55 protein-coding genes and 1 pseudogene (1 of these 56 running past the window's edge) are annotated in these 57,671 nt (G+C 34.5%); 19 read left to right on the top strand and 37 right to left on the bottom strand.

Annotated elements, in window-relative coordinates; all coding sequences use genetic code 11:
• The 3 genes in view from FFM65_RS02645 to FFM65_RS02635 are tightly spaced (at most 2 nt apart) and all read right to left on the bottom strand, a layout consistent with a single transcriptional unit that may run on beyond the window.
• Positions 1 to 539: the 5' portion of an MFS transporter gene (locus FFM65_RS02645; RefSeq protein ID WP_119317715.1), read on the bottom strand. 652 nt of this gene lie to the left of the window's left edge; 539 of the gene's 1,191 nt are visible here — the first part of the coding sequence; its start codon is at positions 537 to 539; its stop codon lies off the left edge, out of view.
• Between the two features lie 2 nt (positions 540 to 541).
• On the bottom strand, positions 542 to 2,809 hold the full coding sequence (locus tag FFM65_RS02640; protein WP_119317716.1) for a beta-glucosidase: 2,268 nt from the start codon (positions 2,807 to 2,809) through the stop codon (positions 542 to 544).
• Positions 2,802 to 4,094, bottom strand: a complete 1,293-nt coding sequence (locus FFM65_RS02635; protein ID WP_162897904.1) for a family 43 glycosylhydrolase — start codon at positions 4,092 to 4,094, stop codon at positions 2,802 to 2,804. Before FFM65_RS02635 ends, FFM65_RS02640 begins: the two co-directional genes overlap by 8 nt.
• Positions 4,095 to 4,222: 128 nt before the next feature.
• On the opposite strand from FFM65_RS02635, the gene FFM65_RS02630 reads away from it, so the two are divergent.
• The gene (locus FFM65_RS02630) at positions 4,223 to 5,062 is read left to right on the top strand and encodes a helix-turn-helix domain-containing protein (protein WP_119317718.1); all 840 of its coding nucleotides are present in this window, start codon (positions 4,223 to 4,225) and stop codon (positions 5,060 to 5,062) included.
• A gap of 3 nt (positions 5,063 to 5,065) precedes the next feature.
• Here FFM65_RS02630 and FFM65_RS02625 read toward each other — a convergent pair whose 3' ends face one another.
• From FFM65_RS02625 to FFM65_RS02615, 3 genes are all read right to left on the bottom strand, one after another.
• Complete coding sequence (locus FFM65_RS02625) at positions 5,066 to 6,634, bottom strand: alpha-L-rhamnosidase-related protein (RefSeq protein ID WP_119317719.1); 1,569 nt, start codon at positions 6,632 to 6,634, stop codon at positions 5,066 to 5,068.
• Positions 6,635 to 6,705: 71 nt separating this feature from the next.
• A complete protein-coding gene (locus FFM65_RS02620; protein ID WP_174795663.1) occupies positions 6,706 to 7,749 on the bottom strand; it encodes a family 43 glycosylhydrolase in 1,044 nt (347 codons plus the stop codon).
• 13 nt (positions 7,750 to 7,762) lie between these two features.
• Positions 7,763 to 8,953, bottom strand: a complete 1,191-nt coding sequence (locus FFM65_RS02615; RefSeq protein WP_119317721.1) for an MFS transporter — start codon at positions 8,951 to 8,953, stop codon at positions 7,763 to 7,765.
• Between the two features lie 186 nt (positions 8,954 to 9,139).
• On the opposite strand from FFM65_RS02615, the gene FFM65_RS02610 reads away from it, so the two are divergent.
• Positions 9,140 to 10,030 carry a helix-turn-helix domain-containing protein gene (locus tag FFM65_RS02610; protein WP_119317722.1) on the top strand — a complete coding sequence of 297 codons (891 nt, stop codon included), beginning with the start codon at positions 9,140 to 9,142 and terminating at the stop codon, positions 10,028 to 10,030.
• A gap of 177 nt (positions 10,031 to 10,207) precedes the next feature.
• Here FFM65_RS02610 and FFM65_RS02605 read toward each other — a convergent pair whose 3' ends face one another.
• From FFM65_RS02605 to FFM65_RS02575, 7 genes and pseudogenes are all read right to left on the bottom strand, one after another.
• Entirely contained in the window at positions 10,208 to 10,516 is a 309-nt protein-coding gene (locus FFM65_RS02605; protein WP_119317772.1) for a PTS sugar transporter subunit IIB, read from the bottom strand.
• A gap of 65 nt (positions 10,517 to 10,581) precedes the next feature.
• A pseudogene (locus tag FFM65_RS02600) lies at positions 10,582 to 10,764 on the bottom strand (family 1 glycosylhydrolase); the annotation flags it as partial.
• Between the two features lie 198 nt (positions 10,765 to 10,962).
• Positions 10,963 to 12,585 (bottom strand): ABC-F family ATP-binding cassette domain-containing protein, encoded by a 1,623-nt coding sequence (locus FFM65_RS02595; protein WP_119317724.1) that lies wholly within the window; start codon positions 12,583 to 12,585, stop codon positions 10,963 to 10,965.
• 74 nt (positions 12,586 to 12,659) lie between these two features.
• Positions 12,660 to 13,391 carry a sulfite exporter TauE/SafE family protein gene (locus FFM65_RS02590; protein ID WP_119317725.1) on the bottom strand — a complete coding sequence of 244 codons (732 nt, stop codon included), beginning with the start codon at positions 13,389 to 13,391 and terminating at the stop codon, positions 12,660 to 12,662.
• 75 nt (positions 13,392 to 13,466) lie between these two features.
• Positions 13,467 to 14,345 carry an alpha/beta hydrolase gene (locus tag FFM65_RS02585; RefSeq protein ID WP_119317726.1) on the bottom strand — a complete coding sequence of 293 codons (879 nt, stop codon included), beginning with the start codon at positions 14,343 to 14,345 and terminating at the stop codon, positions 13,467 to 13,469.
• Positions 14,332 to 15,573, bottom strand: coding sequence for a PTS transporter subunit EIIC (locus FFM65_RS02580; RefSeq protein WP_119317727.1), 1,242 nt, complete (start codon positions 15,571 to 15,573; stop codon positions 14,332 to 14,334). The genes FFM65_RS02585 and FFM65_RS02580 overlap by 14 nt, the downstream gene beginning before the upstream one ends.
• Before the next feature lie 115 nt (positions 15,574 to 15,688).
• On the bottom strand, positions 15,689 to 16,387 hold the full coding sequence (locus FFM65_RS02575; protein WP_119317728.1) for an EAL domain-containing protein: 699 nt from the start codon (positions 16,385 to 16,387) through the stop codon (positions 15,689 to 15,691).
• 130 nt (positions 16,388 to 16,517) lie between these two features.
• Between FFM65_RS02575 and FFM65_RS02570 the strand changes: the two genes are divergently transcribed.
• Together FFM65_RS02570 and FFM65_RS02565 are read left to right on the top strand one after the other, a co-directional pair.
• Positions 16,518 to 17,879 carry an FAD-dependent oxidoreductase gene (locus FFM65_RS02570; protein ID WP_119317729.1) on the top strand — a complete coding sequence of 454 codons (1,362 nt, stop codon included), beginning with the start codon at positions 16,518 to 16,520 and terminating at the stop codon, positions 17,877 to 17,879.
• 16 nt (positions 17,880 to 17,895) lie between these two features.
• A complete protein-coding gene (locus FFM65_RS02565) occupies positions 17,896 to 18,249 on the top strand; it encodes an iron-sulfur cluster biosynthesis family protein (RefSeq protein ID WP_119317730.1) in 354 nt (117 codons plus the stop codon).
• Between the two features lie 31 nt (positions 18,250 to 18,280).
• Here FFM65_RS02565 and FFM65_RS02560 read toward each other — a convergent pair whose 3' ends face one another.
• Positions 18,281 to 18,472 carry a hypothetical protein gene (locus tag FFM65_RS02560; protein WP_162897905.1) on the bottom strand — a complete coding sequence of 64 codons (192 nt, stop codon included), beginning with the start codon at positions 18,470 to 18,472 and terminating at the stop codon, positions 18,281 to 18,283.
• A 64-nt stretch (positions 18,473 to 18,536) separates the two neighbouring features.
• Between FFM65_RS02560 and FFM65_RS02555 the strand changes: the two genes are divergently transcribed.
• A complete protein-coding gene (locus tag FFM65_RS02555; RefSeq protein ID WP_119317732.1) occupies positions 18,537 to 19,151 on the top strand; it encodes a GNAT family N-acetyltransferase in 615 nt (204 codons plus the stop codon).
• A gap of 39 nt (positions 19,152 to 19,190) precedes the next feature.
• Here FFM65_RS02555 and FFM65_RS02550 read toward each other — a convergent pair whose 3' ends face one another.
• A complete protein-coding gene (locus FFM65_RS02550; RefSeq protein ID WP_119317733.1) occupies positions 19,191 to 20,153 on the bottom strand; it encodes a GH25 family lysozyme in 963 nt (320 codons plus the stop codon).
• A 224-nt stretch (positions 20,154 to 20,377) separates the two neighbouring features.
• Between FFM65_RS02550 and FFM65_RS02545 the strand changes: the two genes are divergently transcribed.
• Positions 20,378 to 20,788, top strand: a complete 411-nt coding sequence (locus FFM65_RS02545) for an iron-sulfur cluster biosynthesis family protein (protein WP_119317734.1) — start codon at positions 20,378 to 20,380, stop codon at positions 20,786 to 20,788.
• A gap of 169 nt (positions 20,789 to 20,957) precedes the next feature.
• Positions 20,958 to 21,365 carry an iron-sulfur cluster biosynthesis family protein gene (locus FFM65_RS02540; protein ID WP_059073927.1) on the top strand — a complete coding sequence of 136 codons (408 nt, stop codon included), beginning with the start codon at positions 20,958 to 20,960 and terminating at the stop codon, positions 21,363 to 21,365.
• Between the two features lie 80 nt (positions 21,366 to 21,445).
• Here the strand turns inward: FFM65_RS02540 and FFM65_RS02535 are convergent, their stop codons facing one another.
• Together FFM65_RS02535 and FFM65_RS02530 are read right to left on the bottom strand one after the other, a co-directional pair.
• Entirely contained in the window at positions 21,446 to 24,127 is a 2,682-nt protein-coding gene (locus FFM65_RS02535; protein WP_371851269.1) for a cation-translocating P-type ATPase, read from the bottom strand.
• A gap of 184 nt (positions 24,128 to 24,311) precedes the next feature.
• On the bottom strand, positions 24,312 to 25,517 hold the full coding sequence (locus FFM65_RS02530) for a GH25 family lysozyme (RefSeq protein ID WP_119317736.1): 1,206 nt from the start codon (positions 25,515 to 25,517) through the stop codon (positions 24,312 to 24,314).
• A gap of 192 nt (positions 25,518 to 25,709) precedes the next feature.
• On the opposite strand from FFM65_RS02530, the gene FFM65_RS02525 reads away from it, so the two are divergent.
• Together FFM65_RS02525 and uhpT are read left to right on the top strand one after the other, a co-directional pair.
• A complete protein-coding gene (locus FFM65_RS02525) occupies positions 25,710 to 26,390 on the top strand; it encodes a YjjG family noncanonical pyrimidine nucleotidase (protein ID WP_119317737.1) in 681 nt (226 codons plus the stop codon).
• A 146-nt stretch (positions 26,391 to 26,536) separates the two neighbouring features.
• Positions 26,537 to 27,916 (top strand): hexose-6-phosphate:phosphate antiporter UhpT, encoded by a 1,380-nt coding sequence (uhpT, locus tag FFM65_RS02520; protein WP_119317738.1) that lies wholly within the window; start codon positions 26,537 to 26,539, stop codon positions 27,914 to 27,916.
• Positions 27,917 to 27,968: 52 nt separating this feature from the next.
• Here the strand turns inward: uhpT and FFM65_RS02515 are convergent, their stop codons facing one another.
• The 14 genes from FFM65_RS02515 to FFM65_RS02450 all read right to left on the bottom strand — a co-directional run bounded on the left by FFM65_RS02515 (position 27,969) and on the right by FFM65_RS02450 (position 44,373).
• Positions 27,969 to 28,775: an HAD family hydrolase gene (locus FFM65_RS02515; RefSeq protein WP_119317739.1), complete on the bottom strand. Its 807-nt coding sequence runs from the start codon at positions 28,773 to 28,775 to the stop codon at positions 27,969 to 27,971.
• Positions 28,776 to 28,836: 61 nt separating this feature from the next.
• Positions 28,837 to 30,723, bottom strand: a complete 1,887-nt coding sequence (locus tag FFM65_RS02510; RefSeq protein WP_119317740.1) for a fructose-1,6-bisphosphatase — start codon at positions 30,721 to 30,723, stop codon at positions 28,837 to 28,839.
• Between the two features lie 124 nt (positions 30,724 to 30,847).
• Positions 30,848 to 31,231, bottom strand: a complete 384-nt coding sequence (locus FFM65_RS02505; protein ID WP_119317741.1) for a VOC family protein — start codon at positions 31,229 to 31,231, stop codon at positions 30,848 to 30,850.
• Positions 31,232 to 31,240: 9 nt separating this feature from the next.
• On the bottom strand, positions 31,241 to 32,227 hold the full coding sequence (locus FFM65_RS02500) for an aldose epimerase family protein (RefSeq protein ID WP_119317742.1): 987 nt from the start codon (positions 32,225 to 32,227) through the stop codon (positions 31,241 to 31,243).
• A 48-nt stretch (positions 32,228 to 32,275) separates the two neighbouring features.
• Positions 32,276 to 32,947 carry a beta-phosphoglucomutase gene (gene pgmB / locus FFM65_RS02495; RefSeq protein WP_119317743.1) on the bottom strand — a complete coding sequence of 224 codons (672 nt, stop codon included), beginning with the start codon at positions 32,945 to 32,947 and terminating at the stop codon, positions 32,276 to 32,278.
• A gap of 62 nt (positions 32,948 to 33,009) precedes the next feature.
• Positions 33,010 to 35,253: a glycoside hydrolase family 65 protein gene (locus tag FFM65_RS02490; RefSeq protein ID WP_119317744.1), complete on the bottom strand. Its 2,244-nt coding sequence runs from the start codon at positions 35,251 to 35,253 to the stop codon at positions 33,010 to 33,012.
• Between the two features lie 59 nt (positions 35,254 to 35,312).
• Positions 35,313 to 36,416 carry an ABC transporter ATP-binding protein gene (locus FFM65_RS02485; protein WP_119317745.1) on the bottom strand — a complete coding sequence of 368 codons (1,104 nt, stop codon included), beginning with the start codon at positions 36,414 to 36,416 and terminating at the stop codon, positions 35,313 to 35,315.
• 88 nt (positions 36,417 to 36,504) lie between these two features.
• Positions 36,505 to 37,161: a hypothetical protein gene (locus FFM65_RS02480; protein WP_119317746.1), complete on the bottom strand. Its 657-nt coding sequence runs from the start codon at positions 37,159 to 37,161 to the stop codon at positions 36,505 to 36,507.
• Positions 37,162 to 37,182: 21 nt separating this feature from the next.
• Positions 37,183 to 37,995 (bottom strand): carbohydrate ABC transporter permease, encoded by an 813-nt coding sequence (locus FFM65_RS02475; RefSeq protein WP_119317747.1) that lies wholly within the window; start codon positions 37,993 to 37,995, stop codon positions 37,183 to 37,185.
• Complete coding sequence (locus FFM65_RS02470; RefSeq protein WP_057816014.1) at positions 37,992 to 38,855, bottom strand: carbohydrate ABC transporter permease; 864 nt, start codon at positions 38,853 to 38,855, stop codon at positions 37,992 to 37,994. The genes FFM65_RS02475 and FFM65_RS02470 overlap by 4 nt, the downstream gene beginning before the upstream one ends.
• A gap of 24 nt (positions 38,856 to 38,879) precedes the next feature.
• Entirely contained in the window at positions 38,880 to 40,190 is a 1,311-nt protein-coding gene (locus FFM65_RS02465; protein WP_119317748.1) for an ABC transporter substrate-binding protein, read from the bottom strand.
• 172 nt (positions 40,191 to 40,362) lie between these two features.
• Positions 40,363 to 41,658: an alpha-amylase family glycosyl hydrolase gene (locus FFM65_RS02460; RefSeq protein WP_119317749.1), complete on the bottom strand. Its 1,296-nt coding sequence runs from the start codon at positions 41,656 to 41,658 to the stop codon at positions 40,363 to 40,365.
• 15 nt (positions 41,659 to 41,673) lie between these two features.
• Positions 41,674 to 43,332: a glycoside hydrolase family 13 protein gene (locus tag FFM65_RS02455; RefSeq protein ID WP_119317750.1), complete on the bottom strand. Its 1,659-nt coding sequence runs from the start codon at positions 43,330 to 43,332 to the stop codon at positions 41,674 to 41,676.
• 93 nt (positions 43,333 to 43,425) lie between these two features.
• On the bottom strand, positions 43,426 to 44,373 hold the full coding sequence (locus FFM65_RS02450) for a LacI family DNA-binding transcriptional regulator (protein WP_059073942.1): 948 nt from the start codon (positions 44,371 to 44,373) through the stop codon (positions 43,426 to 43,428).
• 195 nt (positions 44,374 to 44,568) lie between these two features.
• On the opposite strand from FFM65_RS02450, the gene FFM65_RS02445 reads away from it, so the two are divergent.
• The 3 genes from FFM65_RS02445 to FFM65_RS02435 all read left to right on the top strand — a co-directional run bounded on the left by FFM65_RS02445 (position 44,569) and on the right by FFM65_RS02435 (position 46,995).
• A complete protein-coding gene (locus tag FFM65_RS02445) occupies positions 44,569 to 45,867 on the top strand; it encodes a glycosyltransferase family 2 protein (protein WP_119317751.1) in 1,299 nt (432 codons plus the stop codon).
• A gap of 245 nt (positions 45,868 to 46,112) precedes the next feature.
• Entirely contained in the window at positions 46,113 to 46,490 is a 378-nt protein-coding gene (locus FFM65_RS02440; protein ID WP_119317752.1) for a hypothetical protein, read from the top strand.
• Positions 46,491 to 46,623: 133 nt separating this feature from the next.
• The gene (locus FFM65_RS02435) at positions 46,624 to 46,995 is read left to right on the top strand and encodes a YxeA family protein (RefSeq protein ID WP_119317753.1); all 372 of its coding nucleotides are present in this window, start codon (positions 46,624 to 46,626) and stop codon (positions 46,993 to 46,995) included.
• 47 nt (positions 46,996 to 47,042) lie between these two features.
• On the opposite strand, the gene FFM65_RS02430 is transcribed toward FFM65_RS02435, so the two are convergent.
• From FFM65_RS02430 to FFM65_RS02420, 3 genes are all read right to left on the bottom strand, one after another.
• Positions 47,043 to 47,957, bottom strand: a complete 915-nt coding sequence (locus FFM65_RS02430) for an alpha/beta hydrolase (RefSeq protein ID WP_119317754.1) — start codon at positions 47,955 to 47,957, stop codon at positions 47,043 to 47,045.
• Between the two features lie 69 nt (positions 47,958 to 48,026).
• On the bottom strand, positions 48,027 to 48,776 hold the full coding sequence (gene pnuC, locus FFM65_RS02425; RefSeq protein WP_119317755.1) for a nicotinamide riboside transporter PnuC: 750 nt from the start codon (positions 48,774 to 48,776) through the stop codon (positions 48,027 to 48,029).
• A 348-nt stretch (positions 48,777 to 49,124) separates the two neighbouring features.
• Positions 49,125 to 49,688 (bottom strand): peroxiredoxin, encoded by a 564-nt coding sequence (locus tag FFM65_RS02420; RefSeq protein ID WP_119317756.1) that lies wholly within the window; start codon positions 49,686 to 49,688, stop codon positions 49,125 to 49,127.
• Positions 49,689 to 49,805: 117 nt separating this feature from the next.
• Here FFM65_RS02420 and FFM65_RS02415 point away from each other — a divergent pair, with 117 nt between their 5' ends.
• Together FFM65_RS02415 and FFM65_RS02410 are read left to right on the top strand one after the other, a co-directional pair.
• Positions 49,806 to 50,462: an HD domain-containing protein gene (locus FFM65_RS02415; RefSeq protein WP_119317757.1), complete on the top strand. Its 657-nt coding sequence runs from the start codon at positions 49,806 to 49,808 to the stop codon at positions 50,460 to 50,462.
• 16 nt (positions 50,463 to 50,478) lie between these two features.
• Positions 50,479 to 51,003 carry a phosphatidylglycerophosphatase A family protein gene (locus FFM65_RS02410; RefSeq protein WP_059073950.1) on the top strand — a complete coding sequence of 175 codons (525 nt, stop codon included), beginning with the start codon at positions 50,479 to 50,481 and terminating at the stop codon, positions 51,001 to 51,003.
• A gap of 42 nt (positions 51,004 to 51,045) precedes the next feature.
• On the opposite strand, the gene FFM65_RS02405 is transcribed toward FFM65_RS02410, so the two are convergent.
• Positions 51,046 to 51,471, bottom strand: coding sequence for a universal stress protein (locus FFM65_RS02405; RefSeq protein WP_162897907.1), 426 nt, complete (start codon positions 51,469 to 51,471; stop codon positions 51,046 to 51,048).
• Positions 51,472 to 51,600: 129 nt separating this feature from the next.
• On the opposite strand from FFM65_RS02405, the gene FFM65_RS02400 reads away from it, so the two are divergent.
• Positions 51,601 to 51,891, top strand: a complete 291-nt coding sequence (locus FFM65_RS02400; RefSeq protein WP_119317759.1) for a hypothetical protein — start codon at positions 51,601 to 51,603, stop codon at positions 51,889 to 51,891.
• Positions 51,892 to 51,913: 22 nt separating this feature from the next.
• Here the strand turns inward: FFM65_RS02400 and FFM65_RS02395 are convergent, their stop codons facing one another.
• Positions 51,914 to 53,842, bottom strand: coding sequence for an elongation factor G (locus tag FFM65_RS02395; protein WP_119317760.1), 1,929 nt, complete (start codon positions 53,840 to 53,842; stop codon positions 51,914 to 51,916).
• 33 nt (positions 53,843 to 53,875) lie between these two features.
• Positions 53,876 to 54,655, bottom strand: coding sequence for a TraX family protein (locus FFM65_RS02390; RefSeq protein WP_119317761.1), 780 nt, complete (start codon positions 54,653 to 54,655; stop codon positions 53,876 to 53,878).
• A gap of 118 nt (positions 54,656 to 54,773) precedes the next feature.
• Between FFM65_RS02390 and FFM65_RS02385 the strand changes: the two genes are divergently transcribed.
• The 4 genes from FFM65_RS02385 (at position 54,774) to FFM65_RS02370 (ending at position 57,585) form a co-directional block, all read left to right on the top strand.
• Positions 54,774 to 55,544, top strand: coding sequence for a potassium channel family protein (locus FFM65_RS02385; protein ID WP_119317762.1), 771 nt, complete (start codon positions 54,774 to 54,776; stop codon positions 55,542 to 55,544).
• Between the two features lie 325 nt (positions 55,545 to 55,869).
• The gene (locus FFM65_RS02380) at positions 55,870 to 56,364 is read left to right on the top strand and encodes a hypothetical protein (protein WP_119317763.1); all 495 of its coding nucleotides are present in this window, start codon (positions 55,870 to 55,872) and stop codon (positions 56,362 to 56,364) included.
• 33 nt (positions 56,365 to 56,397) lie between these two features.
• Positions 56,398 to 56,607 (top strand): hypothetical protein, encoded by a 210-nt coding sequence (locus FFM65_RS02375; RefSeq protein WP_119317764.1) that lies wholly within the window; start codon positions 56,398 to 56,400, stop codon positions 56,605 to 56,607.
• A 57-nt stretch (positions 56,608 to 56,664) separates the two neighbouring features.
• On the top strand, positions 56,665 to 57,585 hold the full coding sequence (locus FFM65_RS02370) for an SAP domain-containing protein (RefSeq protein ID WP_119317765.1): 921 nt from the start codon (positions 56,665 to 56,667) through the stop codon (positions 57,583 to 57,585).
• Positions 57,586 to 57,671: the final 86 nt, after the last annotated feature.

Genomic DNA, 57,671 nt, shown 5'->3' with positions numbered 1-57,671 from the left:
ACAAGAATCAAGATTGCTAATAATACAAAGTATGTTAAGAAACTATAGTGCCAACTATATTGCAATAAAACACCAACTAATCCTGTTAAAATCCATGATGCTAAATTTGAAACGGTTCCAATTAATCCATACATTGAAGAGCGCTCGTCTCCTTCATAGAAGTATGCAACGATACTATATGAAAGAGGGTTCAATAATCCAATACCAAATCCAAATATTAATCTAAATGCTAAAATCAAACAAATATTTGGAGCAAATGCAGGTGCGATACCTGCTAGAAATGAAATAAATAATCCAATTAATACTGTTTTCTTATATCCAATTTTCGTTGTTACAAATGGACTAATCATGACAGCAAGCATAATTGCTAAACTTGGTAATGATGAAATAGATTCAACAATAGATTGTGGCGCATTTGGAAAGGATTTAACCATTAATGGAATGGCACCTGACACAACACCAGAAACAGTGGAATCAATAGCAATAGACAATATTGATGCCTTAAACCAAAAACTATGTTTATTTTTTATTTTTTGCATTTTTATTTCTTCCCCTTATTCAAAATTTTTAATACAGAGTCTATAGATTCCCCATCCATAGTAGGATCGGCTCTGCGTAAAGTATTCAAAGTCATTAGTGATGCCATTGATAATGACTTTAGTGGATCCTCATCCTTCATCATATTCAGAAATTCCAAAGATTTTGGATGATCCTTAAATACATCTTTCAATTGACTATACGTTGTAGGATTTTGTCTTAAAATATCCCCCAAACTATGATCAGCAGTAATCTTATAATTCAATGAATTAATTTTTATCTTCGATGCCAACTTTTTATCGGCAGATGATTCACCAACAAATAATTCATATGTACCATTTTGTTTAATCCACGTATTCGTCGTTACATCAAATATCTCAAATGATTTTGGATCCAAATCTATGGCCACTTTTTTTGTTTCTCCAGGTAAAACTTCTATTTTCTTAAATCCAGCTAATTGTAAGGGTTCTGGAGTGCCAACTGCGTCTAAAAATTTTGTATAAACTTGAATAACATCTTTTCCTTCACGTGTCCCAATATTTGAAACATCAACCTGAACCGTTTGCTTATTCTCATCAATAGATTGCACTAAGTTATCAATTCTAAAGTTTGTGTAGGAAAGTCCATACCCAAATGGGAATGCTACATTTTTTTGCATTGCATCATAATATTTATATCCAATAAATCTTCCTTCACCGTAAATTACTGTATGCTGACTTCCAGGAAAATTTAAATACGACGGATTATCTTCTAATTTTGTTGGAAATGTCTCTGCTAAATGTCCCGATGGATTTACATCCCCAAACAATATATTTGTAATAGCGCTTGCACCAGACTCCCCACCTAAATAGCTTTCCAAAATTCCATCTACATCATTTATCCATGGAATTTCAACTACTGAACCATTTTCTAACACCACGACTATTGGTTTACCGACATTCGATAACGATTTAATTAAATTATTCTGATTCTGAGGTAATGACATATCTTTTCGATCATATCCCTCTGATTCGACTAAATCTGGTAAGCCTGCAAAAACAACGACTACATCTGCTAAAGAGGCTTTCTTCATCGTATCATTTATCATAGTTGTATCCTCACGGCCATCTAGTCGATAACCCTGAGAATAATTTATATAATTATTTCTCTTTTTCAATTCATCTAAAGGAATCTCTAATTTATATGGATTAACATGTGAGCTTCCCCCGCCTTGGAAACGAGGTTTTCTTGCCAATTCTCCAACAATTAGTATTTTCTGATTGGTATTCAACGGCAAAATCTTTTTAGAATTTTTAAGTAAAACCATACTTTCTTCGGCAACTTTTCGTGCAAAATCATGGTGTTGTTCTCTATTGTAGGTAAATTCTTTTTGACGATTTTCAATTGAACTTAAATCGAAAATAATATTTCTTTTAACTGCATCATCTAATTCATCTTCATTTAATTCTCCACTGGAGATCAAGTTATTAATTTCTTTTGATATTTTTTCTCCAGGTTCTCCGGGCATTTGTAACGTCAATCCATGACTAACACCTTTGGCGAGGTCATGTGCAGCAAAACAGTCTGTTACAATCACTCCTTCAAAGCCCCATTTTTTACGTAAAATATCCAAGAGTAGAGAGTTACTTGCGGAGTATTCTCCATTGACCTTGTTATATGCTGTCATAATCATTTTGGGTTTACCAGATTTAACTGGTTTTTCAAAAGCCCGTAAATATAATTCATGTAGAGTTTGCTTATCAACTTTTACATCTATATTCATTCTTCTAGTTTCTTGATTATTCAAAGCAAAATGTTTAAGACATGCGCCAATTCCCTGACTTTGAATTCCTTTTATAAATTCAGCTGCTAGATCACCTGTTAATTTTGGATCCTCTGAATAATATTCAAAATTTCTCCCACCTAATGGGCTTCGCTTTAAATTAATTGCGGGAGCTAACATTGTATCCACATCTTCTTGCAACGCTTCTTTTCCCATATGTGAACCCAATTCATAAATTAACTTTTTATTCCATGAACTTGCATAAGTACTAGGAGAAGGATATGAGGTACTTGGCTTAGTATTATAAATATCATCATCAAAGTAATCTTTTAATCTTCTAATACCAGCTGGACCATCAGCTAACAAAAATTTTCCCAGACGATTACTAAATCTATCAACTGGTGTTGTTTCCCATGTAGCTTGTGATAATAGTTGAGCTTTCTGGGAAATGGTTAGACCATTTAAAATTTTGTCAGCTTGTTCTTCAATACTTTCTTTTGATTTAAGCATTCTTTATCTCCTTAAAACGAAAATCTTTAATATCACCTAATCTTCCAACCGCATGATTTCTTGCAATCATTTTCAACCAAACGGTGTGTATACCTGAGACCGATTTTATATTGCCAGTGAATTTTTCAAATTTACTCCAATCATTTCCAGTAGGGTTTACAGTAACTTTTCCTATTTTTTCATTACCTTCAATCCAAATCTCTATATCCATCGGTTTTGGTGAAGCGACAGATATTTCCATACTTTTACAATTGCTCAGATTTATTTTGTCGAATTGTATCCAGTCTTGATTCTTGGTATATGAAAGAACTTCCTCATCACCATATGGCATCAAAGTCATTGGCCGTATTAAGCTATTAAATGGCAATTTGAGTCTCATTCTGGATAAATGTCTAACATTGATCCATCTATCCGAAGAAATATACGGTTCGACACCGTTTGTCGTCATGGAAACTTCCTTAATATTTCCTTTATTATCCATTTCTAGTGGTTCAATGCATACTCTTCTGTTATATATGCTGTTTTGACTTGAACGATGGTAAAAGACATAAAGTTTATTATCAAACATCTCGATTGATCCATGATTATTCCAATCTTCAGAATCACTTCCCGTATTATCAATGATGATTCCTTGCTTGACATATGGTCCAAGTGGTTTATCTGCCATGGCATATGCTAAACACGTTGCTCTACCACGAGAAATGCATGTATATGTTAAATAATATTTTCCATTAATTTTTCTAACCGATGCACCCTCATGAAAGCCCTGTTCATGCTCTGTTAATATATTTGAATTGATTGTATCTGGGATAACAGTTTTCATATCCTTATCTAGTTTTCCACCTTGCAGATGGAACTGACCCCAAAAGTAATAACAACTACCGTCGTCATCAACAAATATTGCAGGATCAATACTCTGATTATCCGCTGGAGTTACATGACCTAAGTTTTTAAACGGTCCTGAAGGCGATTCTGAAACTGCTACACCCATACGATTTCCATACATGCAATAATACAAATAATATTTTCCCTCATAATAAACGCAATCGGGTGCGCCTAATGTAAGTCCATTTTTTAAACCGTATTTATCACTTACACTGTCAAAAATGACACCGTGATTTTTCCAATGAATTAAATCATCGGATGAAAACGTTTTGTACTGTGTACTACAAAATTCTGTATCTCCCGGATTATCATTAGAGCCGTATAAATACACTCTGCCATTTGGCATCGTTCTAGCTTCAACATCCGGAATATAATTATTTGACTTCAATATTGGATTCAAACTATTCACTCCTTGCAATTAATACCTTCAAACAAGTACAATTGTAAGCGCATACTACGATTGAAATTAGATAATATCTTAACGTGAAAGTTTAGTTATTTTGACTTTTGTATATTTTGGAGGAAATAATGAAATTAGAATTACATTCGAAAATAAGAGAAAATATACCATTTGATAAACACGTTCCAATACGAATTTTTCGAGGATATGATCAAGGAAAATCAATGATAATTCCTCATATGCATGAAGCAATCGAAATAATATACATATCTCATGGAAATCTTCAAATTATGGATTCTTCAAATTTTTCAATACTACAGGCTGGAGAATTTCATATCTTTAATTCAAATGATGTTCATTCTACTAAATTTGACGGAGATTTATTAAAGGGAATTATTTTGCAAATTTCCTTTGATTTAATTAAAAATCTTGTTCCGGATGCTGCTTACTATAAGTTTTATTTTTCTAAGGGTTCAGAAAATAAAAAGGAAGCAGTGATTCATCTAATGAAATCACTGCTTCTCAAATCCGAATGCGAAAAAAAATTCGACTTTTTTAAAATATATGGGGATTTAATGTACCTACTCAATATACTATTTAGTGACTTTAGTGAAAGAATATCTACTAAAAGTGTGCAATCAAATCAAAAATATTATAAAAGAATTTTTAAAATAAATAACTACATTGAGCAAAACTATGCAAATACAATTACATTAACAACATTATCAAAACAAGTTCATTTGAATCCAGAATATTTATCCAGATTCATTAGTAAAAATTATGGTATGTCTTTTTATAGATATTTAACAAGTGTTCGTTTAAATCACGCACAAACACTGATAACAACCACTGATCTTCAAATATTACAAATTGCGGAACAAACTGGATTTGCTAACTATGCCCAGTTCAACAAAGAATTTAAAAATAGATTTGGTTGTTTACCCAGTCGAATACGACAAAAGAATTAAAGATTATATTTTTTTATCAAATAAACGGGGGGTGCACGACCAAGCATGACAATAGCTATTTACTAATGGGCTTCCGTAAGGGGAATAACCAGGATCATCAGGTTTATAGGCTTCCCAGAACGTATCTGCCCCTTTTTTTATCATGGAGCCCCAGTAACCCTTAATTAACGATATCGCTTCCTCCTTCATACCTACGCTTAGTAATGCTTCAGCAACAAAATGATACATATATGGGGTTGCAATATTTTTTATTGGGAAAAAGGCTTTTACTGTACTCTCCATAATAGATTTAGACTTTTCTTTATCAAAAACATTGGCAAGAATCATCCAAATCTGACTATAAATATTTATTTCATTGTTTTTGCCAGAAATGAATTGATTATTTGATTCGTTAAATAATTCGGTTTGAGCATAGTTAACTAATGACCTTAGCATATATTCATAATTAGCCGAAATATCCATTTCCAATTCTTTACTTAAATATATAAAGTCCCTTAAAACGTATATTAATACAGCTTGTGCGGCCGTTTCTTTGTTGAAATTATCATTCCAATCAATAAAAGCGGGCCAGTCTGACGGCAATGATAATTTGCCGGATTGATCAACAAGATTTAATGCTAAATCCACTTGTCTCTTAGAAGTGATATACAATTCTCTAGCGGTATAAACGTCACTAGTACGTTCAAAATAATCCTTTAAAGTACTTACAAAAAATAAACTATAGTCAAACAAAAAAGTATCATCTGGAATTGCTTCTTTATTAGTAAATATATTTGCACATAATTTTCCGTTTGAAGTCGCTAAACCTGCAAATAGATACAGACATTTTTTTACCAAATTATTTTTATTAAATGTTGAATAATTTACTAAAGCTTGTAAGTGTAAATCGCCTAGCCATAATCTTTGATCTCTTTTAGTTCCATCTTCAAATACAGATTGCATGCATTCGGAAAGTGTTTTTATACTTACATTTTCAATTTTTTCTAACATTGAATCATCATTATGTATTAAGGCATCCGAATAATCTTTTCCAGAAATGGCACTTTGAGATATTACTAATGGATTTTCAAATTGGACCTTCCATTTTGGTGATGTATCAATTACAGTCATTTTTACATATCTAAAACTATATCGTCTGGACATTTTTAATGTGCTAGGCAAACTATCTATGTGCAGCACTTCTATTGGAATCCAGGATTTAGATAACCATCCCTTATATTCCTCTGGTTTGTAGGATAATTCATCATAATTCTCAGCAAATTGAATTTTTAAAGTTAGGGGTGCATCCATTGGCGCTCCTGTTTTTTTTATATCAATTGAGAAATGACCAACATAATGATTTCCAAAATCCAAAATCACAGAATCATCCCTAGTAAATTCTTTAGTTAATAAATCCGTTTCACTATTAGCAGCATCTTCATTAATATTTTGTGTATATTTTTCCCCGTCAATATATTTTTGAGGTTTATGCTTACTATAATAAATAATCGGATCATTTTTTTTAGCAATACTTAAATATTGTTCATTTCTTTTAAACTCTGTATCTTTATTTATTTGAAATTTGAATCCCATTACAACACCTTCAAAAAAAGTAGTGATTTAATATTAAAATCACTACTCAAACTTTTTATTAAAACTAATTGTTATTCATAATCATCCAATGACCATTCATCATGCCAATCAATATATGGTCTATCTCCAACAAATCTAATTGGTAACCATACATAGTCAGCAATTGATGTATTTGCTACAACGACATCATCTAGATTATCTGGTCTAGTATCTTTCATTTCAGGATTAAAGAATTGTTCGAATGTTTTTGCGTAATCTTCATATTTTCTATTCATCTCATTAGGCAACCATCTATCTTGACAAGCAATATATAAGTCCTTTTTGCCTTGCACTTTGAATACTGATGTTACTTGTGAATAATATGAAGTCTTAGTTGTATCTTGTGGACTTGGATTGCCTAAAACTGTATACGGACCATGCCATGTGTCAGCAATTGCAACTTCTGATGGACTTGGGAAATAACCCGTTGTACCAGATGTAAGTAAATAATGTTTATAGTTACGTACAAAATGAGCTGTGGCTTCACGAACATAAGGTGGAAACTTATGTGGGAAGTGAGTTGTATAGTAACCAGTTAAATCCGTGTAATCTTCGGTTAAGTCTGCACAAATCGTTTCTGAATGAACTCTTTCAAAGTAATAATAACCTTTTCCATCCGGAGCAACAGCTAAATCAAAGTCACCTGCACTCATGCCTAATGGAGAAATATTTTCATTAACAATCGTATATGGTCCTAAAATACTATCAGCGGTCAAAACTGTTTCTGTTTGAGTATCATCTTTGTGCATTACTTTTACCCAGCAAACATATTTCTTAGTTTTCTCATTGTAAATAATGTGTGGACGATCCATTTGATTTTTATAATAGAATGGTGATTCAGGATCATCTGTATTAGCAGGAATAATAATTCCTTCACTCTTCCAATTATATAAATCTTGCGAACTATAACAACGTACTCCCCATTGCCAAATTCCATTTTTTCCATTTGATTTTTCCTTGTTTTCACCATACCAGTAATATGTCCCATCAATATACATGACAGAACCACCATGTGCTTGGATTCTATTACCATCTGTATCTAACCAAACTTGACCTGGACGAAATGAATTATACATAATAATACCCCTCTTAATTTAATTTATTTTTTAGTGAATTTTCTTTTGCTTGAAACATATTTAAAAGAACAATGATTAAAACGGCAATACCTACAACACCACTTATTATTAATGATGCTACTGGAGTTTGAATTCCAATGATTGTTCCAATTCCTTGTTGAATATAGGGTGTCAAAAACACACTTATATTGATGAATACCAAAGCTAATGAATTACAAAAATTAGTCAAATCTTTAGGACATAATTCAGAAACTCTAAGAAACATATATGGAGATAGGAAAGTAAATGATGCAGCCATTACGATAACCAAAATTCCTGTCAAAAGTAGGTTATTGGATTGTGTAATCAAAATACTACTTGCACTCAAAATCAATATAAATAATGGAAACATCTTTGTACCTAATATTTGATGTACTTTACCGAACAAAACAACAACAATCATTCCTGTTAGGGATGTAAAGCTTAATATGAAACTAGCTGATGTTGCAGATCCATAGCCAGCATTTGTTATTAATAAAGCTAATTTAGTCATCAATGTCATAAAGATAAATTGCATGAAAAACATCGATATGAAGAAGGAATATGTTTTTAGATTCAATCTCCTCAAATTTTTCATTATACTTATCTTTTTATTCTCTTGTTGAATATCCATTTTTGGCAAAAATGTTATTACCAATAAAAGAACGACTAAAAGAATAAAATAAGTAAGAAAACTAAACCGCCAACTTATTTGTAATAATACGCCGGCTAGCATTGTTAATAGCGTACTTGCTAAGTTAGAAACTGTCCCAATAAATCCAAACATTTGGGCTCTTTCATCTCCATCATAGAAGTAAGAAACGATACTGTAGGACAATGGATTTAGTAGTCCGATACCTGCTCCAAACAAAAATCTGCAAACAAGGATTGCATAGATACTATTCATAAATACTGGAAAAATGCCAGATATAAATGAAATCAATAATCCCAAGGATGCGGTGTTCTTATAACCGATTTTTTTTGTAACTAAAGGACTTATTGCAACAAAAATCAGAATAGCTAAACTTGGTAAAGTTGTGATAGATTCAATAAGTGATGAAGCCACATCTGGGAAACTCTGTCTGATTACCGGTATTGCTCCAGAAATAACACCTGCAGCTGTCGTATCGATAGAAATTCCAAGGATTGAGGCTTTAAATAAAAAACTATGTTTATCTTTTGTCATATTCGTGCCCCTTTGATAGTTATGTATTAGGCCTAATACATTTGTAAGTTGTTACCGCTTACAGTTATTAATGTTATCATTTGTATATAAAATAATTAGTTATTTAGTTGCCGCAATATTATACTTATATTGCTTTTTATGATTTCAGATGACTTTTACGAATATACTTAACACAGTGAGGATAAAATGCAAAAGAAAAATGAATTACAATCAAATATTGCCGAACATGAATTGATAAATCTTATGCCCGATGTTCCATTCAAAATTTATCTAAGTGACCAGCATCCTAAATCCATCAAAGATTCATATATTGTTCCACATTATCATGATGATATAGAAATAATTTATATCCTGGAGGGTAATATTAACGTTTTTGACGGAACACTCTTAAATGAACTTCATTCAGGCAACGTTTATCTTGTTAATTCTAATTCTATTCATTCGACCTCAAGTTCATCTCAACACACAAAAAACTATATATTACAAATTTCCTACGATTTTCTCATAAATTTCATTCCTGATTTCCCAAAATACAAATTTGTGATAAATAATGATAATCCCAAAATTGAAAATTTAAAAAAAGATATTTCCTCAATAAATACAATTTTAAATGCTAAAAATGACAAGGACGCCTATTTACTTTGCCTTTCTTATTTGTTTGATCTCATTTATCTACTCATGAATAATTTTTCATTCCAAATTTCTTCTCAAAGCGCAAAAAGAGAAACTAAATATCATCGAAGAATCAGTAAAGTAATTGGATATATTGAAAATAATTACTCAAATCAAATAACATTAAGTGAAGTTTCAAATTACGTCCACCTTTCAACTACATATTTTTCACATTTCTTTAAAAATCAAATGGGAGTAAATTTTTACAACTATTTAACCAATATAAGAATGAAACATGTTGAGAATGAATTGAGACATACGAATAAAGAAATACTTCAGATAATGTATAATTGTGGATTCACAACATATCATCAATTTAGAAAAGAATTCTATCAAAGATATCAAATGACTCCCTCAAAATTCAGAAAGCAATTATTTAATTCAAAAAATAATCCTAATCGTTAGTCTGATGATCAACAATTTTTTGTATCAAAAAAGCCGTGATTTCTCACGACTTTTAATTCAAGCTTGCATTATATTACTCTAATTTTATAGTCTAATCTGCTTACAAATATATGCTCTTGTAATACAGTTGGGTATTGTGAAATCCCCTTTTAATTGAATACTATTTTTTCTAATACTTCAATCCAGCATCGACAATCCCAGATCAAGAACCTTTTCCCCATTCATAGTTCCAAAATCCTTCATATCAATTACAGCAACAGGCACATCAACTTCCTTAGTAACTAATTTAAATAGATATTGAATTTGAGGACCTAACAAAATAACATCAGGATTGTATTTTTTACATTCGTCTGGAATGGCTGAACCCGCAGTCGCGAATATCGTTACATCAATGTTTCTTTTCGCTGCTGCTTTTTCCATCTTCGTTACCAATAATGAGGTTGACATCCCTCCAGCACATGCCAACATGATTGTTTTTGCCATAATATAAATCCTCTCCCTGAAATACATTTACTCTACAAATAAAGTATACTTCAAAGATTGCTTTTTAATTAGTCTTTATTGTCACCAAGTGCTGCACCATTAGTCTCGATAATATGTTTCATCCAATTATATGATTTCTTAGGTGTCCGCTTCAAAGTATCGTTACCTTTGTCATCCATGTCAACATAAACAAAGCCATAACGTTTCTTCATTTCACCGGTGGACAACGAAACTAAATCAATTGGAGCCCACGTGGCGTTTCAATAATTCTTCCGTATAACTTGGATAATATCCTCTATTACCTAGTAATGAATTTTTATATTTTTTTATGAAAATTTGAATAGTTAATCTGACAATAGTCCACCGTAAAATCAACAAATTCATGAAAAGTAATATCGAAAAAAAGAGATGATAAACCTTAAAAAACTAAGATTATCATCTCTTATTTATTATTTATCTAATTCACTAATCTGAGCTTGAACTTGTTCATTACTTCTAAATTCATCATAAGTAGTATCGCCACGATCAACTGCACCATTAGCAGTCAAGTAAATCAATCTATTAGCAACTGTCTGAATGAATTGATGATCATGTGATGCAAATAAAATTGAACCCTTATAATCAATCAAACTATCATTCAAAGCAGTAATTGATTCCAAATCCAAGTGGTTAGTTGGGTCGTCCAAAAGTAAAACGTTAGCCTTCAACAGCATCATCTTCGAGAGCATGACACGAACTTTTTCACCACCGGACAAGACGTTGACCATCTTAGTAACATCGTCACCAGAGAACAACATTCTACCTAAGAATCCACGCAAGAAAGTATCGTCATCTTCACCCTTTTCGGCAAATTGGCGCAACCAATCGATAATTGGCGTTTCTTCATCGAACATCGCATTGAAGTCTTTTGGCAAGTAAGCTTGGCTAGTTGTAACACCCCAAGTAACAGTACCAGAATCAGGTGTGATTTCACCCGTCAAAACTTTGAATAAAGCTGTTGTGACCATATCATTTTTAGCTAAGAAAGCCACTTTGTCGTCTTTATTCAAAATAAAACTAACATTCTTCAAAATTTGTTTGCCATCAATAGTAACTGATAAGTCCTTAACTTGTAGCAAGTCGTTTCCAATTTCTCGATTAGGAACAAACTTGATGAATGGATAACGTCGCGAACTAGGTTGAATATCATCCAAAGTAATCTTATCAAGCATTTTCTTACGTGAAGTAGCTTGCTTAGACTTAGAAGCATTAGCTGAGAAACGGGCAATAAAATCTTGCAATTCTTTGATTTTTTCTTCTTTTTTAGCATTTTGATCTTGCTTCATTTGTTGAGCTAAAGCTGAAGATTGTTGCCAGAAATCGTAGTTACCAGCGTAAAGTTGAATCTTGCTGTAATCAAGATCAGCCATGTAAGTACAAACTTTATTCAAAAAGTAACGGTCATGGGATACAACAATAACAGTATTTTCAAAATTGATTAAAAACTCTTCCAACCAATCGATTGAATCAACGTCCAAACCATTAGTAGGCTCATCTAATAACAAGACGTCTGGTTGGCCGAAAAGTGCTTGAGCTAACAAGACTTTGATTTTTTGACCAGCAGTTAAGTTAGCCATTTTTTCTTGATGCAGACTTTCAGGAATATTCAAACCTTGGAGCATTTGAGAAGCTTCACCTTCTGCTTCCCAACCTCCCATTTCACCAAATTTAGCTTCAAGATCAGCTGCTCTTAAACCATCTTCTTCACTAAAGTCAGGTTTCATATAGATAGCATCTTTTTCTTGCATGATTTCATACAAGTCGCTGTGACCCATGATGACAGTTTCCATAACTGTATAGTCATCATAATCGAAATGGTTTTGTTTCAAAGTTGCTAAACGTTCATTGGGTCCAAGTTTAACCGAACCAGTAGAAGGTTTGATATCACCAGACAAAACTTTCAAGAAAGTTGATTTACCGGCACCATTAGCACCAATCAAGCCATAACAGTTACCGGGTGCAAATTTGATATTTACATCTTCAAATAGCTTTCGGTCGGCAAAGTGCAAACTTACGTCATTAACAGTAATCAAATATATAATCCTCATTTCATAAACATAGTTAATGTGCATTATACGGACTATTTTCAACTGATGCAAGCGATTTGTCAGAATGTCATGGCAATATAATACAAACCGCTTAACCCAATAAAGATATAAATCAAAGTTTTCATAAAACTAATATTTAAATGACTAACCAATCTATTGGCAATAAAAGTTCCAATGATTGATCCTACAATTCCAACCGCCACATATTTCAAATTATTCAAAGATAAAATACCGTTAGCAAAACGTAAACTGGTCATAATAAAAGTATCAATCAAAAAGAACGTTTGAATGCTTGAGAGGTATTTTTCTTTAGTATCAGAAATAGTTAAAAAATACAACGCCATCAATGGTCCACCAATTCCAAACATCCCATTGAAAAAACCTGATATCAACGCAAAAATAATCATAACCAACAGTGGAATGCGTCTGATAGTGATCGATTTCCAATTCATAATTACATAATATAAGGATAAAGTTACTAATAACAATCCTAAGAGTAATTTCAAATGTCCGGCAGGCAAACCACTACTCAAGTGTAATGAAACTATTGCCATCGCAATATAAATCAAAAATGGGCCTAAAATTTTTTGCCATTCAAAATACTTTCGATAATGCCAGACGACCATAACATTAGCAACGACCATTGTTAACGTAGAGACCCCAGCACTTTGACTGATTGGCATTAAATGTGGCAAAAAGACCATCATTACAATACCTGATCCAAATCCTGTTACGCCTTGAACAAATCCAGCCATCAAAGCCGCCAGAATCATAATAATTATCCAACTCAAGTTTTCATCCCCTCATATAGTAATATTCTATCAAAAAAAGAAGCCTCTTAATTGAGACTTCCCTTAAAGAATTCATTATTGTCCATTTAAAGAGACTGATTCTTGATGACTACGTGATTGCAATTTTTGCTTCGGATCAAGAATGTAACGATTTATCAAGTCAATGATTTGATCATTTTGCGGCAAGTCAGAATGTTGAGCATCCGAACCAGAAACTGAAATAGTCGTAAAATGCTTAACTTGTCCTTGATAAATATATTTACCCGCCATAACACTACCCAATGGCACTAAACCATCTGAATTATACGTTTCCGTCCCAGCAACAAAATAAACACTCAAATTTTTAGGAATAGCTTTTCGGTCAGCAATAAAATCCGAAAGCATTTGCGTTTTATGACGTACCGATTTCTCGTTGAAATTATACGGCGAACCAATGGTCATTAATTGTTTAATTTTAATTTGATCAGAATATTTAGCATAATAGTTTTCCAAAAAAGCAGTATAAATCAAACCTCCATTTGAATGTCCAATTGCTTTAAAATTGTTAAAGCTATACTGCTTAGTTAAAGCTTTAAAAGCTATATTAAACCACCGGGCTTGTTTTTTAATATTACTATAGCCATCATGATTATTCTCAAAACCAACTACGATTATCGGTTCATTATCTCCACGTCTTAATTTACCAGTGATTTTCAACTTATCATCAGTAGAAACATAGACTTTTATCAAACTATGTGGTGATTTATTGTTACGATTCAATTTCTTTACGAGCGTGTCAAAACGATTTTGTGTCGCGGAACTTCCCGGTATCATAATGACCGGCGACAATCTAGAATTATGCAATTTGGTTAAGTTAGAAACATTATTCTTTGACCAATTAAATGACACAACAATCAAAATTATTGTGATAAAGATTCCCAATAACCAAAAAAATGATTTCTTAAAGTTTCCCATCTATCTCACCCGCTTTTTGACTAATACGATCAGACAATTTAACAAACGGAGAATAGATCAAAACATCTATTACTAGTAAAATTACGCCAAAAATCAACGTAAACCAATTGCCATTAGTACCGATAAAAGCTATCAATGGTCCTGGGGTACCGACTGGAACAGGATAAGCAGCAATTGGTAACCAGTGCATTATTATAAACAGACTCGTCACTAACATATTAACTAATGGGACCAAAATAAATGGAACTAAAAAAACTGGATTGAACAGTATCGGAATCCCTAACATCATCGGATAATGATTATTAAAGATAGCTGGAAAAATCGACCATTTTGACACATTCCGATTTCGAGATTTTTTTGAAAAAATTAATATTGCAATAATAAGCGCCAACATAACACCGCTTCCGCCAAAATTAGCAAAGCTGTGAAAAATAGTAGTATCAGTAAATTTATATGGGACATTCCAGGAGTTCCCCGATTTTAGAGCTGAACTGAGATTAGCCATCGCTGGTGCATCAGTAAATGTGGGACTATTAGTAAACGGTCCTCCAACAGCCATCCACGACAATAAATCGGTCAAGACACCCATTCCTAGCACGTAAAACAAAGCATTTATCTGTGTATGTTGCATAACAAAACTAGAAACATACGTGGGTATTTCAAGTTTTAATAGCATCGTTCCTAACAAATTAATTATTGCCGATAAAAATATTACAATTAAAACAGGAAAAATAAATTTATACCTATCACTAATTTGAGAATCATCAAAAAAGATCCACAAACGACCACAAGCATACCCGACAATCAAAGCTAACAACATTCCTTCAGACATCATGAAACGACTAAAATTTGGTAATCCTTCTGGCGTGGGCTGAAAAGAAATTATCAAGTATGCCAACAATCCAATAGCACCAGACTTTTCCCCTTCTTTTTTGTATGCTTTAGTAATATAATATGCCGACCCGTAAGCTGCATATAAAGCAATCATGTCTATCGTGCAGTGAAAAACAACGCCCATGACCCAACTTAATTCATCGTTATAAGGTAACCACCACGGTATACCAAACATTCTGGCCATATAACCATTTTTTGTTAAAAAAGTAAATTTAAGTACTTCCGCAAAACTACCTAATAACATTATTGGAAACAATAAAGTTAGAGTATTACGAACTGCATTAACAATCTTAGTATTACGCAACTTAGCTGAATAAAATAATATTTGCTCCATGTTTATCCCTCACATGAGTTTAATAACACTTATGATAATTACTCGCCTATTATTGACCTATTTACTATTTTTATCTATTAAAAATGGATAATATTTAAAATAAAATATTTGAAATTTATTTTTTAATAAATTGAGCATCTCCTGGCAAAGACAATAATTCTGGTTTGCCATAGTAATAACCCTGGCGCAAATTGATACCTAAATTACTACTCATTTTGGCATCTTCAGCATCTTCAATTCCTTCCAAAATCAAGCGTTGACCATATTCTTGGCTGATTCCTTGCCACATGATCAATTTCTTTTGCAAGTCGGGATCTTCGTTTTGTGAATTGAAATTTTGAAGTGCAAATTTTAATTCGGACGCCATTGGCAAAAAACATCTGATTGCATCCAAACTATTATCGCCAGTACCAACATCGTCCAAAGAAATTTGCATCCCGTGTTCCATGAATTTACGTAAGTGAGGAATCAAAAAAGCATCAGAATATTTCTTAGGCCCTTCTTCTTCGGTTAATTCAACAACTACTTTCGTAGGAAATAATTGCAATTGACTCTGAATGATAGCATCTTCCATCCTCGTATCTAGCAATTGTTCACGATTAACATTGACCGAACAATAATCTACTTTTAAGCCTAGGATTTTAGTCGTAGCAATCAATAATTTCGAAGTCGTCTCCGTACTGATTTCAGAAAAAGATTTAGGCAACCTCCATCCCTCGGGAGTAAGTTGCTTGATTAATAATTCATAACCAAAAATGGTATCTGTTTTTACATCAATTTGTGGTTGTACAAAATAACGATAAATTTTATCCATAATCTCAATTCTTCCTTATATATCAAAACGATATATTTACTTTTTTTAACAAAAACGTATATACTTTTAGTATAGTCCATTTAGTAAAATATTTATATTTGGATATTAAAAGAAAAGTCGTGATAATTTAATGAAAATAGTCATAATTGGGTGTACCCATGCTGGCATTGCTGCAATTAATCAATGTTTGAAATACTATCCTGACGCTACTATAACTGTCTACGAGCGTAATCAAAGTATTTCATACTTGTCATGTGCAACTTATTTGCATATTGCTGGTTCTGTCAAAAATTTAAATGAGGCAATGTATGCCAATCCAGAGCAATTTATTAAAAAAGGTGTACAAATGCGCATGCAGCATGATGTTATTGAAATCGACAGCAAAGCTCATACTATCTTGGCACAAAATCTTCAAACAAAGGAATTCGTCCATGATAAATATGACAAATTAATTATGACGACTGGTTCTAAAACTACTATTCCCGTAATCCCAGGTATTGAAAGCACTAAAGTAATGCTTTGTAAAACTTGTGATCAGGCTCAGAAGCTTTACAAAGCATCAAAAAATGCCAAGACGATTGCTATTTTGGGAGGAGGATATTCTGGAGTTGAACTAGCTGAAGGCTATTTAGAATCTGGTCACCAAGTTATTCTCTTTCAACGTAAAGAACAATTATTGGACCAATACCTTGATACAACTATCGCTCAAAAAGTCAAAAAATTACTATTAGACAATAACGTCAAAGTAATGACTAATACTGTAGTGACTCGCTTTAACGAAACTGAAGCCGGCAAGGTGCTAGTTAAAACTAATGCTGGTGATTATTTAGTCGATATGGTCACAATTACTCCTGGTGTCTTGCCTCAAGCTGATTTACTCAAGGGACAAGTCAAACTAGCCAAAAATGGTGCCATTATTACTAATGAATACATGCAATCATCTGACCCTGATATTTTTGCGGCTGGTGACGTTACCGAAGTTCATTACAATCCAACACTCAATTCTAAGTATATCCCTTTAGCATCGCATGCCATTAGACAAGGCGCTTTGGCCGGAGCAAATGTTGTTGAACCTAGAATCAAAACTATGGGTACTCAAGCTACAACCGGTATGCTAGTATTTGGAAACACTGTCGCCAGTACCGGTTTAACTTTACATGAAGCCTTAAATGATAATTTCGACGCCCAAGAAGTTTTCTATGAAAACAACTATCGACCTGATTTTATGCCTACCAATGCTAAAGTTAGTATCGAATTAGTTTATGATCGCAAATCACGTCAAATTTTAGGTGCTCAACTGATGAGTGAGCATGAGGTTGCACAATCAGCCAATACTATTTCAGTCATCATCCAAAATAAAAACACTATCGATCAATTAGCATACCTTGATATGCTCTTCTCACCAAATTTCGATGAACCTTTTAATTATCTTAATTTAGTTGCTCAAAAAGCTGTCGATAAAGAATATCAATATTCAAAAAATCAAAAATAAGTTTGAGGTCATCGCAATGAAATTAAATATCAAGCCACAAGCTAAAAAATACTTAGCCAATAAAATCCCAACTAAAAGTAACTTGCTTTTAACAACAACCGATGGAGCAAGCAGTTATGCAAATAATAATGCTACTTGTGCTTTAGTTTATAGTTTTCAACTAATTATCATTAACAAACTAGACACAAAGTTTTCAATTTCAGTTGACAACAATGCTGACTATCAAATTTGGATGAACCCTTCCGAGGAATACTTATTCGGTAATGGTCTCAATCTCGATTTTTCTCATGGTGCTTTGGTCCTTGGTGACAATGGTGGCGTGATGGATTCAGCTGTTCCTGTTATTGATTGGCGCAATCTCACAAAATAAAAGTCAGAACCCTAATTGGATTCTGACTTTTTTAATCTAAACCGGTTGGCAATTTTTGATGTGCTCGACCACGTGTACCTTCAATCGTAGCTTGATATAATGTATTCAAAGCTTCTGGACCATGCATGTGACCCAAACCCCAAAATTGCAATGATTTGTTGAGAGTTGCTGAAACTTGATGATAATCATTAGAACTTGATAATTGCTTACTTGCTTTATTCAAAATTTCCATCAAATTATTTATATTCCAATGGCACTCAGCCCATATTCAAATAAAGGAGTTTTAAATGACTAAAATCCAAATTAAAGAATTTAACCCCACAGACCTTGAAAAAGTCCGTCAATTTGCGACTACAGGCATGCAATTCGACAAGTACGTCGAGAACAAATTTGCTCTGTATTTTTACAGTAAAATCGTAGCGGAAATGGAATTAAAGAACTCCACTATCGCTTTAGGAGCTTACTTAGAAAATAAATTAGTCGGATTTATTTTTGCAAGAGTTAATTTTCAAAAATTAAAATATTCCAGTCTAAAGAGAAATTTAACCGTCAATTTAGGTAATAAGTTAATTAATCTTTTTGACAATGACGATATGGCAAAAACTTACGACCAAGCCAATCAAAGAATGCTCAAACAATTTATGAAAAACAAGCCTGATGGTGAAATTACTTTCTTTGCTGTTGATTCTAATATCAAACATCAAGGTATTGGTACACAATTACTCAAAGCGTTAGAAAATAAACTTCACAATCAACTAATCTATGTCTTCACTGATTCAAATTGTGATTATCAGTTTTATTTAAAAAAAGGATTTAAAATCTTTGACCAAACTAATGTCACTTTAGATCAAAATGATCCAATACCATTAACTTGTTTCCTATTATATAAAAATGTTTTGTAAATTAAAAAGCCAACTGGGAAATTCCCAATTGGTTTATTTTTATCCAATAATATATTTAGCATCGACCCACTCGTTTGTAGCAACACGATGATAAGTAACACCATCGATAGTCTTCGTTTGATCAGTTACCCAAGGAGTATTGTTAGCTAAGGCACGGTTAGTTATCGTCTTAGTAGTGTTATTTTGAATGGCCACTAAAGGTACATAACTACCATTAGTATTATTTACATTAATTACCCCTTTTGAAGAAATTGCATTATTTGTCGAATTATTATTAGTTTGATTACTACTATTATCTACACTAACAATTTGTGGTGTTTGATAACTCGTAAAATAATTATCATAAAGCTGTGAAACATCAAAATTGCCGTAGCTGCCATCGAATTGATAGTGACTCGTCCATTGCCATCCATGAGCATTGGAATACCAATATTGATCAGTAGCATCCAAAGGATAAGCAGCTATCCAACCTTTTTTAACTTGCATGACCAAATTAGCCCAAGATCCCATCGTATAAATATCGGAACGATAGCCATATTTTGCTACCTGATTAATGAAAGCAATATTACTTTGAGTGTTTAAATTTGGATCGTTGTGTTGTTGTTCAGTACTTTCGACGTCAGTTACTAAAACGGCTCCCGCTGGCAATCCATCGGCCTTGGCAGTTTGGGCAGCAAAATTAGCTTCAGCAATAGCTTCATTTACATTACTATAGTGAGCATAATGATAACCATGGATGTATAGTCCAGCAGCTTGAGCTGTCTTAATATTATTAGCTGCATAAGCATCCTTATAAGTAGTTCCTTCACTGATTTTAGTAACAGCCGCTTTTACACCATAATTATCATGCATATCTTGAAAGTTAGCGACTGTCATAGCACCATTATGATTTGACACATCGACCATATCCATCCGGGCGGCATCAACCGTAGTAACGCAGAAAAATACTGTTACTAGTGAAGCAATCGCTGCAATAATTACAGAAATTTTCTTTTTAAACATGATTCTCCCCCTATAACAAAAAATTATTTATCCAAAGTATACCGTCTTTATCATTGATATACCGGGTTTCTTACAAAATTTAAGAACAATATAATAATTTTTTCAATCATTTAAGTTGTGCACAATCGATTTACGTGATATAGTATTAACTGTAATAAAGATTGTACACAACTTAATGTTTGGCAATCAATAAAAATTCAGTTCCCGAAAGGACCTTATATAAAATGAAAATCAATATTAAAGAAGAAACTCAAACATATTTAAAAAATAAAGCTGTTCCTACAGACGCTAAAATGATTCTTACAACCGATGATGGTTCAAATAAATACTCAAGTCTTGGTGGTAGCTGTGCTATCGGTGACAAATTCCAAATTGTTATTTTAAAAGATGAAGATCCTAACTACACAATCGATTTAGAAAATGATGCTGGTCTTGATCTTAAGACATCCCCATCTGATGCTGATTTATTAGGTAATGGCCTAAACATTTCTGTATGGCACAATGCTTTGGCTCTTAAAGATAATTCAGGTATCTTAGATGGTTCCCTAGCCGTTGTCGACTGGAGAAATGTTAAACCTGAAACTGACCAAGAACGCCGCGACAAAATGATTAAACTTGGTGACCAAATTTGTTAATCAGTTTGTGATTAATTTATCTAATTATCAAAAAATATATTTTGCTTTATTGAGCTGATGATTTGCAAGTATTCACAATATGCTGTAACTTAAAGAACGTAATGAGAATAATTGTGAGCGAATCAGTGTTACACAATTCAAATTATTGTAACGGAAAGGATCTTAACTTATGAAAATTAATATTAAAGACGATGCACAAAAATACTTAGCTGATAAAATTCCAGCAGGAAGCACAATGATCTTGACTACCGACGATGGTTCAAACAAGTACTCAAGTCTTGGTGGCAGCTGTGCCATTGGTGATAAATTTCAACTAGTTATTCTTAATGAAAATGATCCTAAATATACTGTTCCGATCGAAAACAATGCTGGCTACAAACTAGCAACTGAACCTCAATATACAGACTTCTTTACTGCCGGTCTAAACATTTCTCTATGGCACAATGCTTTAGCCCTTAAAGACAACTCAGGTATTTTAGACGGTGCCCTTTCAGTTGTTGATTGGAGAAACGTTAAACCTGAAACTGCTGAAGAACGTCGTCAAAAGATGGAAAAACTCGGCGACCAAATCTGCTAATCATTTACTAAAAAATTCAAAAATACGCAAAAAGGCCTCGACATCTAATTTGATATCGAGGTCTTATTTGTTTTCACACATTACTTTTTGCCAGCACGACGTTGGAAGAATTTAACGATTTCAACGATTAAAATCATTAAGACTCCAGCACCTAAGACAATCAACCATTGTTCTAAATTCAATTCAGTAACGTGGAACAAACTGTTAAATCCAGGAACAACGATTGTCGCTGCTACCATGATAAACGATGTTAATACACCAATATTGAACATCTTGTTCTTGAACATATGAACTTTAAAAATAGATTGATAAGTCGATTTAACATTAAATGCATGGAACAATTGAATCAAGGCTAAAGTTGCATAAGCCATTGTTAAAGCATCAGCATGCATTGCATCATTAGCTGTATGGACTGGGAACATGATTGCCAAACCATAAACTCCCAAAGTGATCAATCCTTCAAGAATACCTTGATAAACGATTGAAGAACCAATTCCCCCACCCAAGAAACTTGAGCGACGTCCACGAGGTTTTTTGTCCATAATGCCTGGCTCAGTTGGTTCAACACCCAAAGCAATTGCTGGGAAAGTATCAGTTGCCAAATTGATCCAAAGCAATTGAACTGGTAGTAAAATATCCCAGCCTAACAAAGTCATCATGAACAATGTCAAAACTTCACCTAAGTTAGCTGAAAGTAAATATTGAATCGATTTTTGAATATTAGAGAAGACTTTACGACCTTCTTCAACGGCAACAATAATTGTGGCAAAATTGTCGTCAGCCAAAACCATATCAGAAGCTCCCTTGGAAACTTCTGTACCAGTAATACCCATACCGATACCAATATCAGCTGATTTCAAAGCTGGCGCATCATTAACACCGTCACCAGTCATCGCAACGACTTTACCTTTATCTTGCCAAGCCTTAACGATTCTTACTTTATGTTCTGGAGATACACGAGCATAGACTGAATAACGTTGAACATTCTTTTCAAATTCATCGTCACTCATTTGGTCCAACTGAGCCCCAGTAATAACTGCATCGTCATCGCCAGCCTCAATGATTCCTAAACGAACCGCAATCGCTTCAGCAGTATCTTGATGGTCACCGGTAATCATCATTGGTCGAATACCCGCTTTTTTGGCATCAGCAACCGCCTTAGCAGCTTCTGGACGTTCTGGATCAATCATTCCAATCAAACCAGCAAAAACTAAATCATTTTCAACAGTTTTTGAATCAACAGTTTGTGGAATAGCATCAATAATTTTGTAACCCATAGCCAAAACTCTCAAAGCTTGGGTTGCCATTGATTTATTTTGCTTTAAAATTTCTGTTTTATCAGTATCAGTAAAATCAACTACTTCATCAGAACTTTTTTGCAGTTTAGTAACTCGTTGCAATAACATGTCAGGAGCACCTTTGACTGCCACTAAGAACTTGCCATCAGACAACTTGTGAATCGTTGACATCAATTTACGTTCTGAATCGAATGGTACTTCCGCAACACGTGGTTCCTTTTTCAACTCATCTTCAACTTGATAGTCATGGTCAAAACCAAATTGAATTAAGGCTGTTTCAGTTGGATCACCTACTAAGACGCCATCGTTTTGAATTTTTGTATCATTAGCAAACGTCATAACTTGTAGAACTTTATCAGCTCCAGTAATTTTTGATGAAGCATCATTTAATTTGCCATATTGATAGAATTTTTCAACTGTCATTTTATTTTGAGTTAAAGTACCAGTCTTATCAGAAGCAACAATATCGGTACTACCCAAAGTTTCAACAGCTGGAAGCTTTCTAACTAAAGCTTTACGCTTGGCCATTCTTGTTGTACCTAATGCCAAAATAATCGTTACGATAGCTGGCAAACCTTCCGGAATTGCAGCAACGGCTAGGGAAATTGCAACCAACATCATATTGATAACTAATTCATTCATTGGCAATCCAGAATGATTATTGAAAATACCGACTGCAAAAATCACTGCAGCGATTCCTAGAATCAACCAAGTCAAAGTTTTACCAAGAGAGTTCAAATTATCTTGCAGAGGTGTACTTGTTTCTTCAGCTTTGTTGATCATCCCAGCAATTTGACCAACTTGCGTATCCATACCGACACCTACTACGATACCGACTCCACGACCGTAAGTAACATTACTATTCATATAAGCCATATTTTTACGATCACCTAATGGGATATCCTCATCAGGTAAAGTTTCTGCTTCTTTTTCAACCGGAACTGATTCACCAGTCAAAGCAGCTTCTTCAATCTTCATCGAAGCTGAATCAATTAAACGAATATCTGCTGGTACAATATCTCCAGCTTCTAGTAAAACAACATCCCCAACTACTAAGGCTTCGCTACTAACTGTCTCTAGTTTACCATTTCGCTTGATATGTGCTTCAGGCGTTGACATTTCTTTCAATGCATCAATAGCTTCTTCGGCTTTTGATTCTTGAAAAACTCCAAAAACAGCATTAATAATAACTACGGCCAAAATCAAAGCAGCATCAGCCCACTCTTGAGCGACAAATCCCGAAATTAATGCGGCCACTAATAAAACAATAATCATAAAATCCTTAAATTGATCGAAGAACCTTTGGAACAAATTCTTCTTTTTACCTTGTGCTAAAGTATTAGGTCCATTTTCTTCCAAACGTTTTTTAGCTTGGTCGGTACTTAATCCAGCTTCACTAGTTTGGAACTTGTCCAACAGTGAAGTTTTATCCAGTGCATAATATCGAGTATCTTTCAAACTCAACCCCTCCTTTGATTTAAAAAAAGAGACTTGCACGCCAAATAGCGTACAAGTCTCACTAATTAAGACAAAACCAGACTTACGTCTTGCTGACGATTTTGTCGCAGGCAACTTCTGCAAGTTACTCCCTTGTTTAAGGTCAGTATATCGAAAATCTATATTTAAATCAAAGAAAAGATGCAATAAATTAAATTATATATTTAGCATTGACCCATTCATTGGTTGCCACCCGGTAATACGTTGTTCCATCGACAACTTTAGTTTGGTCAGTTTGCCATGATGTGTTATTTGCTAAGGCCCGATTAGTTATCGTCGTCATGCTTCCATCATCTTGTAACGCTACTAGTTGAACGTAACTAGAACTTGAATCATTTACTTTGATAACGTTAGCCGAACTAGCTGAATCAGTAGTTGAAGAATTCCCAGCTAAATATTGTGCCGCTACCCATTCATTCGTAGCTACTCGATAATACGTTGTTCCATCGACAACTTTAGTTTGATCAGTTTGCCATGATGTATTATTTGCTAAAGCTCGATTAGTTATCGTTGTCATACTTCCATCATCTTGTAGAGCCATCAACGGTACATAACTACTAGAAGAATTATCTACTTCAATCACATTAGAACTAGTAGAACCACTATCAGTTACAGCTGAATCGCTATCGGTTGAAGTTGTAGTTGTTGTACTTGATGAAGCATTAGGTGATTGATATGTTGTAAAGAAATCATCATATAACTCAGATACATCGAAGTAACCACTACTTCCACTAAAAGTATAAGAACTTGACCATTGCCAACCATGGTTAGAGGTATACCATTCTTGTCCCGATGGATTATATGGATATGATGCAATCCAACCCGAATCGACACTCATTACACTGCCGACCCAAGAACCCATGGTATAAATTGTTGAACGATAACCATATTTAGCAACTTCTGTCATAAAAGCTTGATTATCGGCATCATTTTGTGCTTCAGATACCGAACTTTGCTCGGAGCTTTCAACATCAGTAGCTAATACAGCCCCTTCTGGTAAGCCATCGGCTTGAGCCAATTTCCCAGCATAATCCGCTTCAGCAATCGCACTAGCAACACTATTGTAGTGTGCAAAATGGTACCCACTAATATACATGCCAGCCTTTTGAGCATTTGCAATATTGTTTGCAGCTGTACTATCCTTAAAAGAAGTACCTTCACTAATTTTAGTTACAATTGCTTTAACACCATAGTTGTTGTACATATCTTGGAAATTGGCAACAGTCATGGCTCCATTATTATTGGACACATCGACCATATCTGTTCTTGCAGCACTTACATTAGTAGCTCCCAAAAGTACTATCAAGAACGAAAATATTGTCGCCAAAAGAATTGTCGTTTTTCTTTTTAAAACCATTATCAAATCTCCCTCTTGTTGTTATCACAACAAAAGAATTATAAAACTGGTATAAAAAATGAACCAAAAATTACATGATTGTACTAATAAATTAACATAGTAATTATTTTTTAATCAAAAATTAACTTGATTTATTGTATTTTTTGATTTTTATTTTTAACAGCAATTATTACTTATTTACGGAGGATTTCTATGAACTATAAATATATTTTGATTGACCTTGATGATACTATCCTAGACACAAAGGCCAATACACGTAACGCCCTAAAAGAAATGGCAAATTATGTAGATTTTCCATTTAACGATGAACAAATTCAATATTGGTATCAAATGAATGACCATTTATGGAAGCAATTAGAGGAGAAGAAAATCAGTCGACAAGAATTGATAGACAGCCGATTTCCAAATTTATTCAGTCATTATCATAAAAAAATCGATACTACCAACATAAACCAACGGTACTTTGATGTATTAAATCAACAGCACGAATTGATGCCTGGTGCTAAAACTGCCCTACAAGAATTAAATAAAACATATCGTTTATTTGCAGCTTCAAATGGAACTAGCGATAAACAGTATTCTCAAACAGCAGGCGCAAAAATTGACCAATATTTTGAAAAAATATTCTTATCAGAAAATATTGGTTTCGATAAACCTGACAAAAAATTCTTTGAATCCATCGAGAATGAACTGCAAGCAAAACCAGAGGATTTTTTAATGATCGGTGACTCACTTTCCTCAGACATTGCCGGTGCTAACTATAGTAATATCGATAGTCTTTGGTATAACAAGAATCAAGTTGCTAACACGACTGATTTTAAGCCCACTTATGAAGTAACCAAATTGGCAGATATCGATACAACCATTAAATAAACTTGAACATTCTTCCTTTTTTTCTGAAAATTTATTGTTATCGAACCGGTTCGATAGACTAGAATAACCTTGATTACAGCGTTTATCCATTTTCATTGCGTTATAATCGATTTGGTCATAAATAAATTTATTGGGGAGGGATTTTTGTGTTACATTATTTTGACCTGAAACGTTCTCAAAAATTAGGCTTATCGATTGACGAACAGAAGAGTCGCTGGTTTCGTGAATTTTTAAAGTCATTTTTGGTCGTTTTTTTCGTTTACTTCTGCATGTATTTGATTCGGAATAACCTTTCTGCAGCACAACCTTTGTTAGTTAAAGATGGAATTTCTACAACTGCATTAGGTTGGATCGGCTATGGATTTTCATTAGCCTACGGAATTGGTAAAACAGTTCTAGGCTACGTTGTTGATGGCAAGAACACTAAGAAATTCATGTCGTTTCTTTTGATCCTCGCTGCCATTATGACGTTAATCATTGGGGTTACCTTACTGATGGACCAAGCTCCCGTCGGATTGATCTTAGTCCTCTGGTCATTGAATGGTATTTTCCAATCACCTGGTGGTTCAGCTTCTTTATCAACGATTTCACGTTGGACAACCACTACTACTCGTGGACGCTACATCGGAATTTGGAATATTTCTCACGAATTCGGTGGAGCTGTTGCTGGTGTTATTGCTCTTTGGGGTGCTAATCATCTCTTTGGCGGCAACGTCGGTGGTATGTTTATTTTTCCTGCCATTATTGGTTTAATCGTTGGTTTCTGGGGTTTGTTCTTCGGAGCTGACGATCCACAAGAACTAGGTTGGGACCCTAGTGAAGTCATCTTTGGTGAAAATATTTCTAAAGCTGACCAAACTGCTTCTAAGATGAGCAAATGGACTATTTTCAAGACTTTCGTTATGAAGAGTCCTTGGGTCTGGCTATTGTGTGTCGCTAACGTCTTCGTTTATGTCGTTAGAATCGGTATCGTCAACTGGGCTCCTTTGTACACTGTTCAACAACTTCACTTTACAGTAGCGCAGGGTGCCAATACTTTATTACTTTTCCAATTAGGTGGAATTATCGGTAGTGTTGTTTGGGGCTGGTTCTCAGATCTCTTGAAAGGTCGTCGAGCAGTTGTTTCAATTATTTGTTTAGCTCTAACAGCCTTCGTTGTTTTGGGTTATCGTTACGGAACAACACCTATGATGATTAATACTTCTTTGTTCTTCTTGGGTATGTTGATTTATGGTCCACAACTATTGATAGGTGTCTCCGTCATCAGCTTTGTTCCCAAGAACGCTTTGAACGTATCTGATGGATTGACCGGTACTTTTGCTTATATCTTCGGTGATTTGATGGCACAAGTAGGTTTTGCTGCTATTGCTGATCCTAAGCAAAATGGGCTCTCAATTCTCGGCATGAACCTTCACGGTTGGAATGATACTTTTATCGTCTTCTACTTAGCGGTAGTATTGAGTATCATTATTTTGGCTATAATTGCTGTTGGTGAAGAAAAGCGGATCCGTCAACAATTAAATTAATTAGGTATCAAAAAACAGGTTTGATTTTTCGATTCGAAATCAAACCTGTTTTTTATTTGGTAAAATAATCTTCTAAAAATTTGGCTAAACCATCCTTAGCATTAGTTTCCGTTACAAAATTAGCAATTTTTTTAACTTCAGGCAAGCCATTACCCATTGCGACTGAGTACTTAGCCTCTTTCATCATCCCGACATCATTCATTCCATCGCCAAAAGCAAAAGTATGGTCGTAATCAATTCCCCATTCTTGTTGGATTTTCTTAACCGCAGTTCCCTTATCTGTTTGTAATGGAATCATTTCCAAGTTATCTGGACTAGAAGAGGACATTTCCATTAGATGACTGTTGATCAACTCATCTCGAACAATGTTAAGCTCTGACATATCGCCACGACTCAAAACTACTCCATTGGTAATATCGTCAGTAACAGACTTTAATTCTGAAAAGCTTTCGACTTCCTCATAGCCAAAATCTTCATCAAAATTACCAGCATTCTGGGCAATAAAGTCAGAAATTTTTCGTGTGAAATAAGCTTTCTCTGGTGTAAAAAGCATCATTGGCAACTGAAATTTTGCCGTCTCTTTATAGGCCAAATCAACTGCTTTGGAACCTAATTTAGTGACCTCCCGCCCTTTAGCACCGTCAAAGACAGCTCCATTAGACGTTATCATCTTTACTTCAGGATTTAATAATCTTTGCGTAATTTTGGCCAGTTCATACATGCGCCCCGTTGCGATATAAAAAATTACCCCTTTTTGTTGTAAATCCTCAATTGTTTGTTTAGTTCGTGGAGAAATATGTTTATGATCACTCGCTAAAAGTGTTCCATCAAGATCCATAAATACTAAATATTTTGGCATGAATTTTCCCTCGATTTTTAATTAATTTCATAATCTATTGTAGCAAAATTTTTGTAATCGGTTACTTTATTCGTGCCAATTGTTCAAGTAATTCTTTTCTTTGTTGCTTTAATTTTTCTCCAGTGTCTGTTTGAGCAACTCTTTTTCGACTAACAGCTTGTTCAATCACTCGTTTAGTCGAAACAACGTCAGTCATTTCCTTAATTGCTTTATCCCTAGTGGTAAAGGGTTCGTGCGTTACCAATTGCAATCCGTAAGAATTCGACAACAATGTGTAGCCACCGATACCAGTTGTTTTGTGATAAGGCTTTGACATTCCACCATCAATCACAAAAATCTTTCCATTAGCCATAATTGGCGACTCACCTGCTTTGACTGGTGTATGACCATTAATAATATGACCATTTTTCAATCCAAAGTCTTGTAATAATTTATCCGCAAACCACTCTTCCTGTCGCAAAGAATAGTAAGGATTTAAAACTTCTATGTGCGTTCTTTTATCGGCAATAAAATAGCGTTCAAAGGTCGTCATTTGATCTTTCCCAAACAAGGGTGATAATTTTCCTGTCCACAAATACCAGATCATATCGATATCTTGACTAGATTGTTGAGTCTTTAATGATTGGCGAATAATTTTGTCAAAATAATCAAATAACGCATGTCCAAAATATTTATGCCCCTGAATTTCTAGACTCAACAAATTTCCCTCAGTATCTACGGGAACACAGCCATGCAATAAGAGATTACCATTGTATTTTAAATACATTGAACCATTATCGACTAAATAATTGATATGCCGATGCAATTTCTTCGACTCAGCAAATTGTTTCATCAAATAGTCGATCATCCTATCCTCAGTTTCAGTCAATTGATACGGATTTTCTCGATCAACTAATTGAAAACAGTCACCTTGAATAGGATAAGTTTTGCCGGACAATGTGATGGTCTGAAGATCAAAGTCTATTTTTTCCAATAAAAGTCGATCATTCATCCGAAACTCTGGATGACGTTTTATTGTCTGACCTTCCAATTTAAACTGCATAATGGCTACCGCTTGTTGAACGCAACTGTCGATTTCTTCTCGTACAGTGGGAATTTTTTCACCGATATCTGACCTAGGTAAAAAAGCAGCTTGCATATGATAATTTTTTAAAGAAAAATCAATCATTTTTTGCAAATCAATTCCGTAAGCATCTTGTAGAATCGTTAAATTATCATATCGTGCACAAATTCTTAGAAGATTCAGCATACATAATTTTGAACCTGCTAAACTACCCATCCACAAAATATCGTGATTTCCCCACTGAAAATCAAAATTCTGCCAATGTTTAACTAGATGTTCTATTACAAAATCTGGATGTGGTCCACGATCGTAAATATCTCCAATGACATGCACATGATCCACCACTAGTCGTTGAATAGAATGACAAGTAGCAATAATAAAATCATCTGCCATCTCTAAATCAATAATGCCATCTAAAATATTTTGATAAGATAGTTGTTTCGTTTCCTCATTATTATCGGCATAAAGTAATTCTTCTGTTACGTAGGCAAACTCAGGATCAAGCGTCTTTCTGACTTTAGAACGAGTGTACTTATTGGCTGTATATCTTAGCATTTCAATTAAATTATTAAAAGTATCCATATACCATTGCGTCAAATCATCTTTGTCTCTTATTTGCGTCTTCGTACGTTTTAAAATTTCTGATGGATAATAAATTAAAAAAGCTAATTTCTTCTGAGAAACACTAGATAGCCGGCCAGTAAACAACTCCGCAATCTTTTGCTTAGTATTCCCCGACCCATTGCGCATAATATGTGCAAACTCATCATATTCACCATGAATATCACTGACAAAAACCTCTGTTCCCTTGGGTAGACCTAAAATTGCTGAAAGATTGATCAATTCTGTCTTGAGTTTATTCTTCTTTATAAAGTTATCAGTCATCTGTATATACCTTTCTTGCTTTTTTAAAGTGAATCTGTGCAATAACAATGACAATTAAAACTATACCATTCAAAGAAAACGATTCCAAGACATAAAAAAAGACATCCCTTTGGATGTCTGATTTTTAAACTGTCAATTCAATTTGGTTTCCCTCTGGATCACAAACAACACTCTCGTAATAACCATCTCCGGTCACTCTTGGACCACTAAGATGCTTGTAACCTGCTTTTTTTATTGTTTCAGTTAACTGATCAACTTTTTCTTTTGAGCCTAAGGCAATTGCAATGTGCATGTACCCCAGTGGATAACCCTTTTCGTGGTGACGATTTAAGTCATCTCTAGTACCAACTTCTAATCTCGCTCCATCTGGAAAAGTCAAAAAACGGGAAGAGAAAGTTGTTACTGGATTATGATATTTATCTGAAGCTTTTGCCTCAAAATAAGTTTCATAAAATTCAACGGTTCTATCTAAATCACGAACAAAAAGACCAACATGTTCTATCCTCATAAAACCCCTCTAATCTAATTTTCTGTATTTATACTTATTAGTGTAGCTTACTTCTTGATTGGCGGGTAGAATTGTGTTTCCAAAATCGGGATGATGAATAGCATCAGGCAATGTCTGCAGTTCCATCGCTAGTGAACTAAATTCATGATTTTGAGCTTTTACTGGATCGATTGGATTTGCAGTGAAAATAACTAAGCCACCTCTATCAGTGTACAAATCAATTGCTCGATGCTCTGACTTCAACGTGGCAGCCTTCTTACCAACGACAAATGCATCATCAAATTCAACTTTGTCTAAAGGCTTGAGCTGTTTCAGTCCCTGACCAATTTTTTTGAAATTCTTAAAATCATAGGCATTGGTCGTAGCTAACAATTTTCCAGTCGGAATCTTCTCATTATCGACGTCAACAAAACGTTTTGAATTGATCTTCAATTGTTGCTGGCGAATATTTTCATCATCAATATCAAAATAAACGTGACAAGTTGGATTAAATAACGTATCGTGATCAGTTTTTGCACTGTATGTTATTTGGATTTCATCATCATCATTTAAACTGTATCTAATTTGCACCTGCAGCGTCCCTGGAAACTCGTCTTCACCTTTGACTGTATGTGTGAACAAAACTGAATTATCCGAATCAATCGTACTGTCGAAGTTTTGACTTTGTAAGCCATGATCGCCACTATGCATAACATTTTTACCATTATTAGGTGTCATTTGATAGCTAACACCATCAATAGAAAACTTAGCATCTTTAATTCGTCCAGCGACCCGACCAATTGTTTTACCGACCATATAAGGAGTTTTAATGTAATCATCCAAATCATTAAAATGTTCGATCAAGGAATGCTTCACGCCATTTTCAACTACCTCGAAATTTTGCCAAGTAGCAGCGTAAGTTAAAACATTGATACTAGTTTGATTTTTATTAGTTATTTTGTATGAATAAACGGGATCAGTTCCAATTTCCCCAAAAATTGTCTTCGTTACTGTCATATTTCTACCCATTCTGTGCAATCAATATCTGATACTGCGATTAGATAATTAATCCATAGCCTTTTTAATATTTTCAAGCGTTACTTCAGAAGTATCGTTGAAGTTAATATCTGCTTCGTCAAGAATCTTTGGATCACCGATACCAAGAGAAGTTTCATGCGCACCGTTGATTGACTTAATTCCAGCAATCGCATCTTCCAGACCGATACATTCTTCAGGCTTTAGATTCAAAACTTCTGCTCCGCGAACATAAATTTCTGGATCAGGTTTTCCATGCGTCAAAGTAGCTGGATCAACTTTTCCATCAAAATACTTAGCTAAATCTAATTTTTTTAAAACAATTGGTGAATTTTTAGATGAAGAAGCCAAAGAAATCAAATAATGATGAGCTGATAGTTCTTCAATAAACTCTTTCATTCCTGGCAAAATATCATCTTGGCTCAGAGAATCTAGTAAACTTAAATAATTCTCATTCTTTTTGGCAGCTAGTTTTTCTTTTTCAGCTTCTGTATAATCATCTTCCTTGCCACCAGCTTTAAGAATTAAATTCAAAGAATCCATTCTAGCCACGCCTTTTAGCTGATTGGCTAAATCATCCGTCCAAGTAACACCTAATTCATCAGCCAATTGATGCCAAGCTTGACCATGATAAAGTGAAGTATTAGCAATCACACCATCTAAATCGAAAATAAAACCTTTAATTTGTTCAAATTTAACCATACTATTCTCCTTTGATAAAAAAGTGCCTGAATAAAATTATCCAGACACCTTTATTTTCACAATTATTTAAGCATTTGTGGCTTACCGTAAACTTGAATCTGTAATGGTTCTCCAGAAATCAATTTAAATTGTGGTCCATCACTTGAGACAGACACTTCAATTACACGATTTCTAAAGACTTGTCTAAATGAATAACTATTCCATTTCTTAGGCAAGAAAGGCTTATAACTAAGCGTACCATCGTCAGCTACACGCATACCAGCAAAGCCTTGAACCATTGCTAGCCAACCACCGGTCATTGAAGTAATATGCAAACCATCTGCGGTGTCATTATTATAATTGTCTAAGTCTAGTCTAGCGGTTCTCTCATATAATGCAACCGCTTTCTCTTCGTAGTGAAGATCAGCTGCCAAAACTGAGTGAATTGCTGGAGAAAGACTTGACTCATGAACCGTCATTGGCTCGTAGAAATCAAAGTTACGTTTCTTCTCACGTTCACTAAAGTCGTCGATGAAGTCCCAAATTCCTTGAAGAACATCACCTTGCTTGATATATGGCGAACGCAAAATCTTATCCCATGACCAATGTTGATTGATTGGCAATTGATCCTTTGGAATAGTTGAAACGGGGTCATGATTTTTATTCAAGTAACCGTCATGTTGAACGAAGATACCCAAATCTTCATCGTATGGTAGATACATCTTATCAATGATATCTTGCCACTGGTCCATCTCAGCTTTTGAAACGGCTAATTTATCAAACTGTTCTTTTGAGACTTCGCCGAGAATTTGCAACGTATATTTCAAAGTCCACTTAGCTAAGAAATTCGTGTACCAGTTATTATCAACGTTGTTTTCATATTCATCTGGTCCAGTAACGCCAAAAATCATGTAACGGTCATGACGCTTACTGTAATCAACACGATCAGCCCAGAAACGAGAAATCTCAGTTAAAATCTTACTACCTTCGTTGAGAACAAATGATTTATCACCTGTGTAACGAGTATAGTTGTAAATAGCAAACGCTATATCGCCGTTACGGTGAATTTCTTCAAAAGTGATTTCCCATTCGTTATGACATTCAATACCATTGAAAGTAACCATTGGGAATAGAGCACCTTTTAAGCCTTGCTCTTTGGCATTGACGTAAGCACCGTCCAATTGGTTATAACGATACATTAACAAATTTCTTGAGACATCGGGTTGAGTGATACCTAAGTAAACTGGAATACAAAAGGCTTCGGTATCCCAATAAGTGGCACCACCATATTTTTCACCGGTAAAGCCCTTTGGACCAATGTTCAAACGAGAATCTTCTCCGGAGTAAGTGGTCAAAAGGCCGAACAAGTTGAAACGCATACCTTGTTGAGCATCCGTGTCACCATCGATTTTAATATCTGATTGACTCCAACGTTGATCCCAGACATTTTTATGTTCGCTCAACAACTGCTCATAAGAGAATTTAGTTGCTTTAGCACTGACGGCTTCTAGTGCATCTCTTAAATCATCAACTGTCTCATAATCACGTGATGTCAAAACAACGACACGTTTTTCAATTGAACCAATTTCTTCTGACTTCAAAGTCTTTTGGAAAGTTTTGCTTGTTTCTACATCAGTAACTTTTTGATCAACTTCATCTAAATCTGTTACATACTTGGCATCCATCCCCGAAGTAAATCTTGGTGTACCAAAGTCATTAGGTTTAGTCTCAGCAATCAAATAATCTTCGTTAATTTCTAGAACTTGCCAGAAACGTTCGTCGTAGTTAGCATCTTCATTTTTTACATCAGCATCAATACTTGAGATGACCTTGATCGTCACATTTTGATCAGAAAGGTTTTCAAAAGTTACTTTTTGAACTGATAAATTCTTTTGAGCCGCACTCAAAAATCTAATAAAATTAAATTTAATCTTCTTACCGTCTTTATCAACGATAAATGATCTCGATAAAGTGGCATCTTTCATATTTAAGTCGAGGGTGAAATCACTAATTGTATCTTTATTTAAATCCAATTTTGATCCATCGATCAAAAAATTCATTTTAATAAAGTTAACAGCATTGATGACTTTTCCAAAATACTTAGGATAGCCATTTTTCCACCAACCGACACGTGTTTTATCAGGGAACCAAACCCCTGCTAAGTAAATTCCTGGAAGACTATCCCCTGAATAATCTTCTTCGAAATTACCTCTCATCCCCATGTATCCGTTACCTAAACTCGTAATACTTTCTTGGAGTCGTTTATTATCTTTATCTAAATTGTGGGTTAAAACATTCCAAGGACTAACTTCAAAAATCCTTTGCATTTTGACACCTCCTATAAAAAAAGATAATTAGGTAAACACCTAATTACCTTTTATAATCCTTAAAGAATTGTTTCTTCTGTATCTTTGTCAAAGTAATGTGCTTTTGTCATTTCAAAAGCCATTTGAACGTTATCGCCAGGTTCTCTATGATCACGTGCATCAACTTTTGCAATAAAGTCAGTTCCACCGAGATTAGAGTAAAGGATTGATTCAGCACCTAGCAATTCGGAAACTTGAATCTTAGCATTAATTATGGCATCAGGGAAAGCTTGAATTGCAACTTCTTCAGCATGAATGTCTTCTGGACGAATACCAAATGTGACATTCTTACCAACATAACCTTTTTGTTTAAGAACTTTGTATTGACCTTCAGGAATAGCAATGTTGATTCCGCCATCATTGACGATCTTACCGTCTTCAATTTTGACATCGAAGAAATTAGTAGCTGGTGAACCAATGAATCCAGCAACGAATTTATTCGCTGGCTTGCTGTACAATTCGGCAGGAGTACCAACTTGTTGAATCATACCGTCATTCATGATAACGATACGATCAGCCATAGTCATAGCTTCGACTTGGTCGTGAGTAACGTAGATAAAGTTACGTCCCAAACGTTGATGCAATTGAGCAATTTCAGTACGCATCTGAACTCTCAATTTGGCATCCAAGTTTGACAATGGTTCATCAAGTAAGAACAAGTTTGCATCACGGACAATAGCACGACCTAAAGCAACACGTTGTCTTTGACCACCTGATAGAGCGGCTGGCTTACGTTTCAAATATGGTGTCAATCCTAAGATCTTAGCGGCATTATCAACTCGCTTCTTAGTATCTTCCTTATCGTTTTTACGAATATTTAAACCAAAAGCCATATTATCAAAGACTGTCATATGTGGATACAAGGCATAGTTTTGGAAAACCATCGCGATATCACGATCTTTTGGTTGAACCTTATTCATGACCTTGCCATCCATCTTAAAGTCACCTTTAGTAATATCCTCTAGTCCCGCTATCATACGTAATGTGGTGGATTTACCACATCCGGAAGGTCCAACGAAGACAATAAATTCACCATCTTTAATGTCTAGGTTGAAATCACTAACTGAATAGTCAGTATTACCTTGATAGCGTTTGTAAATGTGATCCAAATTAATTTTTACCATTTTTAACGCTCCTTTTATTTTTTGACTTCCAGTTAACTAATAAGTTTAATCTTACTAATCAATCTAGATGTGTCCTCCACACCCAAAGTCAATCCTTTTTGGCTACTTGACCACCTAGTAATCTGTATGAGACATACGTTGCAAGCGAGACACTGCAGATCACACTCAAGAAGGCCAACTGCAAAACGAAATTCAACAATATCAAGATTAAAAATACTATTACTGAGATTATAATTGGTAGAGGTTTTTCAACGAATAAAGTCAAGATACTTTCAAATTTATTCGTTGCCAGTTGGAAACTAACAGCGACTAAAGCCATGAAATAAACAAACGTTAAAATCATTACTGCCACGTGCCACTGTGTATTTCCCATTGCAACTTTATTTAATAAAATGAATAAACTTGCTATGAAACCTAAACCAAAATTGAGAAGATAGTTTTTCTGAAAATCAAACCATTTTTTAAAAAAATATTTGAAAAAACTCACACTACCGTTTATTTGCCATTCTTGAACTGCTGCATAACTAGCAACCAATCCAGGAATTGTAAAAACTGATAACATCAACCATACGATAACTAACAACATCGTATAAGTGGTTGAAAACTTCAAACTGAACAAGATAATTGCAGTCAATATCACTGGAAAATTGATAATAAAGAATGAGAAGTTAATGGTAAACAACGACCAAAGCCAGTTACCACTCGCCAATAATCTTTGTCCATTTTTAGATTTGAGATTGATCACAATAATCTGTCCTTTCTTTAATTACTTAACAGCACCATCGGTAACACCTTTGATGATCCATTTTTGTGCGAATAGATAAAAGAGAATAACCGGAATGATGGAAATAGTGATACCAGCTAAGGCCAAGTGCCATTGCTTTGTGTATTCACCGAAGAAATTAAACATTTGAAGTGGAATTGTGTATTGCGCTTGTGGCAATACTAGTGATGGCAATAGATAATCGTTCCAGATAGCAATGATATTCAAGATTGCTACAGTAACTGTGATAGGACTGAGCATTGGGAAGATAACTTTAGTAAAGATCTGCCAACGACTTGCCCCTTCTAGTTCAGCCGATTCATCCATTGCAATAGGAATACTTGATAATGTACCTTGATACAAGAAGACTGACAAACTGCAGTCAAAGCCTAGATACATGATGACAAGTCCCCACATGTTTAGAAAATGTACAGCACCAAAGTTAGCTGTCAAAGGAATCATAACTGATTGGAAAGGAATCAACATAGCGGAAATAAATAGTAACAACAATCCACTACTCAATTTACTATGATTTCTTTGAAGTGCATATGCAGCCATTGATGAAGCTAAGATAATGACTAACACACTGCAAATGGTAATAATCAATGAATTCGTTAATGAAGCGATAAAGTGCAAGGCTTGAAACGAATTAACATAGTTATCAGTCGTACTTGGATGTGGTAATGACAAAACTGAAGCAAAGATACCTTTTGGTGTCTTAAATGAATTTGATACGATCAAATAAAATGGGAACAACCATAAAATACCTAACAAGAGCCCGACAATTCCAATAATGGTTCTACTTTTTGTTTTCAATGGAGATCAGCCTCCCTCTTACGGTTATAAGCAACTTGCAATAGTGAAATAGCAGCAACAATTACGAAGAACACAATAGCTTTTGCTTCTGATAAGGAGAAGTTAGCTGAATTATAAGCGGTATTAACAATATCCATCGCTAACATTTGTGTTGAATTGTAAGGACCACCATTTGTCAATGACAAGTTTTGATCATAAATCTTAAAACCATTTGATAAAGTTAAAAACATGCAAACTGTAAATGCAGGAGCAATCATTGGGAACGTAATCTTTGTGAAACGTTGCCATGCTGAAGCTCCGTCAATCTTTGCAGCTTCGATGATTTCATTAGGGATATTTTGCAAGTAAGCAATGTAAATGATCATGATATAACCACTCATTTGCCATACCGTAACAATAACTAGTCCCCAGAAACCAGTTGTTTCATTTGTTAGCCAATTCAATAACCAATGCATATGCAAAGCGTTACCTAAAGCTTGAAAGCCTTGAGTAAAAATGAATTGCCAGATGAAACCTAAAATTAAACCACCAATCATATTTGGCATAAAGAAAACGGTACGTAAGAAATTATTTCCCTTGAATTTTTGTGTTACTAATAATGCTAAGCCCAAGCCTATTACGTTCAGCATAATGACAGTGACAATTACAAACCCCACTGTAAACCAAAAGGCGTTAATAAACGCCTTATCGTGGAACAATGTTATGTAATTTTGAAATCCTACCATCTTGGTAAAAGTTAAACCGTCCCAATCAGTAAATGAGTAAAACAATCCTTCAATTACCGGAATAAATACTACCAAAGCTAACGCAATGAGGGTTGGTGTTAAAAATAGCCAAAACGAAAGACTTCTATTTTTCATATTCATTGCCCTCTTTTGTTACTTTTAGTTATTAGATGATTTTTGTTGTTTAGCCCAACCATCTTTCATATTTTGAACTGTCTTATCCCAGCTTTGTTTGCCTGATAAGTACTTTTGTAGATTTGGTTGTGCAACGTCTGGATCCCATGAAGTACCAGTGTATCCTGGGAATGCCCAGCCTGTTGTCTTGTGATTTTGTGAGTATTCAAAGACTGCTGATGTCAATGGATCGCTCATCTTGAAGTTACTGTAACCTTTGTATGCAGGTACGAAGTGTAACTTGTTTACAACTTGTTTCTTACCTTCTTTAGATGTGTACATCCAATCCAAGAAGTCTTTAGCAGCTTTTTGTTCTTGTGTTGATTTCTTGCTATTAACTGCCCAGTATAGTGATGTACCAACAGGCATCTTGCCTTCTTCACCAGGTACAGGAATAGGAATCATACCAACGTCGTTCTTAGCAAAGTCTTTATCAATACCTTCGATTGTAGGATAGATCCAGTCACCTTGTTGAATCATAGCAACTTTACCTTGTGAGAAGTATTGGTTAACTTGTGCAGAATAATCTAGTTGCATGATTGGTTGGATAGAATAGTTCTTTTCAAGATCAATCATGGTCTTCATATCATTAGCCTTTGTGAATGGCATCTTCTTTGATTTGTAAAGTTTCAAAGCGTTACCATTGAAGTCTTGACCAATGTATAGGTTAGCCAAGTGATCTGAGAATACCCAAGCTTCTTTACCAGGTGTAGCAAAGACGCCTTTGATACCTAATTCACTCTTTTGTGCATCAATTTGTTTGATAGCTGCTTCAAGTTTATCCATAGTTGTCAAACTGTTTGGATCAATGCCAGCCTTTTGGAAGACTTGCTTGTTATAAACCAAACCATAACCTTCAACGTTGAATGGAAGTCCAACGGTCTTGCCGCCAGTCTTAACAGCACTCAAAGTACCAGGTTGTGCAGCTTTTGCTGCCTTTGTATCTGACAAATCTGCTTCATGTGCCTTAAATTGTTGCACATCAGCTGGACCAGCCAAACTGAAGATTGTTGGTGCATTACCAGATGAAATTCTGGTCTTTAGAACTGGATCATATTGAGTACCACCACCGATTGATGTAACTTCAATCTTTACATGTGGATGTGACTTCTCATAATCCTTAGCAATTTGTTTGAATTGCTTGTTGTTCTCAACCTTTCCTTGAAGAATTGTAATCTTAACATCCTTACCTGAGGATGAACTGTTACCACAAGCTGCCAACATAAATGCTGCGCCGGCTGCCAAAGCAACAACTGCTACACGCTTTCCAAAGCGCTTCCAGAAGTTCTTCTTCATTACCAAAGCCCCCTATAAAAATATTATTTCCTTACTACAGTTTCCATTATGTTTCTAAAACGATTTCTTTGCAACCGCTTTCGTGATGTTACCGATAACAGGTTTGTAACACGATTGAAATTTAAGGCATTCAAAAAGCAGTCAATTATTAATCTAATCGACTGCTTTTTTATTATTCGTTATTTTTGCCTTGAATGATGATTGGATCGTAGTCTAACATAACGATTCCATCCTTAACTTTGATCAAGGAATTGTCAATCATATTAGTGTAACTGTCACTTGCCAAAGCTACAGGGACCTCGCCTGGCATCCCTTTAAGAGTAAAGATACCAATTCTGATAATGTCTCCCATCTTATAAGTTACTTCAACGATATCATTTTCTAGAGCAGTAATCTTATAAGTTCCTGATACCTGAATATCGCTTTGACTCATCTGATGCATCTTGAAAATCAAGGAGCTGAGGTTCATCTTCTTATCGTCCCAGTCCAATTTATCTGCATCAAAAAGACTTGGTGTGTGCTTAAAGCCATATTCTTGACCAGCATAAACTAAAGTTGAACCCTTTTGAAATTCTGAAAAAGCCGTCCAATTATAGACATCATTTTCATTGATAAAGAGACTATGAGCTCTTTCTTGATCATGATTTTCCAAAGCTCTCATCTTAATATAATTAGAAGGATAAATCACACCTTGAGTATTCAAAGCTTCAACATACTTCTTCAAAGGCAAGTCACCCTTAACATATTTACGGAAAGTTTGATCGATATCATAATCATAAGTCATATCAAAAGCACTGTATAATTCAGCATCTGAAGAAACGTGATAACCCTTGGCATTCAATGCTTTAATATAGTCTGGACCAGTAGATTCAGCTAACCAAATAGTCTTAGGGTTAACCTTAGCAACCTCTTTGCGGGCTTCTTTCCAAAATTCGATTGGTACTTGTGGAGCAACGTCACATCTGAAACCATCAACGATTTTTGCATAACGTTTAAGAGTTTCTATTTGGTAATTCCATAAGGCCTTGTGGGAATAATCTAATTCAGCCACATCCGTCCAGTCCTCATTCTTATTGTACAAATTACCTTCATGGTCGTGTAAAAACCATTCTGGGTGTACTTGTAACAATACTGAATCACGAGAAGTATGATTGTAAACAATATCTAACATAACTTTCATACCACGATCATGGATGGATTTTACTAGCTCTAGAAAATCTTGCCATGTTCCTAGTTTTGGATCGATAGCGCGGTAGTCTTTAATTGAATAAGGTGAACCGAGTTTGCCTTTGCGATCTTTTTTACCAATTGGAAAAATAGGCATCAACCAAATGCAATCAGTACCCAAACTCTTAATTCGATCCAAGTCAGGTTCAATTGCTTTTAAAGTACCTTTTTTAGTATGGTTTCTTACAAAAATGCAATAAATCTGCATCTTTCTTAATTTAACATCTGTTTGACTTGCCATTAATTACACACCCCTCTAATTAGATTCAAAAGCACAACAACCCCATGCACCTAGTTTGGCGATTTTATCCTTGACCTCAGTGGATTCGTTAGCTAATACTTTTTTCCAAGTGCCATTTGGCAAAGTGAAGTTAACTTTTTTATCAGAAAAATTAGCTACTACTAAGCCTTGACTATTTGCCGTCTTTCGTTGATAAGCATAAATATTAGGATCAGTAATTAGTAAACGATAATCGCCACTAGTAAAACAGTCATGCTTTTTTATTTTTAAAAGTTCTCTATAAAAATTCATAATACTATTGGGATCAGCAATCTCTTGATCAACGCAGTTGGAATCAACTTTGGCCCAATTCCAAGGTCTTTCTTCAGAAAAGCCGCGATACTTCGTTGAATTCCATTGCATTGGACCTCGAGCCGTCATCTCATCTTGATTATTCAGCAATCGTAAAATTTGATTATCAGTAAAAGACTTGTGGCGCAAAGTATTAATCAAGTCCACTGCTCTTTGATCGGTAAAATCAGCAACCTTTTGATACTTCAGTCCGTGCATACCAATTTCTTCGCCATAGTAAATTACTGGTATTCCACGTTGTAAAAATAACATTGTCGCTAATAATTTGGTAATTTTATCATCATGTACTGGTAAATTCAGTCGATCCAAAACCCGACTAATATCATGATTGCCCCACGTCAAAGTTGGCAAGCTGACATGCTCCAAGATGCTTTCCCAAGTTACATAAGTTTGTTTCAACATATCAAGCGACAGTTTACGATCTTGGAAAAATTTAGGTATGTCTGGATTACTATCATCATAAACTTCGCCATAATTATCTGAATTAACGACCACATCACAGACGTGCTCATCTGGTCGCGTGTATTCAGCAGCATCACGTGCTTTGGCAGATGATGCCTCACCAAACAAAAATACGTCTGGTTTAAATTCTTTGATTTCTTTAACAAATCCTGACATATAGTCTTTTACTGCGGGCAACTTAGCATAGAATTGATCATCAATTGGGAATTTAGTGCTGCTGTCCAAAGAGTTTTGATCAAAATTTGCCTTAGCAATATGAATGAAAGCATCCAGACGAAATCCGTCAACGCCTTTTTCAAGCCAAAACTTAGCAATATCAGCGACTGACTTTTGAACTTCTGGATTTTTCCAATTCAAATCAGGCATTTTTTTATCAAAAAGATGGAAATAATACTCATTAGGATTAGTTGGATTCTTTTCCCAAACGCTACCGCCAAAAAATGATCCCCAATTGTTGGGCTCATGTCCATCAACAGCCGAATGCCAAATATAATAATCTCTAAAAATACTATGTGGATTATTTAAAGCATCTTGAAACCATGGATGCTGGTCGGACGTATGATTAATCGGTAAATCTAAGATAATATGAAGTCCCAATTCATGAGCCTTAGTCATCATTTCCGAAAAATCACTCGTATCCCCCAAAATTGGATCGATGGCAAAATAATTAGAAACGTCATAACCATTATCAACTTGCGGCGAGACAAAGATTGGATTCAACCAGATAGTATTAAATCCCATATCTTTAATGTAGCTTAAATGTTTGATAATCCCCTGTATGTCACCAATACCATCATCATTAGTATCTTGAAAACTCTTAGGATAGATTTGATAAATAATTGCTTGATCATACCAATTCATGATAGTTGCCCCTTTCGTGTAAACCCTTACACCTCAGTATAAAAAAGTAAGCCTCGCCTAAGCAAGACTATCTGAAATGTTATCGGTAACAGGTTAATCCCTAAGAGTACCGCCAAAACTAATCTTGGGTTCAAAGACTAAAGCACCTTGACTTTCTTTAGTTTCAATTTTGTCCAGTAAATTTTCACCACAGGCACTGCCCATTTCAATTATCGACTGTTTGATTGTCGTAATCTTGGGCGAAGCTACTTGATTCAAAAAGACACCATCAAAACCAGTTACACCAAAATCTTCCGGAACTTTGCCACCAGAGCGTACGATTCCACGCAATATCCCAATGGCCAACCGATCCGATGCACACAAGAAGGCAGTATTTGGTTTAATTTTTTTCCAATTGGATTCTATAAATTCTTCTGCTAAATGACTATGGTTATCGAATCGATGCAATTCTGGTAACATTCGACGTTCTTGAACTTGTTGTAGATAACCAGCTTCTCGAGAGTATTCAAATGATTCTTTACTATCAATTCCAATATAAACTAATTTCTCATAACCTTTTTGCAAGGCTAATTCTGCTAATTTATAAAGACCAGCTTTATTATTGGTATCTACAAAATCAAATCCATAACGATTTTCACCAAATATAATGACGGGCTTTTTCAAGTTCTTGATCCAGTCAACGTCTTGCTGACGCATCCCAGTGATAATATAACCGTCACAATTACCAATGTCAAAATTCTTGCGAGTAACCAATTGCAATGAATACTGGTGTAAATCTAAAGTCTTGGCTATACCAATCATTAAATTCATGTAGTACGGTTCAGTTGTATCGATATCCTCCAAAATACATAGCTTGATAATTCTCGTGCTTTTATCCACCAACGCTTTAGCAATCATATTTGGATGATAATCCAATTCACGCATGGCTTCATAAACTAACGCCTTCAATTCATCGGTAACCTTGTCTGGATGATTGATAACTCGAGACACGGTCATCTTCGAAACGTTGGCTTTCTTTGCAACATCAACTAAAGTAGTCATGCTCTTCCCCTCCATATACCACAATTTTATTATACCAATTTAAAGCCTTTGCAGTCTTTTTTTTATAAAATTATCAACATTTTTAGATTATTTTTATATTGGCACATCTTTTTTATTTACAATAATTATATTAAACAACTTGTTTGAACATCTCTGATTCGTGTGTAAAATTTACTTGGATAAACTATTAAAGAGATGATGCATATGATTATTTACTTGATTGCAATTACTATCTTTATTATCCAATGCGCAATTATGTATTTTATTTATTTCAAAGATCATAAGCTGTTTAAATCAGAAATGGCCGCTGCTTATCATGTAAATAATAATCTAGACCAATTCTTTTATTTCTTACTAGTACCTTGTTTAAATGAAGAAAAAGTTATCCAAAATACTTTACAAAATTTATTAAATTTGGCTGGTCAAAAAGAGATCATTGTCATTGATGATGATTCAGATGACCAAACCGTTCAAAAAATTAAAGCAATGCCAGGACCTATTAGTACTGTCGAAAGAAAACTACCCAATGCCAGAACTGGTAAAGGCGATTCTTTGAATAATGCGATGTTTTTAGTACACAAAATGATTAAACAAAGACATCTTGATCCAAAAAAATGTATCGTTGGTGTCATTGACGCTGATGGAATTTTAAGTGCTAATTGCATTTATAAATTAAACAATGCTTTCGAAGATGAACACGTCGATGCTGTTCAATTAAGAGTCAAAATGAAACAACCAACGACCGTTTTACAAACCTTTCAAGATATTGAATTTTACACGATCAATCACTTGATTCAATTGATCCGTGGCAAAATGCATGCGGTTGCCCTTTGTGGTAACGGTCAATTTTTTAGATATAAAACAGTTACCCAAAGAATGGGTATCCAACCTTGGGGTAATGCCTTACTAGAAGATTTCGAACTCACCTTGAAATTTGAGTTGAATGGTTTAAGAATCAAATATTTAGATGATGCTTACGTTGATCAAGAGGCTTTATTAAATTTTAAGGCCCTAGTCAGACAGAGATCACGCTGGGCTCAAGGCGGATTGGACTGCTGGAAATATCTCTTTCGAGTCACAAAATCTCCCATCATGTCCAATGCCCAAAAATTTGACACTTACTTTTTTCTAACTCAACCATTATTAAACGTATTAGCTGACTTTAGTATTATTTATTTGACGATAAAGTATGTCATTTATGCGATTGGAAATCCAAGTTTCTTCGTCATTTCCCTGTTCTTTTTAGTCATAATTGGTTCAATCTTTGGAATGATTTTTACTTTGATCTATCTTCACGAACTGAGGATTACTCAAAAAGCTGATATTGCGATTGAAGAAAGTGACATGTTGAATTTGGATATGAAAATTGGCAAATTCTTATTGACAGTGGGACTATTGTCTTACATCTATGTCGTTTTATTCTTGAGTCTGATGAAGTCCATTTATTCTAAAATCCGTGGTAATACTCACTGGGTTAAAACTAAACGTAACTAAAAAAATAAGCCATCCCTATTAAAGGATGACTTATTTTCTAGTTACGGAGTCAACATAACCATTGCATGTACTTTTTTATTTTTAACAAATATCTAGGATATCTGTTGACTATCATTATTCACTTTATTTCATTTTCTGTAAATATCTGATTACCTTTATGACTGAATTGTTAGTTTTATGTGACAGAATTGTAAGATTGTGTTAATTATGAAATACTAGAAACATACTAATATGGAAGTGATAAAATGCTTTTTCCAACTCAAATGATTTTTAACATTACTATCATCATCATTACTGTTGCTCTAGTAGTTGGCATAATCCTTGGTTCGATAGCTCTATTTAAAATCTCTCACGCTTTAAAGCTTCGTAATCAAATGCTTCAGCAAGTCAGTCGAGCTTATTTGAACTGTACCAAAAATAACAATCAATTAGAAATTCGTAATATCGGTCAAGTTCCACTGACAATCGATAAGATAACTTCTTCTGAGAAACTATCCTTAAATCAGTTAATTATTGCACCTAATCAAGGATATTTTTTTCAAATCAATGGTGCTAAAAAACTTGCTCTTTCAATCGATTACCATGATCAACTCAATCATTACACGGAAAAATTTGATTTATAATCTAACATTTTTCTACTATTAATATACTGCAATTATAATATTTGTGTTTTATTTCTTACAAACCTTACAAAAACGTTAGTATTAAAGCTTTTTAAAGCATGATACTATCCTTATAAGCTTTGGAGGGATAAATATGAATAAAAAAATCGGTTCTATTTTAATAGTAGGAATAATTTTATTGATACCATTTTTAGGATATGAATTGTGGTACGTACCTAATTATGCTGGCGAAGATTATTATACTTTTGTAGGTGATTCTTATCAGGAAGTAATTGAAAAGGACGATTCAGGCAATGACTACCATGCTTACTATTATCGTCAAAAATCATATGACAAAAACGGTAAGGAAAAACTCTTGAAATTTAATAGTGCTATTGGCCGCCCTATCAAACCAGACAACTTCATCAAAGTGACTTACAATGAAAAAAGAGATTTAGTTTTATCATGGGAAAAAGTTCAAAAAAATGAAGTACCAACCAAATCATTCGATGCTTTAAATAAATAAAAAAGGTAAGTAAAATTGGTCTAAAAACCATTTTACTTACCTTTTTGCTATTTAAAGTACTCTTTAGCAAAGTCGATCGTATTAGTAACATACTTTTGACCGGCGACCTTTTTAGCTTCGGCGTGTCCTGCTCCTTTGACTATCCAGAGTTTCTTTGGACCTTTATCATACTGGTAATTCTTATAAGCATTCTCAGTCGGAACAAATTTGTCCTTTGAACCATGAATGATGTACAAAGGTACTTTGTTGTTCTTTAAAGTATCCTTAGTGCTTGCTTGATAAAAATTATAACCAGCTAGAGCATCGCCGTATAAACTAGCCGTTGGTACGAGTGGAAAGCTTGGTAAATTGAACATATCTTTAATTTGATAGTTCAATTCCCCTGAGATAGTGGAATATCCACAATCAGCAATCGCAAATTTTACGTTGCTTGGATGTTTACCCAAAGTATACATCACGGTTGCTGCTCCCATACTGATTCCAAACAAACCAATCTCTGATTTCTGACCAAATTTTTGATTAATTTGCTTGATCCAGTTCATAACGTCGTCACGATCTTTCCAACCATAACCGACATATTTTCCTTGACTCATCCCGAAGGAACGATTATCCGGTGCTAAGACGTTGTAGCCTGCATCATGGAACATTTTGGCATAGTCACCCATGTAACTGCTACCTGTACCATAACCATGAATTACAACGACAGTTTTAGCAGTTTTCTTTTCGGCTGGTAAAAACCTAGCTTTTAACTTCAATTTATCTTTTGAAGTTTGTTGCCAAGTTTCAGTCTTAGAATTCACGAACCATTTATCATCTTTTGACAATGGTCCTTGTGGTTTACTGCTATAACCATTTTTACTGAAGGCGTAATGGAATAAATAACCACTACCGCCAATATCAGCTACTAATGCAACCCCAATTGCAATAGAAAGAATAACTTTAACATACTTTTTTACTCGCATAAATCTACCCACTTATAATTTGTTGCTCAATAATCATAAGCTATTTTACAAATTAATTGCAAATTTTATTTATGCTTGTTCGTTAGCAATTTTTTCATCACGGGCACGATTCTCGTTGGCATCGCTGTGGAACCAGTGGATATGTGAATCAAAGAAAGCAATCATATCGTTCATGAAGTACATGATGTATGTCAAGAACAAGACTGGACTAGCATCACCTTGAGTTGCTGTAACACCCCAAAGAACGATTGACATAATACCTTGAACTGTCCAGAAGTAATATTGTTCACGGAAACGCAAAGTACACAACAAAGCGCCGGTAAAGCCAATTGCAGCTGAAATTGAATCGATAATAGGACGAGGACTGATGAATAAATTAGTATCCATCAAGTACAATAGACCCCAAACAACAAAGAAGAAGACAGCTGTTAGAAGCCATTTCTTACCAGTTAATCCGTGGATATGCTTTTCGGCATCCTTAGCCCATTGTGGACTGATCAAAACCGGAATATCCAATAAAACAATGTAACTCAATTGCAAAACAACATCTGAGAAGTTCTTAGCGTTGATAGCAACGAAAATATAAATAAGTGCTGAAACTAATCCTAAGACACCGTTCAAAGGCTTGGCATTAGTAATCGCAACAGTACAAGTAAAACCAAGCGTACCAGCTAACCAAGTCCAAATAGCGATACCTGTGATTTGATGTGAAAGTGTTGATGCAGTAATGGCCCCTAGACCAAACATTAATAGCATGTAACTTCTGAAACTCCAATGTTTCATTTGTTCAACATACCATCTTGGGTTGAAAATGCTCATGGTTCAATCTCCTCTTAGATTGAAATTGATTTTTTGATAATCAAATTCAATCAAATTAATTTATCCCTCAAACTGTATTTATATCCAAATACAAATTTAACGACAGCTAAAATCATACCACCAATTGAAACCAAATTGCGAGCCGAAATATTTAGCATAATGAAGCCATATCGATGTAAAGCGTTTACCTTTGTTGGTGCGATAGCAATTTATCATTTGATACAAGATATTGATTTTTCTTTTTTTATAACACTATATCTTGTTATAACGGTCTAGACTTCAACGATTTTACCGTTATAACAAAAAAGCCACATACCCAAATCAGCATGTAGCTTCAATAATATACTTTTAAATTTTACCAACTAAGTCACCACTAGGTTTGATTGTTTCTTCCCCAGGATGCCAATTAGCAGGACAAACATTGTCACCATGTGCTTCAACGAATTGAGCAGCTTGCAAGGTTCTCAAAATTTCACGAGCATTACGACCAATTCCCATAGCATTGATTGTGTAAGATTTGATAAGTCCCTTTGGATCAATGATAAAGACACCACGGTAAGCTTGACCACTTTGTTCATCTAAAATATTGAAGAAATCAGTCAATTGATGTTTTTGATCTGATAACATTGGGTATTGAATCTTACCAATCGTGTCAGTCGTTTCAGCCCAAGACATGTGTGAAAACTGACTATCGACTGAGCATGAATAAATCTCAGCATTAGCAGCTTTGAAGTCGTCATAAGAATCTTGCAAATCACTCAATTCTGTTGGACAAACAAATGAAAAATCGGCTGGATAAAAGAATAAGATTGACCATTTGCCGAGCAGATCTGACTTGTTAAAAGTCTTCAACTCCCCTTTTTGATAAGCATTAACAGTAAAATCAGGAATTTCTTTATTGATATAGTTCATATTGTGCCTCCTAGACTTTGTTTAAACACATATATAATATAACAAACTTTTTCTTTATTTTAAATAAAAGACCTTTTGTGTGACAATAGAATTATTCTGATAATGAGGGCTGAGGAAATGACAAATCAAAACCAACTTTTAAAAGTAAAAGAGTTTTCTTACAATAAAATGAAGAATGATTCGACTGGTCACAATTTTGATCACATTCAAAGAGTCATCAAAACGGTTCAAAAAATATTAAAAACAGAAAAAGCTGATCCAGTTATCACTTTGTCGGCTGCCTATTTGCACGATGTGGCTGATGACAAACTTGTCAAAGATCCAACAAAACTAGAAATTGAGATTCGTCAATTTTTAAAAGAAAATGAATTTACGCCTGAACAGATCGATGAAATACTTTATATTACCCACAACTTATCTTTTAGTAAATCATTGAGCAAGAATCCACCCAAGCTATCTCTTGCTGGACAAATTGTACAAGATGCTGACAGATTAGATGCTATTGGAGCAATTGGTATTACTCGCGCAATTTATTACGGTGGGGCTAATTCAGAAACAATTTATGATCCAAAAGTTTTACCGCGTGAAAAAATGGATAAAAAAGAATACCGTAATTTATCTGATGAGACAATCATCAATCACTTTTACGAGAAATTATTGAAACTAACTGGTATGATGAATACCTCAACAGCTAAGAAGATTGCTGAAAGCCGTCACCAATACATGCTCAATTTTCTCGACGAGTTTAAAGCCGAATGGAATAGCGAAAAATAGAAAGGGAGTAAATAATTTGGTTTCATATGAAGAATTAGATAAACAATATTACGATCACATCATTCGTAATTTAAAAGACCGTGGGGTTGAATTAAAAGACATTGCTGAAATTGTCATGTTCCTAGAAAAAGATTATGTCAAAGGACTTGATGAAGAAGTTTCCATTCATGCCATCAACAAAGTCCTCCACAAACGAGAAGCCCAAAATGCTATCATGACTGGAATCGAATTGGATATTTTAGCCGAAAAAGGCCTCTTGTCTGCTCCCATGCAACGAATCATGGAAACTGATGAATCGACTTACGGTATCGATGAAAATATGGCGATAACTTTGGCTAGTCTTTACGGATCAGTCTCAGTTACTAACTATGGCTACGTCGACAAGTTGAAGCATGGCGTCTTAGGTAAATTAAATGACAAGTCTACTGGGAAAATCAATGTCTTCTTAGATGACTTAGTTGGTGCTATCGCTGCTGGTGCCTGTGGCTGGTTAGCTCACAATGAACATGAAGTTCAAGAATTGTTAAATCAAGAAAAATAAAATAATCCTATTAGAGCAACAACACTCTGATAGGATTATTTTTTAAACTACAATTAAAATATTAATATTACTATGCTCAGAAACGTAACGCGTGACCGAGCCAACAAACACTCTGGTAAATGAGTTAGTACCAGTTTTACCCATGACAATCAAATCAATATCATTTTCCTTAGGGAATCTAGTCAATTGTTCTCTAGGTTCACCATCTAAAAGTTGGACATAAGGTGAGATTCCGGCTTGCTTGGCGATATCTGTTGCTTTATCCAAATCTTTTTGAGCACTAGCTTTTAAATCGTTAACTAACCCGGGTGCATAAGAAACACCAACATTCATTGGCAAGTTAGCTGTATTCACAACTGAAACTAAGTACAAAGCTGATTTAAATTGCTTAGCCATATCAATTGCCGCATTCAAAGCGTTATACGAACTTTGACTGCCATCGATAGCTACTAATATTTTTTTATACACAATAATAACCTCCTTTTAAATCCTTTACACAAATTTTACCAAGTTCCGGACAAAGATGGTAATTTTATATATCAAATTTGATATACTTATCAATGAATAGTAAATAATTTTTATAGGGGATTAGTTATTATGCAAACCAAACAGAGACTGGAGCTTATCGAACAAGAATGTCAAATTAGAACTGATTTAAAAGAAATTCAATTTACTCATTACTTTACCAATCAATTCATGGAACAAAATACGCAGTTTTTCTGTATTGAAGAGTTCTTTGAATCGATTGGCGTGACTAGTCAAAGGGCTTTAGAACGCCTACCGCTTGATGCTTGGGAAAAACATGTAAAAAAATCAACTATCTTTTCTTCCTGGCAAGAAATGTTAAATTCTGCTGGCAAAGAATATGCAAATAATAATTTCTATTAAAAAAATGATTCCAATTACGGAATCATTTTTTTATTGGATATAAATAAGGTACATGAGCCATCTGTGGAACTTCATTCCAAGGAACTGGATAGCCTGCGCCATGAGCACAAAAAACTGAATCGGGAGTATTTTCTAAATCTGACACCGGATCATAATTTTTATCTTCAATTATCTCTTCTGCATTGTGGCAGGCTTGATACCCTAGCACAACACATTCCAAGTTTCCTAAACCATGCGTATACGAATTAACAGTTTGCGAATACCCCTGCATCGTTGCTACTGGTGCTGTTCCTGAAATTATCGTTAAATCTGAGCCATCGACCATTTCTGGATTTTCAAAAGTTCCATTCATCTGTTGAATATCATTCATAGCCCGACCAACTTGATCTTGTGGCACTTCTAAGCGAAATTGATACCATGGTTCCAACAATTGACTACCAGTATTTCTTAATTCCATCAAACCTTGTCTGACAGCTCGCCAAGTTGCTTCTTTGAAATCTCCACCAACTGAATGGACATTACTAGCTTTTCCACCAATTAAAGTGATTTTCATATCTGTGATAGGAGCTCCAATCAACACGCCTAAATGTTCTTTTGACTGCAAGTTACTCAAAACTTGATGTTGCCAATTGCTTGCTAAAACATCCAAACTGCAATTCGAGGCAATTTTTAAACCACTACCAACTGATCCCGGTTCTAACAATAAATGAACTTCGGAATAGTGACGCAAGGGTTCAAAATGTCCCACAGCTTCAACTGGTTGCGTAATGGTTTCTTTATATAGGATACTGCCCTCGCCAAAACCAACGTCTAAGTTGAATCGGTCTGACAGTAATTGCTGGATAATTTCTAATTGCACTTGTCCCATAACTTGAATTCGAATCTCTTGTAAATGACTCGACCATTGAACATGCAGTTGTGGATCTTCATCCTCTAATTGACGCAGTGCTTCTAAGCATTGATGAATATCATTATCTTTTGGCTCTAAAGCAAAATTCAAGACTGGTTGAATCGTTGGTTTTTCACTGTTTGTCTGCTTTCCTAAACCTAATCCTGGATAGGTGTCAGTCAACCCCGTAACCGCGCATACTTCACCTGCAGCTAAACTTTGGGTCAAATCAAATTTTGAGCCATCATAAATTCGCAACTGATTGGCTTTTTGATCATTATATAAGACTGCTTTGTTTTCCAGAATACCACCGGTAACTTTGACCCACGACAAACGTTCATTGCCATCATGAGAAATTTTGAAAACTTTAGCGCCAAATTCTTCTGGATAATCATTTTCGATTGAAAAATGTTGGATTCCTTGTAAAAATTCTTCGATACCCTCCATCTTCAATGCTGAACCAAAGAAGCAAGGAAAGACTTTGCGTTGTCGAATCAAATTTTGAATCGTTGTGTCTTTCAATTCCCCATTATCTAGAAATTGCTCTAAAACATCATCGTCAGTCATCGCTACTTCTTCATTGAAGTTATCAGATTCAAAATCAATACAGCCATTAGCCAAATTACTTTGTAAGTCTGCCAAAACATTTTGTCGATCAGTTCCCAGTGCATCCATTTTATTGACAAAAATAAAAGTTGGAACTTGATAGTGTTCTAACAGTCGCCACAAAGTTCTCGTATATCCTTGTACGCCATCAGTTGCTGAAACTACCAAAATTGCGTAGTCCAATACACTCAAGACTTGTTCTGTTTGGGAAGCAAAATCGACGTGTCCTGGAGTGTCCAAGAGCGTTAATTTCAAATCTTGATATTGTAAATTAGCTTGATGAGAAAAGATCGTAATTCCACGTTTTTTCTCTAAAGCATCTGGGTCCAAAAAAGCACTTCCTTTATCGACCCTTCCTAATTTTCTAAGCACACCAGTTTGATACAGCAGAGCTTCTGATAAAGTCGTCTTACCCGCATCAACGTGTGCTACGATTCCTGTTACTATTTGCTTCATCTTAATTCCTCCAGAGCTACTGCAAATAGTTTATCATAGCGTGTTCATAATTAGATGAATTAACCATAGATGAGCGGGATAAAAAATATAAAATAGATATTTCAATTGTCGACTATGTGGACCAATTTTGCCGCTATAAAAATGTAATAATGGAATTATCAGAATGAAGAAAATATCGCTGGCATTCATGGCAATACTATCAAATAGCATCAAAGAATTGTTAAGTGGGACGGTTAAAGCTATTGGAAATTCAATCAGTGCTAAAAATATCATTAATCCTAAATAAAATAGATTTCTCTTTTTAATATTTTGATGCGTCAATTGTGTAATAAACATAAATGGCACCACGACAGTACTACCTTCAAGAAGTGGCACAATGCTAAAAATCAATAAAATTACCGATAAAATACGTAATTTTTTCTTAGTGCCTAAATCTTGAACCTGATTATCCCAAAGCCAAATTACTACTAATCCAAAAGCTAAGGTAGCAAAAATATTATCTCCTAAGATGGACATTTGATTTGGTTGTCGTAAAACAAATATATTTAATAAATAATTCCCCAGAGCCATGAAAAAACTCCAACTAATCAAACGTGTTAAATAATTTCTACGACTGTGGGTGTAATGCATCCCTTCTACCACTAAGTACGCGAATCCAACAGCCACGACTCTAGTAATAATATGAAAGAAATCTGCCAAATATGGGGAAATAAAATATTCGATATGATCTAAAACCATTAACCCCATTAAAATGATTTTAAAAGTCTCGCGATTCATCGCCTTATGAGAAATATTTGGTGTGAATTGTTGCATATATTAATCTCCTCTTTTATCAATATTTCACATTATCCAAACTTCATTAAGGCTTGTAAATATACCTAACGCAACTGTTAGTGCTATATTACAAATTAGTAAGATTAAGGGGCAAATTATGCAAAAATTCAATCGATTCTTACATTCAGATAGTTATTACGTTGTTATCGTTTTAGCAGGATTATTATCATTGGTGATTTTAGTTTTGAGTTTTATTCCCAGTTTTGATATTTCTAAATCACCATACGTCGAAATTGACTTTACAACATTACTAATTTTTGGTTTTGACTATTTTGGAAGATTGGCATTAGCAAAAAATAAAATGCGCTTTTTTCGGCATAATATCGTGGATCTCTTAGCAATTATGCCCTTCTTTACCATCTTCAACATTTTCCGATTCTTCCGAGTTTTTCACATCATCCGTTTTTCCAAAATATTCACTCTCGTCCGATTGATTGGGACTGCTGGCAAGATGCAAAAGAATGCTAAGAAATTTCTAAAAATCAATGGCTTCATTTATCTACTAATTATTTGTGGAATTGTTTTAGTAACATCCGCCATCACTTATTCACTAGCTGAAAAAGCTTCCTTGAGTAATTCTTTTTGGTGGGCTATCGTTACAGCTTCCACCGTTGGCTACGGCGATGTTGCTCCACAAACTTTAGCAGGAAGATTGGCAGCTGTTTCTCTGATGATAATTGGTATTGGCTTCATCGGGACCTTAACTAGTACGATCACTAGTTACTTTACTAGCGAACACAATCATGAAAGTGATGACAAACTAGAACAAATTCTATCTAAATTAGATAAAATAGAGGCTGAAAATCAAAAGATGCATCAAGAAATCAAGCAATTAAAACGACAACAAAATGATAAAAAAATTAAATGAAATACAATATAATAAATATGGTGGGAAAAATATGCAATCTCAAAATCAAAATTCTTATTCGTACAATTTTTTATATTCATTAAGCATATTACATTATCATATTTTTGTTATATAATATATGTCGATAGAGATATTACATTTAAAACCTAGAAAAATCTATTCACAGATATCTCTTTCATTAAAAAAGGTCACTTTGAGGTGGTCTTTTTTTATTTAAAAAATCGTAATTTACTAAAAGAATCTGTGTGAATCAATATATCAAATTCGTGTGGAATACTCCTTTTGACTTCAGCTATAATGATGCAAAATAATTAGGAGTATATTAATGACACTAAAGCTTATTTTGCTTAATTTACTTGCTTTGACTACTTTCATTGGCCTTTCCCAAAACGTCTCTGCAAGCAAAAAAGACTCGACAGGCAATCTGTCTATCGAAGAAAAAAGGGACCATCATTTATCTAACAAAATCAAAAAAATCAATCATGCTCTCAATAAGAAAATTTATGATTTTAGAGAACATCCTCAGAAGAAAAATAATCCTGAAGAAGATTCATGGATGATCTACGTAAAAAATATCAACTATTTAAAAAACAACCAATTAGAAATCTACGTTAATCCTAACTTTAAAAAACTTAGCGATAAAAAGCGAGAATTGATTGTCGACACAGTTCAACGGATTTCTTTGTCAGAGGTGCTCAAAGTACTCGACATCTCTTCTGATGATTATATGGAGGGTCTCAGTTCAATTATTTATCTTGACGGTAATCGTTTAGGTCGTTCAGTATTTTTAAACACCAAAGAATTAAAATGGTACGACTAAAATATGCTATAGTTTAGCTAAAAAGAGGAATTCATGTTGAAAAAAAGATTCAAGCGGATCTTACAGTTAAATACTTTTTTGACAGCTTCGATAATTGCAGCTGACCTATTCTTTTTACATCACCACAATGAACCAGACTCACACGTGCGCCAAGTAACGACTTCAAAGAAAATGTTATTAAGACCAATTTCTAAATTACGCAGTATTCAATCTAATGAAGAAGAAGAATTTAACGACAAATAAAGATGGACAAAAATTTGTTCATCTTTTTTCGTATTTTCTTCTAAAGGAGTGAGAATAATGCTAAATTTTGGAGAAATTTATGCCCTATCAATTTTGGATGGAAAACGCGAGGACTATTATTTTAACTCACACGTCCTCAGAAATGTCTTTTTGGTCTCAGAAACTAACATTGCTGCTGACTTGGTAAAACAAGGTTTACTAACTTTAACTTTTGAAAGGGAATTGAGTTTATCAAATTTTTACGTTGATCAATTAAAGGAAATTCTTTTCAAACACAATCTTTCTACCACTGGACGTAAGGCCATTTTAATTAACCGTATTATTGAAAATCTTGATGTTGAAGAAATTAACCAAATTATCAAAACGAAAACTTTTTTACTTACAGATGCAGGTCAGAAATTACTCGATAACAATCCAATCGTTCATTTTATAACTGAAAACTACTGTGATAATGTCATTACCTTCAAAACAGCTAAAATGGCTGGTATACCCAATAATCAAGATGATCCAATAATCATCATTGACCAGATAACTGATTTTCTGATTGAAAAATATACTCTAGAGAAACGTTACCAAAAGTTGTTTGAAGTCCTCAATCACAGATTTTTTAGCAAATTAAAGTATAATCTCGACCAAACTGATTTTTTGGACACTTGTTTAAAATTAATTTACTTATCGCTTTCTGGACAAGCATTAAATGTTAACAATTCCCCACTCTCAGACCTCAAGCAACACATTGAAAGTCTCGACGATTTAAAATCAAAAATTGCAATTTTTCCCATGAATTACATCAATAAATTAATTCGATTTCAAGCCGGTAATGGCGTTTCAGACGACAGTCTTCTCTTACAGTTTCATTGCATTTTAGATGAATATAAACAAATCGATAGTCTATTCTCCGACGTCGAAATGGTCACACTTCTAAAGGCTGGATTAACTTATAATTACGAAGCTATTGATAAAACGGTTGTACGATAAATAGAGTTGATAGGCATTTTGCCATCAACTCTATTTTTGTATACCATTTATTAGTAATACTTTTTAAGAACATCAAAAAAGACACC

Origin of the sequence: Companilactobacillus formosensis, from assembly GCF_005405305.1 — a bacterium.
In the GTDB taxonomy this organism is placed as follows: Bacteria; Bacillota; Bacilli; order Lactobacillales; family Lactobacillaceae; genus Companilactobacillus; species Companilactobacillus formosensis.
This window is presented reverse-complemented; position numbering and strand designations above follow the sequence as displayed.

What these genes read in the sequence shown, in the direction of transcription:
- FFM65_RS02640 (WP_119317716.1), bottom strand. Translation starts at nt 2,809, where the DNA reads ATGCTTAAATCAAAAGAAAGTATTGAAGAACAAGCTGACAAAATTTTA.
- FFM65_RS02630 (WP_119317718.1), top strand. Translation starts at nt 4,223, where the DNA reads ATGAAATTAGAATTACATTCGAAAATAAGAGAAAATATACCATTTGAT.
- FFM65_RS02625 (WP_119317719.1), bottom strand. Translation starts at nt 6,634, where the DNA reads ATGGGATTCAAATTTCAAATAAATAAAGATACAGAGTTTAAAAGAAAT.
- FFM65_RS02620 (WP_174795663.1), bottom strand. Translation starts at nt 7,749, where the DNA reads ATGTATAATTCATTTCGTCCAGGTCAAGTTTGGTTAGATACAGATGGT.
- FFM65_RS02615 (WP_119317721.1), bottom strand. Translation starts at nt 8,953, where the DNA reads ATGACAAAAGATAAACATAGTTTTTTATTTAAAGCCTCAATCCTTGGA.
- FFM65_RS02610 (WP_119317722.1), top strand. Translation starts at nt 9,140, where the DNA reads ATGCAAAAGAAAAATGAATTACAATCAAATATTGCCGAACATGAATTG.
- FFM65_RS02585 (WP_119317726.1), bottom strand. Translation starts at nt 14,345, where the DNA reads ATGGGAAACTTTAAGAAATCATTTTTTTGGTTATTGGGAATCTTTATC.
- FFM65_RS02580 (WP_119317727.1), bottom strand. Translation starts at nt 15,573, where the DNA reads ATGGAGCAAATATTATTTTATTCAGCTAAGTTGCGTAATACTAAGATT.
- FFM65_RS02575 (WP_119317728.1), bottom strand. Translation starts at nt 16,387, where the DNA reads ATGGATAAAATTTATCGTTATTTTGTACAACCACAAATTGATGTAAAA.
- FFM65_RS02570 (WP_119317729.1), top strand. Translation starts at nt 16,518, where the DNA reads ATGAAAATAGTCATAATTGGGTGTACCCATGCTGGCATTGCTGCAATT.
- FFM65_RS02565 (WP_119317730.1), top strand. Translation starts at nt 17,896, where the DNA reads ATGAAATTAAATATCAAGCCACAAGCTAAAAAATACTTAGCCAATAAA.
- FFM65_RS02555 (WP_119317732.1), top strand. Translation starts at nt 18,537, where the DNA reads ATGACTAAAATCCAAATTAAAGAATTTAACCCCACAGACCTTGAAAAA.
- FFM65_RS02550 (WP_119317733.1), bottom strand. Translation starts at nt 20,153, where the DNA reads ATGTTTAAAAAGAAAATTTCTGTAATTATTGCAGCGATTGCTTCACTA.
- FFM65_RS02545 (WP_119317734.1), top strand. Translation starts at nt 20,378, where the DNA reads ATGAAAATCAATATTAAAGAAGAAACTCAAACATATTTAAAAAATAAA.
- FFM65_RS02540 (WP_059073927.1), top strand. Translation starts at nt 20,958, where the DNA reads ATGAAAATTAATATTAAAGACGATGCACAAAAATACTTAGCTGATAAA.
- FFM65_RS02530 (WP_119317736.1), bottom strand. Translation starts at nt 25,517, where the DNA reads ATGGTTTTAAAAAGAAAAACGACAATTCTTTTGGCGACAATATTTTCG.
- FFM65_RS02525 (WP_119317737.1), top strand. Translation starts at nt 25,710, where the DNA reads ATGAACTATAAATATATTTTGATTGACCTTGATGATACTATCCTAGAC.
- FFM65_RS02515 (WP_119317739.1), bottom strand. Translation starts at nt 28,775, where the DNA reads ATGCCAAAATATTTAGTATTTATGGATCTTGATGGAACACTTTTAGCG.
- FFM65_RS02510 (WP_119317740.1), bottom strand. Translation starts at nt 30,723, where the DNA reads ATGACTGATAACTTTATAAAGAAGAATAAACTCAAGACAGAATTGATC.
- FFM65_RS02505 (WP_119317741.1), bottom strand. Translation starts at nt 31,231, where the DNA reads ATGAGGATAGAACATGTTGGTCTTTTTGTTCGTGATTTAGATAGAACC.
- FFM65_RS02500 (WP_119317742.1), bottom strand. Translation starts at nt 32,227, where the DNA reads ATGACAGTAACGAAGACAATTTTTGGGGAAATTGGAACTGATCCCGTT.
- pgmB (WP_119317743.1), bottom strand. Translation starts at nt 32,947, where the DNA reads ATGGTTAAATTTGAACAAATTAAAGGTTTTATTTTCGATTTAGATGGT.
- FFM65_RS02490 (WP_119317744.1), bottom strand. Translation starts at nt 35,253, where the DNA reads ATGCAAAGGATTTTTGAAGTTAGTCCTTGGAATGTTTTAACCCACAAT.
- FFM65_RS02485 (WP_119317745.1), bottom strand. Translation starts at nt 36,416, where the DNA reads ATGGTAAAAATTAATTTGGATCACATTTACAAACGCTATCAAGGTAAT.
- FFM65_RS02470 (WP_057816014.1), bottom strand. Translation starts at nt 38,855, where the DNA reads ATGAAAAATAGAAGTCTTTCGTTTTGGCTATTTTTAACACCAACCCTC.
- FFM65_RS02465 (WP_119317748.1), bottom strand. Translation starts at nt 40,190, where the DNA reads ATGAAGAAGAACTTCTGGAAGCGCTTTGGAAAGCGTGTAGCAGTTGTT.
- FFM65_RS02460 (WP_119317749.1), bottom strand. Translation starts at nt 41,658, where the DNA reads ATGGCAAGTCAAACAGATGTTAAATTAAGAAAGATGCAGATTTATTGC.
- FFM65_RS02455 (WP_119317750.1), bottom strand. Translation starts at nt 43,332, where the DNA reads ATGAATTGGTATGATCAAGCAATTATTTATCAAATCTATCCTAAGAGT.
- FFM65_RS02450 (WP_059073942.1), bottom strand. Translation starts at nt 44,373, where the DNA reads ATGACTACTTTAGTTGATGTTGCAAAGAAAGCCAACGTTTCGAAGATG.
- FFM65_RS02445 (WP_119317751.1), top strand. Translation starts at nt 44,569, where the DNA reads ATGATGCATATGATTATTTACTTGATTGCAATTACTATCTTTATTATC.
- FFM65_RS02440 (WP_119317752.1), top strand. Translation starts at nt 46,113, where the DNA reads ATGCTTTTTCCAACTCAAATGATTTTTAACATTACTATCATCATCATT.
- FFM65_RS02435 (WP_119317753.1), top strand. Translation starts at nt 46,624, where the DNA reads ATGAATAAAAAAATCGGTTCTATTTTAATAGTAGGAATAATTTTATTG.
- FFM65_RS02430 (WP_119317754.1), bottom strand. Translation starts at nt 47,957, where the DNA reads ATGCGAGTAAAAAAGTATGTTAAAGTTATTCTTTCTATTGCAATTGGG.
- pnuC (WP_119317755.1), bottom strand. Translation starts at nt 48,776, where the DNA reads ATGAGCATTTTCAACCCAAGATGGTATGTTGAACAAATGAAACATTGG.
- FFM65_RS02420 (WP_119317756.1), bottom strand. Translation starts at nt 49,688, where the DNA reads ATGAACTATATCAATAAAGAAATTCCTGATTTTACTGTTAATGCTTAT.
- FFM65_RS02415 (WP_119317757.1), top strand. Translation starts at nt 49,806, where the DNA reads ATGACAAATCAAAACCAACTTTTAAAAGTAAAAGAGTTTTCTTACAAT.
- FFM65_RS02400 (WP_119317759.1), top strand. Translation starts at nt 51,601, where the DNA reads ATGCAAACCAAACAGAGACTGGAGCTTATCGAACAAGAATGTCAAATT.
- FFM65_RS02395 (WP_119317760.1), bottom strand. Translation starts at nt 53,842, where the DNA reads ATGAAGCAAATAGTAACAGGAATCGTAGCACACGTTGATGCGGGTAAG.
- FFM65_RS02390 (WP_119317761.1), bottom strand. Translation starts at nt 54,655, where the DNA reads ATGCAACAATTCACACCAAATATTTCTCATAAGGCGATGAATCGCGAG.
- FFM65_RS02385 (WP_119317762.1), top strand. Translation starts at nt 54,774, where the DNA reads ATGCAAAAATTCAATCGATTCTTACATTCAGATAGTTATTACGTTGTT.
- FFM65_RS02380 (WP_119317763.1), top strand. Translation starts at nt 55,870, where the DNA reads ATGACACTAAAGCTTATTTTGCTTAATTTACTTGCTTTGACTACTTTC.
- FFM65_RS02375 (WP_119317764.1), top strand. Translation starts at nt 56,398, where the DNA reads ATGTTGAAAAAAAGATTCAAGCGGATCTTACAGTTAAATACTTTTTTG.
- FFM65_RS02370 (WP_119317765.1), top strand. Translation starts at nt 56,665, where the DNA reads ATGCTAAATTTTGGAGAAATTTATGCCCTATCAATTTTGGATGGAAAA.